General features: G+C 54.2%; 49 protein-coding genes and 1 pseudogene (1 of these 50 only partly in view). 24 read left to right on the top strand and 26 right to left on the bottom strand.

Annotation, left to right across the window (positions count from 1 at the left end; all coding sequences use genetic code 11):
• From N6P30_RS16785 to N6P30_RS16720, 14 genes are all read right to left on the bottom strand, one after another.
• Window positions 1-224: autoinducer binding domain-containing protein (locus N6P30_RS16785; RefSeq protein WP_260629961.1), on the bottom strand; the 224-nt coding region annotated here is incomplete at its 3' end.
• 221 nt (window positions 225-445) lie between these two features.
• Entirely contained in the window at window positions 446-1,198 is a 753-nt protein-coding gene (gene tcyN, locus N6P30_RS16780) for an L-cystine ABC transporter ATP-binding protein TcyN (RefSeq protein WP_008500343.1), read from the bottom strand.
• Window positions 1,195-1,863: a cystine ABC transporter permease gene (tcyL, locus tag N6P30_RS16775; RefSeq protein ID WP_008500342.1), complete on the bottom strand. Its 669-nt coding sequence runs from the start codon at window positions 1,861-1,863 to the stop codon at window positions 1,195-1,197. Before tcyL ends, tcyN begins: the two co-directional genes overlap by 4 nt.
• 21 nt (window positions 1,864-1,884) lie before the next feature.
• Entirely contained in the window at window positions 1,885-2,871 is a 987-nt protein-coding gene (gene dcyD, locus N6P30_RS16770) for a D-cysteine desulfhydrase (RefSeq protein WP_023293886.1), read from the bottom strand.
• 106 nt (window positions 2,872-2,977) lie between these two features.
• Window positions 2,978-3,778, bottom strand: coding sequence for a cystine ABC transporter substrate-binding protein (gene tcyJ, locus N6P30_RS16765; protein ID WP_021240470.1), 801 nt, complete (start codon window positions 3,776-3,778; stop codon window positions 2,978-2,980).
• Between the two features lie 86 nt (window positions 3,779-3,864).
• Window positions 3,865-4,416 carry a flagella biosynthesis regulatory protein FliZ gene (fliZ, locus tag N6P30_RS16760; RefSeq protein WP_008500339.1) on the bottom strand — a complete coding sequence of 184 codons (552 nt, stop codon included), beginning with the start codon at window positions 4,414-4,416 and terminating at the stop codon, window positions 3,865-3,867.
• Window positions 4,417-4,470: 54 nt separating this feature from the next.
• Window positions 4,471-5,190 (bottom strand): RNA polymerase sigma factor FliA, encoded by a 720-nt coding sequence (locus N6P30_RS16755; protein WP_008500338.1) that lies wholly within the window; start codon window positions 5,188-5,190, stop codon window positions 4,471-4,473.
• 122 nt (window positions 5,191-5,312) lie between these two features.
• On the bottom strand, window positions 5,313-5,771 hold the full coding sequence (locus tag N6P30_RS16750) for a GNAT family N-acetyltransferase (RefSeq protein ID WP_023293885.1): 459 nt from the start codon (window positions 5,769-5,771) through the stop codon (window positions 5,313-5,315).
• A gap of 10 nt (window positions 5,772-5,781) precedes the next feature.
• Entirely contained in the window at window positions 5,782-6,483 is a 702-nt protein-coding gene (locus N6P30_RS16745; RefSeq protein WP_023293884.1) for a WbqC family protein, read from the bottom strand.
• 16 nt (window positions 6,484-6,499) lie between these two features.
• A complete protein-coding gene (locus tag N6P30_RS16740; RefSeq protein ID WP_023293883.1) occupies window positions 6,500-7,654 on the bottom strand; it encodes a DegT/DnrJ/EryC1/StrS family aminotransferase in 1,155 nt (384 codons plus the stop codon).
• 144 nt (window positions 7,655-7,798) lie between these two features.
• Entirely contained in the window at window positions 7,799-11,197 is a 3,399-nt protein-coding gene (locus N6P30_RS16735) for a hypothetical protein (RefSeq protein ID WP_050488732.1), read from the bottom strand.
• Window positions 11,194-14,832 (bottom strand): glycosyltransferase, encoded by a 3,639-nt coding sequence (locus N6P30_RS16730; protein WP_032663264.1) that lies wholly within the window; start codon window positions 14,830-14,832, stop codon window positions 11,194-11,196. Before N6P30_RS16730 ends, N6P30_RS16735 begins: the two co-directional genes overlap by 4 nt.
• A gap of 172 nt (window positions 14,833-15,004) precedes the next feature.
• A complete protein-coding gene (locus N6P30_RS16725; RefSeq protein WP_044596654.1) occupies window positions 15,005-15,910 on the bottom strand; it encodes a flagellin in 906 nt (301 codons plus the stop codon).
• A 188-nt stretch (window positions 15,911-16,098) separates the two neighbouring features.
• Entirely contained in the window at window positions 16,099-17,031 is a 933-nt protein-coding gene (locus N6P30_RS16720) for a flagellin (protein ID WP_023293880.1), read from the bottom strand.
• A gap of 238 nt (window positions 17,032-17,269) precedes the next feature.
• Between N6P30_RS16720 and fliD the strand changes: the two genes are divergently transcribed.
• From fliD to amyA, 4 genes are all read left to right on the top strand, one after another.
• Window positions 17,270-18,673, top strand: coding sequence for a flagellar filament capping protein FliD (fliD, locus tag N6P30_RS16715; protein ID WP_023293879.1), 1,404 nt, complete (start codon window positions 17,270-17,272; stop codon window positions 18,671-18,673).
• A 24-nt stretch (window positions 18,674-18,697) separates the two neighbouring features.
• Entirely contained in the window at window positions 18,698-19,108 is a 411-nt protein-coding gene (gene fliS / locus N6P30_RS16710) for a flagellar export chaperone FliS (RefSeq protein WP_023293878.1), read from the top strand.
• The gene (gene fliT / locus N6P30_RS16705) at window positions 19,108-19,467 is read left to right on the top strand and encodes a flagella biosynthesis regulatory protein FliT (protein WP_023293877.1); all 360 of its coding nucleotides are present in this window, start codon (window positions 19,108-19,110) and stop codon (window positions 19,465-19,467) included. The genes fliS and fliT overlap by 1 nt, the downstream gene beginning before the upstream one ends.
• Window positions 19,468-19,570: 103 nt before the next feature.
• Window positions 19,571-21,058 carry an alpha-amylase gene (gene amyA, locus N6P30_RS16700; RefSeq protein ID WP_023293876.1) on the top strand — a complete coding sequence of 496 codons (1,488 nt, stop codon included), beginning with the start codon at window positions 19,571-19,573 and terminating at the stop codon, window positions 21,056-21,058.
• 93 nt (window positions 21,059-21,151) lie between these two features.
• Here the strand turns inward: amyA and yedD are convergent, their stop codons facing one another.
• On the bottom strand, window positions 21,152-21,565 hold the full coding sequence (gene yedD / locus N6P30_RS16695) for a lipoprotein YedD (RefSeq protein ID WP_023293875.1): 414 nt from the start codon (window positions 21,563-21,565) through the stop codon (window positions 21,152-21,154).
• Between the two features lie 74 nt (window positions 21,566-21,639).
• Window positions 21,640-21,954 (bottom strand): flagellar hook-basal body complex protein FliE, encoded by a 315-nt coding sequence (gene fliE / locus N6P30_RS16690; RefSeq protein WP_008500329.1) that lies wholly within the window; start codon window positions 21,952-21,954, stop codon window positions 21,640-21,642.
• 228 nt (window positions 21,955-22,182) lie between these two features.
• On the opposite strand from fliE, the gene fliF reads away from it, so the two are divergent.
• The 14 genes and pseudogenes from fliF to rcsA all read left to right on the top strand — a co-directional run bounded on the left by fliF (window position 22,183) and on the right by rcsA (window position 33,717).
• Complete coding sequence (gene fliF, locus N6P30_RS16685; protein WP_021241384.1) at window positions 22,183-23,862, top strand: flagellar basal-body MS-ring/collar protein FliF; 1,680 nt, start codon at window positions 22,183-22,185, stop codon at window positions 23,860-23,862.
• Window positions 23,855-24,853, top strand: a complete 999-nt coding sequence (gene fliG / locus N6P30_RS16680; protein WP_008500327.1) for a flagellar motor switch protein FliG — start codon at window positions 23,855-23,857, stop codon at window positions 24,851-24,853. Before fliF ends, fliG begins: the two co-directional genes overlap by 8 nt.
• On the top strand, window positions 24,846-25,553 hold the full coding sequence (gene fliH, locus N6P30_RS16675; RefSeq protein ID WP_008500326.1) for a flagellar assembly protein FliH: 708 nt from the start codon (window positions 24,846-24,848) through the stop codon (window positions 25,551-25,553). The genes fliG and fliH overlap by 8 nt, the downstream gene beginning before the upstream one ends.
• The gene (fliI, locus tag N6P30_RS16670) at window positions 25,553-26,923 is read left to right on the top strand and encodes a flagellar protein export ATPase FliI (protein WP_008500325.1); all 1,371 of its coding nucleotides are present in this window, start codon (window positions 25,553-25,555) and stop codon (window positions 26,921-26,923) included. The genes fliH and fliI overlap by 1 nt, the downstream gene beginning before the upstream one ends.
• Before the next feature lie 21 nt (window positions 26,924-26,944).
• The gene (fliJ, locus tag N6P30_RS16665) at window positions 26,945-27,388 is read left to right on the top strand and encodes a flagellar export protein FliJ (protein WP_021241386.1); all 444 of its coding nucleotides are present in this window, start codon (window positions 26,945-26,947) and stop codon (window positions 27,386-27,388) included.
• Window positions 27,385-28,617: a flagellar hook length control protein FliK gene (gene fliK, locus N6P30_RS16660; protein ID WP_023293874.1), complete on the top strand. Its 1,233-nt coding sequence runs from the start codon at window positions 27,385-27,387 to the stop codon at window positions 28,615-28,617. The genes fliJ and fliK overlap by 4 nt, the downstream gene beginning before the upstream one ends.
• A gap of 106 nt (window positions 28,618-28,723) precedes the next feature.
• Window positions 28,724-29,194, top strand: a complete 471-nt coding sequence (fliL, locus tag N6P30_RS16655) for a flagellar basal body-associated protein FliL (protein WP_021241388.1) — start codon at window positions 28,724-28,726, stop codon at window positions 29,192-29,194.
• A gap of 4 nt (window positions 29,195-29,198) precedes the next feature.
• Window positions 29,199-30,203 (top strand): flagellar motor switch protein FliM, encoded by a 1,005-nt coding sequence (gene fliM / locus N6P30_RS16650; protein WP_008500320.1) that lies wholly within the window; start codon window positions 29,199-29,201, stop codon window positions 30,201-30,203.
• On the top strand, window positions 30,200-30,613 hold the full coding sequence (gene fliN, locus N6P30_RS16645; protein WP_008500318.1) for a flagellar motor switch protein FliN: 414 nt from the start codon (window positions 30,200-30,202) through the stop codon (window positions 30,611-30,613). The genes fliM and fliN overlap by 4 nt, the downstream gene beginning before the upstream one ends.
• 2 nt (window positions 30,614-30,615) lie before the next feature.
• Complete coding sequence (gene fliO / locus N6P30_RS16640; RefSeq protein WP_021241389.1) at window positions 30,616-30,990, top strand: flagellar biosynthetic protein FliO; 375 nt, start codon at window positions 30,616-30,618, stop codon at window positions 30,988-30,990.
• The gene (fliP, locus tag N6P30_RS16635) at window positions 30,990-31,727 is read left to right on the top strand and encodes a flagellar type III secretion system pore protein FliP (protein ID WP_023293873.1); all 738 of its coding nucleotides are present in this window, start codon (window positions 30,990-30,992) and stop codon (window positions 31,725-31,727) included. The genes fliO and fliP overlap by 1 nt, the downstream gene beginning before the upstream one ends.
• A 9-nt stretch (window positions 31,728-31,736) precedes the next feature.
• Window positions 31,737-32,006, top strand: a complete 270-nt coding sequence (fliQ, locus tag N6P30_RS16630; RefSeq protein ID WP_008500315.1) for a flagellar biosynthesis protein FliQ — start codon at window positions 31,737-31,739, stop codon at window positions 32,004-32,006.
• A gap of 7 nt (window positions 32,007-32,013) precedes the next feature.
• Window positions 32,014-32,806, top strand: a pseudogene (gene fliR, locus N6P30_RS16625) (flagellar biosynthetic protein FliR); the annotation flags it as partial.
• 287 nt (window positions 32,807-33,093) lie between these two features.
• Window positions 33,094-33,717 (top strand): transcriptional regulator RcsA, encoded by a 624-nt coding sequence (rcsA, locus tag N6P30_RS16620; RefSeq protein ID WP_008500313.1) that lies wholly within the window; start codon window positions 33,094-33,096, stop codon window positions 33,715-33,717.
• A 107-nt stretch (window positions 33,718-33,824) separates the two neighbouring features.
• Here the strand turns inward: rcsA and dsrB are convergent, their stop codons facing one another.
• A complete protein-coding gene (gene dsrB / locus N6P30_RS16615; RefSeq protein ID WP_008500312.1) occupies window positions 33,825-34,013 on the bottom strand; it encodes a protein DsrB in 189 nt (62 codons plus the stop codon).
• Window positions 34,014-34,149: 136 nt separating this feature from the next.
• On the opposite strand from dsrB, the gene yodD reads away from it, so the two are divergent.
• Window positions 34,150-34,377: a YodD family peroxide/acid resistance protein gene (yodD, locus tag N6P30_RS16610; protein WP_008500310.1), complete on the top strand. Its 228-nt coding sequence runs from the start codon at window positions 34,150-34,152 to the stop codon at window positions 34,375-34,377.
• Window positions 34,378-34,678: 301 nt separating this feature from the next.
• On the top strand, window positions 34,679-35,479 hold the full coding sequence (locus N6P30_RS16605) for a mannosyl-3-phosphoglycerate phosphatase-related protein (RefSeq protein ID WP_023293872.1): 801 nt from the start codon (window positions 34,679-34,681) through the stop codon (window positions 35,477-35,479).
• Here the strand turns inward: N6P30_RS16605 and dgcQ are convergent.
• The 3 genes from dgcQ to N6P30_RS16590 form a co-directional block, all read right to left on the bottom strand.
• Window positions 35,464-37,164: a cellulose biosynthesis regulator diguanylate cyclase DgcQ gene (gene dgcQ / locus N6P30_RS16600; protein ID WP_021241391.1), complete on the bottom strand. Its 1,701-nt coding sequence runs from the start codon at window positions 37,162-37,164 to the stop codon at window positions 35,464-35,466. The genes N6P30_RS16605 and dgcQ overlap by 16 nt on opposite strands.
• A 73-nt stretch (window positions 37,165-37,237) precedes the next feature.
• The gene (locus tag N6P30_RS16595; protein ID WP_008500307.1) at window positions 37,238-37,420 is read right to left on the bottom strand and encodes a YodC family protein; all 183 of its coding nucleotides are present in this window, start codon (window positions 37,418-37,420) and stop codon (window positions 37,238-37,240) included.
• 78 nt (window positions 37,421-37,498) lie between these two features.
• Window positions 37,499-38,410, bottom strand: coding sequence for a DUF808 domain-containing protein (locus tag N6P30_RS16590; protein WP_008500306.1), 912 nt, complete (start codon window positions 38,408-38,410; stop codon window positions 37,499-37,501).
• 178 nt (window positions 38,411-38,588) lie between these two features.
• On the opposite strand from N6P30_RS16590, the gene yedA reads away from it, so the two are divergent.
• Window positions 38,589-39,503, top strand: coding sequence for a drug/metabolite exporter YedA (gene yedA / locus N6P30_RS16585; RefSeq protein WP_021241392.1), 915 nt, complete (start codon window positions 38,589-38,591; stop codon window positions 39,501-39,503).
• Here the strand turns inward: yedA and N6P30_RS16580 are convergent.
• From N6P30_RS16580 to N6P30_RS16570, 3 genes are all read right to left on the bottom strand, one after another.
• On the bottom strand, window positions 39,475-39,966 hold the full coding sequence (locus N6P30_RS16580; RefSeq protein WP_008500303.1) for a very short patch repair endonuclease: 492 nt from the start codon (window positions 39,964-39,966) through the stop codon (window positions 39,475-39,477). The genes yedA and N6P30_RS16580 overlap by 29 nt on opposite strands.
• Complete coding sequence (locus N6P30_RS16575; RefSeq protein ID WP_023293871.1) at window positions 39,947-41,362, bottom strand: DNA cytosine methyltransferase; 1,416 nt, start codon at window positions 41,360-41,362, stop codon at window positions 39,947-39,949. Before N6P30_RS16575 ends, N6P30_RS16580 begins: the two co-directional genes overlap by 20 nt.
• A gap of 61 nt (window positions 41,363-41,423) precedes the next feature.
• Entirely contained in the window at window positions 41,424-42,125 is a 702-nt protein-coding gene (locus N6P30_RS16570) for a phosphohydrolase (protein WP_023293870.1), read from the bottom strand.
• Between the two features lie 284 nt (window positions 42,126-42,409).
• Here N6P30_RS16570 and ompC point away from each other — a divergent pair, with 284 nt between their 5' ends.
• Window positions 42,410-43,552 (top strand): porin OmpC, encoded by a 1,143-nt coding sequence (gene ompC / locus N6P30_RS16565; protein ID WP_023293869.1) that lies wholly within the window; start codon window positions 42,410-42,412, stop codon window positions 43,550-43,552.
• A gap of 57 nt (window positions 43,553-43,609) precedes the next feature.
• Here the strand turns inward: ompC and N6P30_RS16560 are convergent, their stop codons facing one another.
• Window positions 43,610-44,473, bottom strand: a complete 864-nt coding sequence (locus tag N6P30_RS16560; protein WP_023293868.1) for an N-acetylmuramic acid 6-phosphate etherase — start codon at window positions 44,471-44,473, stop codon at window positions 43,610-43,612.
• Window positions 44,474-44,638: 165 nt separating this feature from the next.
• Between N6P30_RS16560 and N6P30_RS16555 the strand changes: the two genes are divergently transcribed.
• Both N6P30_RS16555 and dcuR read left to right on the top strand, forming a co-directional pair.
• Entirely contained in the window at window positions 44,639-46,255 is a 1,617-nt protein-coding gene (locus N6P30_RS16555) for a sensor histidine kinase (RefSeq protein WP_023293867.1), read from the top strand.
• Window positions 46,252-46,971: a two-component system response regulator DcuR gene (gene dcuR / locus N6P30_RS16550; RefSeq protein WP_008500296.1), complete on the top strand. Its 720-nt coding sequence runs from the start codon at window positions 46,252-46,254 to the stop codon at window positions 46,969-46,971. Before N6P30_RS16555 ends, dcuR begins: the two co-directional genes overlap by 4 nt.
• Here the strand turns inward: dcuR and N6P30_RS16545 are convergent.
• On the bottom strand, window positions 46,952-47,914 hold the full coding sequence (locus N6P30_RS16545) for an FAD:protein FMN transferase (RefSeq protein ID WP_008500295.1): 963 nt from the start codon (window positions 47,912-47,914) through the stop codon (window positions 46,952-46,954). The two genes, dcuR and N6P30_RS16545, sit on opposite strands and share 20 nt — an antisense overlap.
• 94 nt (window positions 47,915-48,008) lie before the next feature.
• Window positions 48,009-49,771, bottom strand: the 3' portion of a protein-coding gene (locus tag N6P30_RS16540) for a flavocytochrome c (protein ID WP_023293866.1). 1,018 nt of this gene lie beyond the right edge of the window; only the last 1,763 of its 2,781 coding nucleotides appear in the window; the start codon falls outside the window, past its right edge — the gene reads right to left on this strand; its stop codon occupies window positions 48,009-48,011.

The following is a 49,771-nucleotide window of genomic DNA, read 5'->3' as shown; positions in this document are numbered from 1 at the left end:
TTCGCGGATTGATATTGCGCCATCCACAACTTTGGGTAAGTGGTTTGCAGGGAGATCTTAGGGCGGGTAAATGGCACGGGATGGCGCACGCAGAGCGCGTAATAATCGAATTCCAGCGCCTGAGTTTGTCGCTCCAGTTCCTGATATACCTCGGCGGCACAGGTCAATTCCTGAAACCGGAGGGAGCAATCCCGTCGCCAGGTGAAAAAGTCTAAATCCTTCATACTTACTAAATGAAGCCTCTGAACAGATAATCATTATTATGGTGAATATAAGCTAACACATAAAACTTTTTTCTAGCCACAAAATATCGGCAATAGCACAATTAACTTTACTATCGATAAGGTTTATCCGATCTGGATGGAATAAAAAAACAGAAGCCCTCGCGCAGAGGGAGAATAATTTGCTCCAGAGTCATTTTCTGGAGCAAATGCGTGCAAAAATGCTACTGCATAAGGAATTTTTCAAGGAATTGACGGGTTCGCGGCTGTTGAGGGTTAGCGAACAGGCTTTTCGCTGGCCCCTGCTCCACAATCCGTCCCTGATCCATAAAGATGGCTCTGTCAGCGACATCGCGCGCAAAGCTCATTTCATGGGTCACGATCACCATCGTACGTTTCTCCTGTGCCAGCTGGCGAATGGTGTTCAGCACCTCGCCCACCAGTTCCGGATCGAGCGCAGAGGTCGGTTCATCAAACAGGATCACGTCCGGGCGCATCGCCAGCGCGCGCGCAATCGCCACGCGCTGCTGCTGCCCGCCCGACAGGCGACGCGGATAGCTGGTCTCTTTCCCCGCCAGCCCGACTTTGGCGAGCAGTTCGCGAGCCCGCGCCGTCGCTTCTTCTTTTGGCTCACCTTTAACGATCACCGGCCCTTCGATGATGTTCTCCAGCACAGTACGATGCGGGAAAAGGTTGAAGTTCTGGAAAACAAAGCCGACATGCTGGCGCAGGCGGCGAATCAACCCTTTCTGTTGGCTGATGGATTTCCCGGTATCAATCGTGATCTCCCCGACCCGGATGGTACCGCCTTCCGGCTGTTCAAGCAGGTTAATGCTGCGCAGCAGCGTCGTCTTACCCGAACCGCTCGGTCCAATAATCGCCACCACTTCGCCCTGCTCGACCTCCAGATCGATCCCGTGGAGCACCGTTTGACCGTGGAATTTCTTCACCAGGTTTTTGACGTCAATTGCACTCATTTTGGATCACGCTCCTGGCGGTTAAGCTGGTTCTCGAAGTAGTTTTGCAGAGCAGAGAGCACTGTCGCCATCACCCAGTAAATCAGCGAGGCGGCCAGATACATGGTAAAGACCTCAAGCGTACGGGAGGTGATGAGCTGTGCCTGACGGAAAAGCTCCGGAACCTGAATCGTTGCCGCCAGGGAGGTATCTTTCACCAGGCTGATAAAGCTGTTGCTGAGCGGCGGAAGCGCCACGCGTGCCGCCTGCGGCAGGATGGCCCGGCGCAGCGTCTGCCAGGGCGTCATCCCGATACTGGCCGCCGCTTCCCACTGCCCTTTGTCAATGGAGGAGATGGCCGCACGCAGGGTTTCGGAGGTGTACGCCGCGGTATTGAGCGACAGGCCAATCATCGCCGCCGGGATCGGATCCAGCTCGATTCCGAACTGCGGTAAGCCGTAGTAGATCATAAAGAGCTGCGCAATAAGCGGCGTGCCGCGAAACACGGAGATATAAAAGCGCGCCAGCCAGCGCACCGGCAGGACAGGCGACAAGCGCATTAAGGCCAGTATAAACCCCAGTACCAGCCCAAAGAACATCCCGCCGATACTGAGCTGCAACGTAAATACCGCACCTTTCAGCAGATACGGCAGAGAATCAATAACCAGTTGAATACTTTCTTGCATTATTATTTTTCGACCTGATTTTTAGACATGAGGATGATAGGCAAACAGCGCAGGCGCTCCGCCGGTATGGACAAATAAAATCGGCCCTTCATCCTTAAAGCGTTTTTGCGCAATGCCGTCGATCAGTCCGGCCATCGCTTTGCCGGTATAGACCGGATCGAGCAGTATGCCCTCGAGGCGCGCCAGCAGTTTCACCGCTTCCATTCCCTCTTCGTTCGGCGTGCCGTAACCCGGCGCAAAATAGTCATCCCAGAGCAGAATATCGGCCTTGGCCTTCAGCTCCAGCTGCTCTGCAACCGCCTGCTGTAGCGTAACCACTTTCGGCTTCTGATCCGCCACGCTGCGGGACACCGTCACGCCAATCAGTTCGACCTCCGGAAGCAGTTGCTCCAGCCCCACCGCCAGCCCGGCATGGGTGCCCGCACTGCCGGACGCGACCACGACGGAGGAAAGACTCACCGCCCCCTCGCACTGCTGCGCGATTTCCAGCGCACTTTCCACGTACCCCAGCGCGCCCAGCGCATTCGAACCGCCGACGGGAATAACGTAGGGGCGAAAACCCTGCGCTTCCAGACGCGTCGCCAGCTCATCGAGCTGGGCGGTCGGGTCGGTCAGCGCGTCAACCATCTCAACCTGCACGTTAAACAGGTCTAACAGCAGGCGGTTACCGTTGGTGAGATAGTTTTCAGCCCGCGTGCCAATCGGGTTTTCCAGCAATGCCACGCAGTGAAGCCCAAGTTTTGCCGCCACGGCCGCCGTCTGGCGAACGTGGTTGGACTGGATGGCCCCGGCAGTGATGAGCGTATCCGCGCCTTCGCGCAGGGCGTCCGCCGCCAGAAACTCCAGCTTGCGCAGCTTGTTGCCCCCCATCGCCATGGGCGTCACGTCATCACGCTTAATAAAAATATCGCGCCCTAAATAATCAGAAAATCGCGGGAGATACTCCAGCGGCGTCGGCGCGCCGATGAACTCCAGGCGGGGAAAGCGCGTTAAATTCTGTAGTGACATGGATGCTCCGGTAACTCAGACAAAATGTGATATTTTTCATTATGCACGCAGACGCGTAAGAAATAAAAAAGGCGCTTTTAAAAGCGCCTTTTTTTACGTCAGAAACTTATTTCGTGACGTCTGCCCCGAACCACTTCTCGGAAAGCGCCTTCAGGCTACCGTCTTTTTGCATGTCAGCAATCGCGGAATCAATCGCTTTCACCAGGTCTTCGTTACCTTTACGAACGGCCACGCCGGATTCCTGACGAGAGAACGCATCACCCGCTACCGCCAGGGTATTGTTGGTTTTCTTCACCAGATCCAGTGCTGCCAGGCGATCAACCAGAATGGCGTCGGTGCGGCCCACGCGCAGATCCTGGTATTTCGTCGGGTCATCATCATAGGTGCGGATATCCACGCCCTGAACGTTCTGGCGCAGCCACTCTTCGTAGTTGGTTCCCAGACCGACACCGACTTTCTTCCCTTTCAGGTCCGCAGCCGTTTTGATGGTGCCTTCGTTGCCTTTCTTCACCAGCGCCTGAATACCGGACACGGTATACGGGGTGGAGAAGTCATACTTCTTCTTACGCTCGTCAGAGATGGTGACCTGGTTGATGACCACGTCAATGCGTTTCGAATCCAGCGACGCCAGCATACCGTCCCATTTGGTCGGTTTCAGGGACGCTTTCACGCCGAGGTGTTTCGCCAGCTCTTCAGCAAACTCCACTTCAAAACCGGTCAGCTTGCCGTCATCGCCCTGGAAGCTGAACGGAGGATAGGTTCCTTCCAGCCCGACCAGCAGCGTACCGCGCTCTTTTACTTTATTCAGCAGGTTTTCTGCGGCGAACGTTTTCACGCTCATGCCCGCAACCAGCGCAACGGCCATAACACCCATCAGCGCCTGACGACCCAGAAGTGCAAATTTCATAAATACCCCGATATAGTGGAATTTTTACGTAGTGTAGAGAAATCGCCTGCAACGTCAAAGGCGACTGCGCTACATCTTATTCTTTTTTAATATATATCAGAAGTTGTTCCGGCGTGGGCTTTCTGCTTTATGGCACCCGGCATTTGTACCTTATATTGTGCGTACTTGCGCAGCGCAATCCGGTAGTTGTTGGTGCTGGTCGCAGGCAACCACGGCTCCAGGTTCTCGTCGAGATAACCGGTTTTGAGCAGATCGCGGGAAATGTTGTTCACGGTCAGATGTTGCCCGAGGCGGCGCAGGCGAACCACGTATTCGCGAACGGTGCCGTGGCTCATCTCCGTTTGTTCAAACAGGAACTGCTTGAAGCCGATAATGTCGAAGAAGTCGCTTTGCTCTTTGCAGTGGAGATCGCCACAGAAACGGCAAAGCGCCACCCACTCTTTTTGCTCTTCGAGCCATGCTGCTTCGTCCATCAACGTGTCGAGGCGAGAAATCGCGATCTTATTGACGATTTCGCCGCGGCGAACCAGCGTGATACGATCGAGTAGCTTGTTACAGTGGGCGCAATGCGTCTGGCTGTGTTTAAAGTCTTTCAGGTAGCGGCTTAAAGGCCGTCTTTTAGATTGCTGCACCGTCATGATAACTCCTGGTTGTCAATACGTTGTGCGGCATTTTTAAGGTGAATCAATCACCTATAACTTACCCAGCTTGGTTCGTAAGCGTTTAATGGCCTGGCTGTGCAGCTGGCTCACCCGCGACTCTCCCACCTCCAGAACAGCGCCAATCTCTTTGAGGTTAAGCTCTTCCTGGTAATAAAGGGTCAATACCAGCTGTTCGCGTTCAGGCAGAGCTTCAATAGCTTCCATGACGCGCTGGCGTAAATTCCCTTCCATTAAATGGTGTAACGGGTTTTCCTGCTGGTGCTCATCCGTCACCAGCTCGATGCTATCGCCATGCTCTTCTCGCCACTCGTCATAAGAGAAGAGTTGGCTATTATTGGTATCGAGCAACATCTGACGATACTCTTCAACAGCAATGCCAAGACGATCCGCCACTTCGGTTTCCGTTGCGTTGCGTCCCAGTTCCTGTTCCAGCTGCCCCATCGCATGCGCCACTTCGCGTGCGTTGCGGCGAACACTGCGCGGCACCCAGTCACGGCTGCGCAGCTCATCCAGCATCGCACCACGAATACGCTGAACTGCGTAAGTCGTAAATGCCGTTCCTTGCAGAGCGTCGTATCGGTCAACTGCATTCAATAACCCGATACCGCCCGCCTGTAGCAGATCGTCGAGTTCCACGCTCGCCGGCAAGCGCACCTGGAGGCGCAATGCTTCGTGACGCACCAGCGGGACATAACGCTGCCACAGCGAGTGTTTATCCATTACACCTTCAGCGGTATAGAGTGAATTCACGATAAACAGCCCTGCGTTAGTTGAGTTATCGGCATGATTATCCGATTCTGGAGGGGTTTTAATCGGGAGAATAGTGGGTGAAATGGGGGGTTATTTCTGCCTTACTCTTTCCCTGGACCAAATTAAAGGGGTTGGGACGGACCTGACATTCTACTTTTTCGCATCATCATGAGCGTATCCTGTTCTGCAGAAAAAATGATAAAGCCATGTTTTGAATACAATCTAATAGCCTTTTCTCTGATGCTAAGCACTTCAAGGGTGATGTGTTCAACACCCGCCTCTTCAAGATAGCGAATACTGTTTCGCAACAATTGATTCCCGATGCCACATGATTGCCAACCGGGTAGTACAGAGACGTTAGTAATAAATCCGGTCCGATTTTCCTTATTCAGATATGCCGCGACAAGACCAATCAACTGGTTATCGCTCCACGCTTCAAAGGTGCAGCCATATTTTTTAATTTTAGACGCATAGTTTTCAATATTAACCTGCTTCATGAGATGATCGACAAAATCAGATTCGCCAACGCGAAGATGCCCTGCAATTTGTATGGCAGTGGCGGTGTTAACGCGTAATATCATCGCATACTCCTTAACCACTCATAGCCCAGCGATGCTGACAAAAATTGATTACCTCATTTTTACTATTAAACATCAGGACATCAATAATTGAGAGCCAGGGGACAAACTCAGCGCCAAACTGCCGATAACAAACGTATTCTGGTTGGATAAACTGTAAATTGATATCCTGCCGCTGGAAGCTTTCACTATCATAAAGTTCGCGACCGCCAGGCAAGTTGATATAAGTATGCGCCCCCAGAGTAGAGCAAATGGACAATATTTTGTCCTGAGCACGCAATTTATGATCAATGGCAACATCAGACGAGAGCATAATTTCACACTCCAGAGATAGCATCTGACGCAATATCATCAGAGAGTGACATATATAGGCTGACAAATTCTCATGAGAACAATTGATGATCTCTTCAACAACCGGAAATATCGAATGAAAGTAAGGCGCATTACGGTAGGCATCAATAAATTGATTGAGCAAATTCTCACGAATAAAATTATCTGACAAGTGACGATCGTTGATAGCGAGAAAGCGGGAATCCTTCGCTAATGGAAGAGTAATAACGCCAGGTTGGTTGTGTTGCAAAATACGATTGCGATTGATCCAGCCTTGCCTGACGTACTGCACATTGTCAAACAGAACAAAGCGGTCAACCGCTGACATCAGTTGAAAGTAACCAATATAGGGCAGAAAGTAAGGTTGCATTACTGCGATTTTCACAACTGCTAATCCTTATTTATGACTCACTATGTGCGACGCATTGTGGATTTTTATAAAGCGAAAACGTGTTTCTAATAATTTCCACAATCTGGATCTGTTTTTCATATGTCAGGCCGGGATAGATAGGCAGACAGAGAATGCCTCGCGAAATCAACCACGCTACAGGAAGATGTCGGGCATCAGCTGTAGCAAACTGACGATACATCTGAAACTCACTGATCAGAGGATAGAAATAACGTCGTGCAAAAATATTCTGCTGTCGTAAGGTGCTATAAATTTCATCGCGCGCGCTTATAATGCTAGCATCAAAGAGGACCGGGAAATAGGCGAAATTCCATTCAATCGAGTTAGCTGGGGTTATATAGCGAAGTTCCGGCAGCCATTCATCAAGCAGCTGTACATACTTCAGATAGATCGCTTTGCGTTCTGCAAGAGCCGCGTCAATATGCTGCAACTGGAGCAAGCCCATTGCCGCCTGGATCTCATTCATTTTGCCATTGATACCTGGGGCCATGATGGTGACCTCATCGGCAAAACCAAAGTTTTTCAGATAGTCAATTCTCTGTTTGGTTTTACTGTCATGACAAATAATCGCACCACCTTCGAAGGTATTAAATACTTTGGTGGCATGGAAACTCACGACCGAAAGATCGCCATAGTTCAGGACACTGGTATTATTCTCTTTTACGCCAAAACAATGGGCAGCATCGTAAATAACCTTGAGTCCATACGTATCGGCAATCTGTTGAATACGTACGGTATCACAAGGAATACCATAACAATGTACCGGTAATATTGCTGACGTTTGCGGCGTGATAAGTGATTCAATTTTCTCAGGGTCAATATTGAACGTATCGGGATCAATATCCGCAAAAACCGGAGTTAGTCCATTCCAGAGCAAACTATGAGAAGTTGCAACAAAGGAATACGGGGTGGTGATCACCTCGCCACGGATCCGCAAAGTCTGCATAGCCGTCAGCAGAGCAAGCGTACCATTCGAGAATAAACTCACGTACTTTACGCCAAGATAACGCGCTAGCGCCTGTTCAAGCTGTTGGTGAAACTCGCCGCCGTTTGTCAGGATCCGGTTTTGCCAAATTTTTTCCAGATAAGGAATAAACTCCTCGAGGGGAGGCAAAAGCGGGCTGGTAACATAGACGTTATCACTCATATGAAAACCTGTGGACTAAGGGGTGGTGTCCTATCATAGCGATGAGCACACAGTTGCTATCGGTAAAACAAGACACCTTTCAGGACTCAATTACCCAAACGGCTCAGCTTTCCGGGTAAAAAACGCCCCGGAAAGCACCCTTTGTTACATAAACAGCCCGCGGATAACCTCAGGGATGGACTCCCGATCGTAAATGAAGGTGCTAATCTCCCGCTGACTAACCACGTATCTGTCGGCATTAACGATTTCGTTCTGCCAGACCTGAGGGTCAGCTTTAAGGCGCCGGAAGGGGAGATTGTTGTGCAATGAAGGGACATCGCTAGCCAAGATCGCTATCCCACAGGCTGCGAGCTGAACCGCCTGATAGTCATCTTTAAAACGGTTGTGGTCGCAGTTCAGCCTGAAAATAATTGCTATGTCGGCTCGCAACTGATGCAGCTGTTCAGGTGACATCCGTTCCTCTTGCCAGCGAACCGTTTCTGCGACCATCGGTAGCCACGCCGCGGGCCAGGCCCCCAAAATGATCCAATCCACCCTGGCGTGCGTGGCGGCGATAACCCGGCTAATAAATTCTCGCTCTTTTACGGATAATGCTTCCGGTATACACAAAACGCGTCTGCGTTCGGCCGACGTCGGCCTCGACTGTGCCACCCATTCACACCCTAGCAACACCGGCAGACACGACACCGGCCTTTTTCGTTTGCTTAACTGGGCTGCACGCTTTGCAGACCATGTAAGCCACCGCGTCACCACGTTTACCTGATCCCGATCGTTATTGTCTGACCCGGCTGAATCCGCCAGCGCATAAATTCGCAAAGGGATAATCCGGCTCACGGCCGCAAGACGTGCTGAAAGAGCCTTATCCGGGGCATGGGTTAGAACCACAATTTTCGGTACGAGACGCAATATTTCTGGCACGGTAAGGTCGGAAGAATCACGTATCAGGCAGATCGCGTTATCTGTCGACAGATTCTGCAGCAAGTCGGCTATACGTTTCGAGTATTCGCAGTCCTCACCATTTTTCAGCAACAGAACCTTCGCGAGCGTCAAGGAGAGATTGTCAGACACGTTGGTCGTAAGAGGTCCATGGCGGAACAATGGACGTTGTAGACTGAGATAGCGGTTATAGGCCGGATCGTCAGTGAAAACCTCCAGCATCTCAGCGAGTAATGTCTGGCGCTGCGAATTCTCACTGACGCACACCGTTTCAAGAAGCTGTGTATTGTCCGATACCACAACACTGAACGGCGACCAGACGGCAAGATAACCAGCCCGTTTCAACTTTAGAGGCAGAATAATATCATTGACGTGCTGGTCGTCATATTCAACCGACAGCCCACCGACCCGTTGCCATGCTTCGCGCTTGACCAGCAGGCAGTTGCTGCTCAGGATGGAATAGTTTTGCTCGCACTGGTAGCGTGACAGCTCGCCTTCTGTTTGCCAGGGTTCCCCTTGACCAACATGCCCAACCCAACCATCGGCCCCAGCGATCATTCCCGCACTCAGCAACCGTTGGTCGGCGGTGATAAATTTTGGTCCTGCGCTTCCTACTTCAGGGCGAATTACATGACTAAGCAATGTCGTCAGCCAGTTTTTCAGTACAAAAAGCGTTTGGAGATCCAGAAGTAAAATAAAATCACCAGCCACATTTTGCGCCAGGAGGTTCATACGACTTGCGTAATTTTGCTCAGCGCCACAGACGATCGCCGTTAGTGGCATCACCTCCTGCATCTGCTTGATGAGATCAATCATTTCTGCACTGGTATTTTCGACAACCGCCAGCAGAATCTCTTTGTTCTGCCACTCGGTATTACTTATGAGACTCTCAACGCAGCGGATCAGTCGCGTCGGATCGTCACCCGCATCAAGCAGAATGCTGACTTTTTCACGTTCTGGCTGTGGATAGCTAATACGCCATGTCAGATTTTTTTGCTGTACGGCGCGGGCCTGAGAAAATCCACGATGCTGCAGATAACGCTGGAGAATCTGTGCTTCTTCGAGCGTAGACGGGAAATCAAATACTGAGGCAGGCACCAGGGTAATAATATCCGTAATATGCCCAATACAGCCCGTTCCCCATTGCAGCAAGTAATCGATCAACGCGTCAAATTCGAAAGACTGACTGAATTCAGGGTTAAATTTTCCCGTGGCTAGCCAGCTCTCGCGCCGGAACCAGACGCGTCGTAAATAGCGGTGAGGCGCAGCGAGGAATAGATCGAGATTGAAATCCGGTTTCCGTACCGGAGTGATTTCACCATCATCAGCGCGCACTGCCTCATCCGTATAAATGGCCTGACATTCCCCGGCCTTCGTGAGCATATTACGCATCAACCCAATACTTGCCGCAGTATATTCAACACCCGCGTCGATGCAATGCAGCCAGTCGAAGTCCTCAGTTTCAGCCAGTTGCCTGACAGCACTAACCCAGCTATCTACCGTAACCGCGCGAATATCCATAGTCGTAGCGTGATACCCAGGTTCTGGCGCAACAAGAAGAATCGTGCGTGAATCAACACCCTGACGGGTAAGTGAGGCGACGGATGCTTCGATAGCGCTCACCTGCGCATTCAGGCAAAGAATAACGTGTAGCAGACGAGTTTCTGCTGTAACCGTAGTCGGCAGAGTACGGTGAGAAATCCAGTGGCTGAATGAGTTGCGCTCCTTTACCTCATCGTGCTGCTGCGCTTTTGCTTGGGTTAGAAACAGGAAGTGCTCAAACTGGGTTTCCAGAAGTCGCCTTTTGGCCAGAACAACGTCGCGGACAATCGGTAGACCTTCCCGAATGACGTCCAGTGCTTCCGGAGAATCGGAGTAACCGAAACCGGCACCACCAATATCCTGTAACGATTGCTCGTTCAACGCATAATGCTCATAGCCTGGAACAGACAGCGAAACGACCGGGCAGCCACATAGCATGGCTAGCAGGCAGGTGCCTGACGACTCATAGGTGTAAAGCACCCGCCCGCGTTTCAGAAGCATCGCCAGTTCGCGTAATGACAAAGGGTTGCGCATTGACAAAATAGTGATGTTTTCTGGTAACCCAGATAAATCAAGCGCAGATTCAGGGATTCTGTTCAGGTAGAGAAAGTCTTTATCTTTAATTGGCTGGTCATCCTGAAAGAGTGAGAGGTCATAACATTCAATCCCCAGAATATTCGGATCGGGTTCTTTATCTGCAAACTCAGGGCGATACCAGAAAAAGAGATCGTCGGCACCGGCATCAATGGCATTTTGCATGATGACCCCTTCCCTGTTTAGCATGTAGCGGACGGTTACCGGCGCAGAAAAAGGATTTCCCGTAGTGACCTCCGGGTAAACAGCAATCCATGACCTGCCGCTGGAGATGACCTGTTCATAGGCTTCTTCCGTGAGCGCTGGCGCATTCCATTCGGGGTTGACGGTACAGCCAACCATCCAGGCGCGACCACCACGCTCATTGATCATATGGCATAAGCGGTGAAGCACCTGAATGCCCAACGACGATTCACGGTAGTCCGGTGCGGCAATCAGGTAGGGAGAATGAAGATCTATATGCATAGTCATTGTGCCAACCAACCTTGTTGCCAGTCATTGAGTCCATTTTCGCGCAGATACCAGTTGCGCTGTACGGCATTTCGTAATTCATCCCCCTGGCGGCTCCGGTAATCCGCGTCATTGAGGTAGGACTGAATGGCTTTCATCCAGTCTTTAAAACGGTTTTCAACTAGGGTCACCGGTAGTCCACAACGGTACGGAGCAATATCCGTGGCAACGATCGGTACTCCACAGGTACCAATTTCCAGCAGCCGTAAATTACTCTTGCATTCATTGAACTGATTGATTTCTAGAGGAACCAGTGCCAGATCGAGATTCAGATTGGCCAGCTTTTCAGGGTACATTTCGAAAGGAACGCCAGGGTGAAACTCACAATGGACATTACGCGGCTTCATTCCCATAAACACCCATTCAACGTCATTCTCCAGCGCCTTAATCAGAGGTAGCAGTATTTGGAGATCCCCTGCATGGGTACTCCCCCCCGCCCAACCAACGCGTAATTTTTTACCTACCCCCCGCTGACTCAGCAAATGCCCCCACTGGTCGGGAGCAAGGCGGTTCTGCGCAATGCGGATATCATGATGGAAACGGCTATAGGCTTCAGCAAGCGGCGCCGTTGAGACTACAATTCTGTCTGCGCTTTCGAGTATTTTGCGGAAGCTCTTGACCATGTGTTGCGGGTAGTTTTCACGATTACCATTTTTCAACGGCACGTTAAGTAAGTAATCATCGTACTCAATGATAACTTTGGCATTACAGACCTCACGCAGTTGCTGAATAATGTTCGGGAAACGGCTCCCGGTGAGTGACTCAAGTAAAATCACATCTGGCTGAAGTTGCGCGGCTTCCATGACTGAAGGAATGCTGTTCACCATACCGCCCTCCAGCATATGATGACGCTCCAATGCTTTAAACGGCTGCATAACCCGGTGATGCCCGCAGCCATTCCAGTCAACATGATGCGCCAGCACAACTGGTACAGGACGTCCCGGAAGAGGGGCATGCAGACGCGCACTGTTTTCACTCAGGGTGAAAAGCGCGCCGGATTTTTGCATGAGCGGATGATATGAAGGATCTATGAGCAGCTCGGCCTTCCACTCGTTACGCAACTGTGCGTAGTGTTCCAGCATCGGTCGTTCGGGAACCTGGTATTTATTGGCCAGAAGGCGTGTCGCTCCGCCCATATGTTGAACGCGCGAATAGGGTGTCCAGACGTTTAAATAGCCCTGCTTTTGCAGCCTTATTCCAAGATCAACATCGGCAAAATAGACGGGATAACGTTCTTGCGTAAATCCATTAAGCGCGAAAAACACATCTTTTCGCAGCATCATACAAGAACCACTCACTGCCGTTACGTTATGCGGGGCGTAAAGATAGTCGTGAAAACCTGAGTCAGCCCCTCCCGCTCCGGCAAAAGCAACCTCCACACCGTTTTGAACGCCAGTCAGGTAGCCACCATGCTGGATCCGACCATCCTTAAACTCTAGGCGAGCCCCTACCACGCCCACCTCTGGGCGTAATGCGTGTTCCAGTAACGCTTCCAGCCACGCGCCATCAATGATTTCACAATCATTATCAAGGAAAACGAGAACATCTCCCCTCGCCTGCTGCGCGGCGGCGTTGCCCATTTCAGCAAAATTGAATGGCTCGTCATAACGCAATATCCGTACCTGCTCCAGCCCAAGACTCGCTAAATCGCTCAGGAACTGACAGGCATCGCCCTCTACTGACTGGTTATCAACAATCATCAGTTCATAGCGAGCGTAGCGGGTCTTTTCCATCAGACTTTCAATGCAGTTCTTTAGTAAAGCAAATCGATCGCGCGTGGGGATAATAATAGAGACCATCGGCTGGGCATCCCAGTGATAGCGAAGGCGCGGTAGAGCTTTAACGGCTCCCGGCTCATAGGAGGCAGAAATACCAAGTCGCGTAAGGTGGGCCAGTACGCCGTTCCGATGCTGCTCCATAAGACCTGGCTGCTCAGTCCAGCGTTGCGCAGGTTCAGAATTGCAGAGCAGCACTTCAGGCACATGCGTTAAGACACGGGTACCCTGCAGCTCGACCAGACGCCAGAGCAAATCGATAAAAGGCGTATAAGCAAAGAGAGGGTTCAGCCCACCAGCGGCCTTTGCCGCATGGCAATCAATTAGCAGCGCCTGTCCAATATAAGGCTTACTGCGCAGGAGATCGATATTAACTCCGGGGCGCAAGGTAACAATCGGTTCATCGTTTTCGGCAACCGTCATTTCATCACAATAGGCGACACTTGCCTCCGGGTAATGAATTCGGTGCTCAGCGAATCGCAGCAGCGCGTCATCTAAAAGAGTGTAGCCCGCAGGGAGCATTAGCAACGCCTGAGCAGGGCTGTTTTCCAGTAACGCATTAATATCGGAAATAGAATACGCCACCTCTATAGAGATAGGCACTAGCGATTGAGCGAGCGCCGATGCATGGGTAATCTGGTACTCTTCAGTCGTTTTATTCTGCGCGAGGATAACAACACCAAGTCTGGCTCTGTCCGGAAAGGCATCAGCACAGGCACGTAAAGCCTCGCGACGCGCGCTCGTGATATTTCGATCCTTTATCCAGCGAGTAATAGAGTAGTTTTCGCTCTGCTGGAGCAACAGCGCTTTGCTGTGAAATGCCAGCGCATAGCGATCTTTTTCAGAAAGCGTATAAGGCCTTTGCGACACAGGAAAATCTAGCACAGTGAGAATATTCTGCTCAAGGCTCCAGCGTGATACGAACGTCTGATGATTTTTATGCACCCATTTTATGGCATCTTCATAGCCGTCGGTCAGCAGTTGAATCCACTCGTCTGCCCCCGGGCAAAAACGCAAATTTACCCCGGAGAAATAGTTAGCTTCATAGTACGCAAGATTTGTATCGCTCAAATACCCTTCAACGTAGTTCCCGTGCGCTAAAAAGACCGGTACACCGAGAACAAGTGCTTTTGGAACATACTGTTCATCCGTGATAATAACGTCATAACCCGCGAGCCACTCTGGTTCAATACGCCCGGATTGAGCACTTAAATCGAGCCATTCAATGTATAGCTGCGACTGGGCTGCGCGCTGCTGAACTTCATACATTTCAGCGGACATTTTATCCGCGATATAGAGAATTCGGCGCAACTCTTGCGCCTCACGATCAGCATAATCTTCGCAGTAAGCGTCCGGCACGAGCCAAGGCATCAGGTGTAGCTTGTCTTCCTCGATCCCCGTCTGTAGCAGGATAGTCTGCGTAAACGCCGACAGGCCAAGCACTCGTGTTGCCAGAGCATTCTCCAGCTCGGCGCCCCATGGAATATAAAGATCATTGTAATCACTATAATGACGGAAGATAAAAGAGCCCGCCGTTTTCTGCTCATACAGAGCAGTAAGCAGTTTCTCGCAAAAAAAGCCTTTAACGACCCATATAACGTCATAGCGTGCGGCCAGTTCTCCCGCATTCTCTGTAACAATCGTCAGGTCTCCAGTTGCCTGCAGTCTGGCCATTTCTGGCTGAAGACGCTTCCCAATAAAGGAGGTACATAGAATCACATGCCATTCCCGTCTTAGCAGGGCATCAGCTATGTCGAGCACTTCCGTGCACGAAGCAGACCATGCGTCCAGTTTGTCTACACTTATCAGAATTTCAGGCATTTTTTATCCTCAGCGCCGCCACAAGGACGCCTACAGTTCTATTTTCAGTAATGCAATATTGTGAGGGAAAGAAGAAGGTTTAAGAGAAAAAATAGCTTGGATAATTGGGCTTAAATCTGGCGATTGGGAAATAAAAAAGGCATCCGAAGATGCCTTTTTGGCGTTATCAGAATTAACGCAACAGGGACAGCATGGTCTGTGGAACCTGGTTGGCCTGCGCCAGTACAGAAGAGCCAGCCTGCTGCAGGATCTGTGCGCGGGACATGTTGGACACTTCAGTCGCGTAGTCGGAATCCTGAATACGGCTGCGGGCAGCGGACAGGTTGTTCACGGTGTTGTTCAGGTTGGTGATGGTGGACTCGAAACGGTTCTGAGAGGCACCCAGCAGGCTGCGCTGGTTGTCTACAGATTTGATTGCCGCATCGATGTCTGCCAGCGGGTTACCATCGGTAGTACCACCGGAAGTCACGGTACCGCTCAGAACGTCGAAACCTTCTGCAGCAGTAGAACGTGCATTACCATTGATAGTCTGACCAGTGGTAACAGAGGTTGCGCCGGAGGCGTTGAACAGGTTATAGGAGTTAGAGCTGCTCAGGCTAATAGAAATGGTTTCTTGATCCTTAGAACCTACCTGGAAGCTGTAGCTGCTGGAGCCAGTGCCAGTGTTCAGCACTTTAATACCATTGAAGTCAGTCTGAGTCGTCACGCGGTTTACTTCTTCCATACGCTGGTTAACTTCAGCCTGGATGGAATCGATGTCGGAAGCAGAGTTAGAGCTGTTCTGCGCCTGAACGGTCAGATCACGGATACGCTGCAAGTTGTTGTTGATTTCGCTCAGTGCGCCTTCTGCCGTCTGCGCCAGAGAGATACCGTCGTTGGCGTTACGTGCAGCAACGGTCAGACCGTTGATGTTAGAAGTGAAACGGTTAGCGATCGCCTGACCAGCAGCATCGTCTTTTGCGCTGTTGATGCGCAGACCGGAGGACAGACGCTCAATCGCGGTGCCCAGAGAAGACTGAGATTTGCTCAGGTTGTTCTGAGTCATCAGCGACAGAGTGTTAGTATTAATCACTGCCATGATAAGTATCCTTTAATTGATTATGAGTTCCGGCTAGCTGCCAGGGGCTTCATCGCCTTCATAAAGGTTATCGACAGGGCATTTACAAACTTTAGATCTTTTGATCTTTTTTTCTTTTCTTATTTCATCTTGATTTTAAAAGAAAAAAAGCGCCGACATGCGGCGCTTTTTGTCTGTCATAACGGCGATTAACGCAGCAGGGACAGCATGGTCTGTGGAACCTGGTTGGCCTGCGCCAGTACGGAAGATCCAGCCTGCTGCAGGATCTGTGCGCGGGACATGTTGGACACTTCAGTCGCGTAGTCGGAATCCTGAATACGGCTGCGGGCAGCGGACAGGTTGTTCACGGTGTTATTTAGGTTGGTGATGGTGGACTCGAAACGGTTCTGAGAGGCACCCAGCAGGCTGCGCTGGTTGTCTACAGATTTGATTGCCTTATCGATGTCTGCCAGTGGGGTAGAACCTGCTGCGGTACCACCTGTACCACCGGTTACCGCACCGTGCAGAACGTCAAAACCTTCTGCTGCAGTCGTACGTTGGTTGCCGTTAACAACATCACCAGAAGTCATCGCTTTGGTGTTCAGCGTCGCGCCGGTGTTGCCAGCAGCTGCCAGGTTGAAGCTATCGCTAGAACTCAGAGTGATACCGATAGTTTCATTATCTTTAGAGCCAACCTGGAAGTTGTAGGTGCTTGAACCTGTACCGGTATCCAGAACTTTGATACCGTTGAAATCGGTCTGCTTGGTCACACGGTTCACTTCTTCCATACGCTGGTTAACTTCAGCCTGGATGGAGTCGATGTCGGAAGCAGAGTTAGAGCTGTTCTGTGCCTGAACGGTCAGATCACGGATACGCTGCAGGTTGTTGTTGATTTCGCTCAGTGCGCCTTCTGCCGTCTGCGCCAGAGAGATACCGTCGTTGGCGTTACGTGCAGCAACGGTCAGACCGTTGATGTTAGAGGTGAAACGGTTAGCAATCGCCTGACCAGCAGCGTCGTCTTTCGCGCTGTTGATGCGCAGACCGGAGGACAGACGCTCGATCGCGGTGCCCAGAGAAGACTGAGATTTGCTCAGGTTGTTCTGAGTCATCAGAGACAGGGTGTTAGTATTAATAACAGCCATGATGTATTCCTTTGAAAAAGTTATCAGATTTAGGCATCTGCCTACGGCTTTCTCACCGTCAATGAGGTTATCGACCGCCCTTTCTCAAGCTTTAGGAAAAAAAATCATTTTTTTAAACCTGTAAACTGCCCGAATTTCTCCCTCTTTATTTACGCATTGTTTTTTTTAAATAACGCTAATCTTTTTCTCGTTTCTGCCGATAGACCATCCAGCGATTGTCTCAATAAAGGATGAAAAAATGGCAAGTATTAGTTCACTCGGCGCAGGTACTTCACTGGACCTCAATACGTTGTATGACAATTTACAGACAGCTGAGCAAACCAAGCTAAAGCCTATCACTACCCAGCAAACGTCATATAAAGCCAAGCTGACAGCATGGGGGGTGGTGCAGACAGCACTCACTAAATTACAGACTGCTTCAGATGCATTAAAAAATACCTCTGCTATTGCACAATCAAAGGTTTCCAGCACTAACACAGCGTTTAGTGCGACGCTTGCCAGCAGCGCAGCTGCAGGATCTTATTCCGTTGAAGTAACGCAACTGGCGGCAGCGCAGTCTCTGTTGAGCCCTAAAGTCGGCAGCAAGGATACAGAACTCGGCGACAGCAGCATGAGCACGCGCACCCTCACAATCACTCAGCCGGGGCAGAAAGATCCGTTAACAATCACCCTGGCGAGCGATAAGACAAGCCTTGCCGATGTGCGTGACGCTATTAACGCCAAGCAGGGAAGCGTAAGCGCCAGCATCATCAAAGCGGATGACAACAGTTATTACTTAGCGCTGACTTCCCGTGATACCGGTACAGCAAACGAGATGACCATTACGACGGATGATAGTCAACTGGCACAATACGTCAGCTACAATCCATCCAGCGCCACCAATGTGATGAGTGAACAGGTTCCAGCTGCCGACGCTAAAGTCAATATCAACGGTATCGAGATCGTTCGTAGCAGTAATGCCATCACGGATGCACCAGAGGGCGTTACCCTAAACCTGACGAAGACCAATAAAGGCAGCCCGGAGACATTGTCAATTGTCAAAGACAACCAGCCAATGACCGATGCCATTCAGGCTTTTGTGGATGCGTATAACTCTCTGCAGACCACCATTGCCAATCAGACGAAATATACGGCGGTCGATCAGGGAAGCACCAACCAGGACAGCAGCAATGGCGATCTGTTGGGCGACGGAACGCTACGTAATATTCAGACCCGCCTGCGCTCGATGATTTCGGCTAGTCAGGGCTCAGGCGATCTGGCCACCTTATCGCAGATTGGGATTACGCAGGATATCACCGGTAAGCTGACGGTGGACAGTACCAAGCTCAACAAGGCACTGAACGAAAAATCGGCCGACGTCGTCGCATTCCTGTCCGGCGATGGAAAAACCACCGGTTTTGCCACCCAGACCAGCAGTCTGCTGAAAGACATGCTCGGAACTGATGGTTCCGTACAGAATGCCACCGCGGGCATCAACAAGACGCTGAAAAAACTGTCGGACGAATACGATCGCGTAAACGCGCAGATCACTGCCACCATGGCACGTTATAAAACGCAATTTACCAGTCTGAGCCAGCTTGTCTCAAAGATGGATCAGACCGGAAGCTATCTGACCCAACAGTTCAACGCCATGAACCGTTAATAAATGATGAATTGAGGTTTTACCATGTATACAAAATCGGGAATTCAGGCATATGCTCAGGTCGGCGTTGAATCGGCCGTTCTGAGTGCCAGCCCACATCAACTGGTTGTGCTTCTTTTTGATGGCGCATTAAGCGCCATGAAGAAAGCCATCATTTTGATTGAACAAGGTGATATTCCCGGTAAAGGGCAGGCCATAAGTAAAGCAATCAATATCATCAGCAACGGTTTGCAGTCAGGTCTAAACCATGAGGTCGGTGGCGACCTGGCGGCAAATCTCGATAGTCTTTATGACTATATGACCAGGCGTCTTTTACAGGCTAATCTTCATAACGACATCAATGCCATTAATGAAGTAGTGGAGTTACTCAATAACATTGCTGATGCCTGGAAAGAGATAGGCCCTCATTCTCAAAACATGCGGGACAATTACTAATGGACGTCCATCTCAGCTTGCTCCAACATTATCAGCAGTTATTAACAACCAGTAACATTATGCTTGTTCTCACCCAGGCGGGGCGCTGGGATGAGCTTATCGCTTACGAAGTTGACTACCTGACATCAGTTGAAAAACTGACTATGTTCCAGGATGCCAGCGAAATTCCGCCTCATATTCAGGCTCAAATACGCCCTATTCTGAAAAAAATACTCGATAATGAAATCGAGTTGAAAACCTTGCTGCACCAGCGTATGGAAGAGCTGAAAGCATTAGTTGGACAGACGTCGAGACAACATAATCTGAACTCAACATATGGACGTTTATCAGGAAATGTTCTCTTTCCATCAGATCTCTAGTCTGAATATGGTATTTTGCGGATGAATAAAATTTTGTTATTTCATCCGCGTTTTATTCTCATTTCACCCATACTCACTGTGTTCTCAATATGGAGCACGGACGATGAAAAACCCCACCCTGTTACAATGTTTTCACTGGTACTACCCTGCTGGCGGTGAATTGTGGCGAGAGGTCACGGCGCTAGCCCCCAATCTTAACGAAATCGGCATTAACATGATCTGGCTCCCGCCCGCCTATAAAGGCGCGTCAGGCGGGTATTCTGTCGGCTATGACTCCTATGACCTGTTCGATCTGGGCGAGTTTGACCAGAAAGGCAGTATCGCCACGAAATACGGTGACAAAGCGCAACTGCTGGAAGCCATCGACGCCCTCAAGCGCAACGACATTGCCGTACTGCTGGACGTGGTGGTGAACCACAAAATGGGTGCCGATGAAAAAGAGCCCGTCCGCGTTCAGCGCGTGAACGAGCAGGATCGCACGCAGATCGACGATGAGGTCATCGAGTGTGAAGCCTGGACCCGCTATACCTTCCCTGCCCGCGCCGGGCAATATTCGCAGTTTATCTGGGACTACAAATGCTTCAGCGGCGTCGACCACATTGAAAACCCCGATGAAGACGGCATTTTTAAAATCGTCAACGACTACACCGGCGAAGGCTGGAACGATCAGGTTGATGATGAGATGGGTAACTTCGACTATCTGATGGGCGAAAATATCGACTTTCGCAATCACGCCGTCACCGAGGAGATCAAATACTGGGCCCGCTGGGTCATGGAACAGACGCGCTGCGACGGTTTTCGCCTGGACGCCGTCAAGCATATTCCCGCCTGGTTCTACAAAGAGTGGATTGACCACGTCCAGGAGGTCGCCGACCAGCCGCTGTTTATCGTGGCGGAATACTGGTCCCATGAGGTGGATAAACTTCAGGCCTATATCGACCAGGTCGAAGGCAAAACCATGCTGTTTGATGCCCCCCTGCAGATGAAATTCCACGAGGCGTCACGTCAGGGCCGGGATTACGACATGAGCCAAATCTTTACCGGCACGCTGGTGGAAGCCGATCCGTTTCATGCGGTGACCCTCGTCGCAAACCATGACACCCAGCCTTTGCAGGCGCTGGAAGCCCCGGTCGAAGCCTGGTTTAAACCGCTGGCGTATGCGCTGATCCTGCTGCGGGAAAATGGCGTGCCGAGCGTCTTTTATCCTGACCTCTTTGGCGCCAGCTATGACGATACGGGTGGAGACGGTGAAACGTACCATATTGATATGCCTGTGATTGAGCAGCTCCACGAGCTGATCCTCGCGCGCCAGCGATTTGCCCACGGCGTGCAGACGCTCTTTTTTGACCATCCTAACTGCATCGCCTTCAGCCGCAGCGGCACGGAAGACGATCCCGGCTGCGTGGTGGTGATGTCGAACGGGGACGACGGCGAGAAGGTAATTTGCCTGGGGGAAAACTACGGCAACAAAACGTGGCGTGATTTTCTCGGCAATCGCGAAGAAACGGTCACCACGGCGGAGGATGGCGAAGGGACTTTTACCTGCAAAGGCGGAAGCGTAAGCGTGTGGGTAATTGAGGATGCGTTGTAGAAACCATGCCGGGTGGCGGCTTCGCCTTACCCGGCCTACGGGAAGGCACTTTTGTAGGCCGGGTAAGCGTCAGCGCCACCCGGCAACAAACGGCTAAGGTAGTTTACTCTCCAGCGGATGCTTGCTCAGGTAATCGGCACACTCAACCGTTGGGCGATCGACCTTCTGCAGCTCCAGCCCGTCGTACTCAAGCGTCGAGCCATCGCGCTCCAGCGGATAAATATCCAGCTTGCGCGTCACGTTGTAATAACTGTCTGAACGCAGCATGATTTTACCCGGCACGGCAATCACGCGCTGCCACTGACGGCAGTCCAGCGTATCGCCCTCTTCCGTCACCACCAGCGTGGCAATCGCTTCAGGGCTGACCATTTTGCTCTGCGGCCCTTTTGACTGCCAGTATCCCGCCAGATGCGCCGGGACAGGATGCTTGATCACCTCTTTATAATTATCGACTTGAACGCACCCGGTCAGTGCCAGCAGCGCGCCAGCAATTGCTATTTTTTTCATCATCTTTCCTGCATTCGAAGAAAAAAATATTGTGGCATTAAAGCGCTGCGGCTGCCAGCGAAGATCGACAGGTCTTAGACCTGCATCCCCATGACCTCTTGATAAGCCGACACCAGCTTGTTACGCACCTGGATCCCCATCTGCAGGGAAACCGAGGCTTTTTGCAAATCGGTCATCACATCATTCAGCGCCACGCCCGGCTCGCCGAGGGTGAATTTTTCTGCCTGCGTGCGCGCTGCGGTCTGGGTATCACTGATACGGTCAAGAGCGGCATGCAGTTGCCCTGCAAAGCTGATGCTCGGCTGCTGATCTGCCACATTCTGATTACGGGCCGTCATCGCCGTTGCCTGCAGCTGACTGATTACCCCTTCAATGCCCTGTATAGCCATGACTCTCCCCTGGATGGTTTTTTACGCGGTCAAGACTAACAGCTTGTCAATAAGATAATGGCGGTAAATAGCATGAAAAAACCAGGTTATTTGACGCATAGAAAATCACGAATCATCAAATAATGGCAGGGCCATCAATATGGAACATTTGTCGTGTTTGCCGACCCGGGAGTCAGTTTTGTTTCTCTACACGAATAACGTAAACCACCAGGATTTAAGAGGTGCGCAATGAGTGCAACAGCATCGACAGCGCCGCAGAATAAATCACTCGAGTGGATGAACCGCCTTCGCGCGAATCCTAAAATCCCGTTGATCGTGGCAGGCGCTGCCGCAATTGCGATCCTTGTAGCGATGGTCCTGTGGGCGAAAAGCCCTGATTACCGGACGCTCTACAGTAACCTTTCCGATCAGGATGGCGGCGCCATCGTCACCCAGCTGACCCAGATGAACATCCCTTATCGCTTTGCCGATAATGGCGGTGCGCTGGAGGTCCCGGCAGATAAGGTGCACGAACTGCGTCTGCGCCTGGCCCAGCAGGGGCTGCCGAAGGGCGGCGCGGTAGGCTTTGAGCTGCTGGATCAGGAAAAATTCGGTATCAGCCAGTTCAGCGAGCAGGTGAACTACCAGCGTGCGCTGGAAGGTGAGCTGGCCCGCACCATTGAAACATTAGGCCCGGTGAAGAGTGCCCGCGTGCACCTGGCGATGCCTAAACCTTCCTTATTTGTCCGCGAACAGAAATCACCTTCGGCTTCCGTGACCGTGAACCTCGAGCCTGGCCGCGCGCTGGACGAAGGGCAAATCAGCGCGGTGACGCACCTCGTCTCCAGCGCCGTCGCCGGTCTGCCGCCGGGTAACGTGACGCTGGTTGACCAGAGCGGTCACCTGCTGACGCAATCCAATACCGCCGGTCGCGATCTGAATGACGCGCAGCTGAAATATGCCGCCGATGTGGAAAGCCGTCTCCAGCGCCGTATCGAAGCGATCCTGGGTCCGGTGGTGGGCAACAGCAACGTGCACGCGCAGGTCACCGCGCAGATCGACTTCTCGAATAAAGAACAAACCGAAGAGCAGTACAGCCCGAACGGCGATGCGGCGCAGGCGGTTATGCGTTCGCGCCAGATCAACACCAGCGAGCAGATTGGCGGCGCAAACCCGGGCGGCGTGCCGGGCGCGCTGTCTAACCAGCCTGCCCCGGCTAACGCGGCGCCGATCTCTACGCCGCCGGCCAATCAGCAGAACGGCCAGCAGAATAACCAGCAGACCACCTCAACGGCGACGAACAGCGGTCCACGAAACAGCAGCCGTAACGAAACCACGAACTACGAAGTGGATAGAACGATTCGCCACACTAAACTGAACGTGGGCGATATTCAGCGTCTCTCCGTTGCGGTAGTGGTGAACTACAAAACGCTGGCGGATGGCAAACCGTTGCCGTTGACCGCCGAGCAGATGAAGCAGATTGAAAACCTGACCCGTGAAGCGATGGGTTACTCCGAGAAGCGCGGCGATACCCTCAACGTGGTGAACTCACCGTTCAACTCGGTGGAAGAGACCGGCGGTGAACTGCCGTTCTGGCAACAGCAGGCGTTTATCGACCAGCTGATGTCCGCAGGACGCTGGCTGCTGGTGCTGATTGTCGCGTGGCTGCTGTGGCGCAAGGGCGTTCGTCCTCAGCTCCAGCGCCGTGCTGAAGCCGAAAAAGCGGCTCGCGAGCAGATGAATGCGCGTCAGGAAACGGAAGAAGCGGTTGAAGTGCGCCTCAGCAAAGATGAACAGATGCAGCAGCGCCGCGCTAACCAGCGCATGGGTGCCGAGGTGATGAGCCAGCGCATTCGCGAAATGTCAGATAACGATCCGCGCGTCGTGGCGCTGGTCATCCGTCAGTGGATGGGTAACGAACATGAGTAATACGCTTACGGGCACCGATAAAAGCGTCATCCTGCTGATGACCATTGGCGAAGATCGCGCGGCAGAGGTGTTTAAACACCTCTCCCAGCGGGAAGTGCAAATTCTCAGTGCGGCGATGGCCAACGTGCGTCAAATCTCCAACAAGCAGCTGACCGAAGTGCTGTCGGAGTTTGAGCAGGAAGCCGAACAGTTTGCCGCGCTGAACGTCAACGCCAACGACTACCTGCGTTCCGTGCTGGTCAAGGCGCTGGGCGAAGAGCGTGCCGCCAGCCTGCTGGAAGATATTCTGGAAACGCGCGATACCGCCAGCGGTATCGAAACGCTCAACTTTATGGAACCGCAGAGTGCCGCGGACCTTATTCGCGACGAGCACCCGCAGATTATCGCCACCATCCTTGTCCACCTCAAACGTGGTCAGGCGGCCGATATTCTGGCGCTGTTCGAAGAGCGCCTGCGTCACGATGTGATGCTGCGTATCGCCACCTTCGGCGGCGTTCAGCCTGCCGCGCTGGCGGAGCTGACCGAGGTGCTGAACAACCTGCTCGACGGCCAGAACCTCAAGCGCAGCAAAATGGGCGGCGTGAGAACGGCGGCAGAAATCATCAACCTGATGAAAACGCAGCAGGAAGAGGCCGTCATTACGGCGGTTCGCGAATTCGACGGCGAGCTGGCACAGAAAATCATCGACGAGATGTTCCTGTTCGAAAACCTCGTCGAAGTGGACGACCGCAGCATCCAGCGCCTGCTCCAGGAAGTGGATTCCGAGTCGCTGCTTATCGCCCTCAAAGGCGCCGAGCAGCCGCTGCGCGAGAAGTTCCTGCGCAACATGTCTCAACGTGCGGCCGATATCCTGCGCGACGACCTTGCCAACCGTGGCCCGGTTCGTCTGTCTCAGGTGGAAAACGAACAGAAAGCCATTCTGCTTATTGTTCGTCGTCTGGCGGAAACCGGCGAGATGGTGATTGGCAGCGGAGACGACACCTATGTCTAATGAGCTGCCGTGGAAGCGCTGGACGCCGGACGATCTGGCCCCTCCCCTCTCCGAGTTCACGCCAGCCGCGATCCCGACCGAGGCGCTTGACCCGGACGTCGAGCAGCCCGAGCTGAGCGAAGAGGAGCAGCAGGCGCAAATGCTGGCTCAGCTGCAAATGCAGGCGCACGAGCAGGGCTACAATGCCGGTCTGAACGAAGGCCGACAGAAAGGCCACGAGCTGGGGTATCAGGAAGGCCTGGCGAAAGGGTTAGAGCACGGTATCGATCAGGCGCGCCAGCAGCAGGCGCCGATCCATGCCCGCATGCAGCAGCTGGTCAGCGAGTTTCAGCACACGCTGGACGCGCTGGACAGCGTGATTGCCTCGCGACTGATGCAGATGGCGCTGGAAGCCGCGCGTCAGGTGATCGGCCAGACGCCCGTGGTGGATAACACGGCGCTAATCAAACAAATTCAGGGTCTGCTGCAGCAGGAGCCGCTGTTCAGCGGGAAGCCGCAGCTGCGCGTCCACCCGGACGACCTGCAGCGCGTGGAAGAGAGCCTGGGTGCGACGCTAAACCTGCACGGCTGGCGTCTGCGCGGCGACCCGTCGTTACATCACGGCGGCTGCAAAGTTTCTGCCGATGAAGGCGATCTGGATGCAAGCGTCGCCACCCGCTGGCAGGAACTGTGTCGCCTGGCGGCACCGGGAGTCGTCTGATGACCGCACGCCTCACCCGCTGGCTCACCACGCTCGACAACTTTGAGACGAAGATGGCGCAACTGCCCTCTGTTCGTCGTTATGGGCGGCTGACGCGCGCCACCGGTCTGGTCCTGGAGGCCACCGGCCTGCAGCTTCCGCTGGGCGCGACCTGCGTGATTGAGCGTCAGGACGGTCTTGAAACGCGTGAAGTAGAAAGCGAAGTGGTCGGGTTCAACGGCCAGCGCCTGTTCCTGATGCCGCTTGAAGAGGTGGAAGGTATTCTGCCCGGCGCGCGCGTGTATGCCAAAAACACGTCCGGCGATGGGCTGCAAAGCGGGAAACAGCTGCCGCTTGGTCCTGCCCTGCTGGGTCGCGTGCTGGACGGCAGCGGGAAGCCGCTCGACGGGCTGCCCTCCCCGGACACCACCGAAACCGGCGCATTAATTACCCAGCCGTTTAACCCCCTGCAGCGAACCCCTATCGAGCATGTGCTCGACACCGGCGTGCGCCCGATTAACGCCCTGCTGACCGTGGGACGCGGGCAACGTATGGGCCTGTTCGCCGGGTCAGGCGTGGGTAAATCCGTCCTGCTCGGCATGATGGCGCGCTACACCCAGGCGGACGTTATCGTCGTGGGCCTGATCGGCGAGCGCGGTCGTGAAGTAAAAGACTTTATTGAAAACATTCTGGGTGCGGAAGGCCGAGCCCGCTCGGTGGTCATTGCCGCACCGGCGGACGTGTCGCCGTTACTGCGTATGCAGGGGGCAGCCTATGCCACCCGCATCGCCGAAGATTTTCGTGACCGCGGCAAGCACGTGCTGCTGATCATGGATTCGCTGACCCGCTACGCGATGGCGCAGCGTGAAATCGCGCTGGCTATCGGTGAGCCACCGGCGACCAAAGGCTACCCGCCTTCGGTCTTCGCCAAACTCCCTGCCCTGGTGGAACGTGCGGGGAACGGCATCAGCGGCGGCGGCTCCATCACCGCGTTCTATACGGTGCTGACCGAAGGCGATGACCAGCAGGATCCGATTGCCGACTCCGCGCGCGCGATCCTTGACGGTCATATCGTGCTGTCTCGTCGTCTGGCCGAAGCCGGACACTATCCGGCGATAGATATTGAAGCCTCTATCAGCCGCGCGATGACGGCGCTGATAACCGAGAAACACTACGCCCGCGTGCGTAACTTTAAACAACTCCTCTCCAGCTTCCAGCGCAACCGCGATCTGGTCAGCGTGGGGGCGTATGCCAAAGGCAGCGACCCGATGCTCGACAAAGCGATTACCCTGTGGCCGCAGCTGGAGGCATTTTTGCAACAAGGCATTTTTGAACGTGCCGACTGGGAAGATTCAATTCAGGCTCTGGAGCTGATTTTCCCGCAGGTGTAACACAGGTGGAGGGCGAAGGTCATGGCGCAAAACAGCGCGTTATCAACGCTGAAAGATCTGGCTGAAAAAGAAGTTGATGATGCCGCATTGCAGCTTGGCGCAATGCGACGCGGGTGCCAGCAGGCTGAAGAACAGTTGAAGATGTTAATCGACTATCAGCATGAATATCGCACCAACCTCAATACCGATATGACACAGGGCATTGGAAGCCAGCGCTGGATTAACTATCAGCAGTTTATCCAGACGCTGGAGAAGGCGATAGATCAGCATCGCCAGCAGCTTCACCAGTGGACCCAGAAAGTCGATACCGCGCTGAATTTCTGGCGCGAGAAGAAGCAGCGACTGCAGGCCTGGCAGACCTTACAGGACCGACAGATTGCGGCAACGACCCTGGCGGAAAACCGCCTGGATCAGAAAAAAATGGATGAGTTTGCCCAGCGCGCATCAATGAGGAAACCGGAATGATCACACTGCAACAACTGCTGATGAGCGACAGCGACCTGTCAGGCGGTACGCAGACAGGAAAAGGCACCGACGGTGCACAGGACTTTCTCGCGCTGCTTGCGGGCGCCCTGTCGGACGCGACGGGCAAGGGCAACGATGCGCCCCTGACGCTGGCTGACCTGAAAGCCGCCGGCAGCAAGCTGTCCCACGTTGCTCAGGACGCCAAAGGGGATACCACCCTGCAGGCCAAAATTGCCGACCTGCTCTCGCGTCAAACTGCGCTGAATGGCGATGAAACGTCGCCCGTCACGTCGCTTGATACGCTGGTAACCGGGCTGGTGCCGCTGTCAAAGGGTGATGCCCTGAAAACGCTTAATGCGGTCAACAGCAAAGATGACGGCAAAAACGAGCTGAGCGAAGAGGAGCTGGCCGGGTTAAGCGCGCTGATGGCCATGCTGCCGCACCAGCAGACCAGCACCTCACGTGCGGCAGGCAGTGACGGTGTGTCCGCCACCGCAACGCTGAGTTCAGCGGCGCTGACGCAAAACGGCGCGGGCCAGCCGTCCCTGAACGCGCTTCCGGGAAGCCATGATAAAGCCCAGAGTGCTGCGCCTTATCAGAGCCAGGCGAAAAACAGCGACCCGGCCCTGTCGGGTAACGCGCCGGCCACGCCGGCCGTGGCCGCAACGGCAGAGAAGCAGGAGCTTGCCAGTTCCTCCTCCTCAGCCTCACCGACGGCAACCCTGGCACCGATTATGTCCAGCCATGCGACCAGTCAGACGGCCGCCACCGTCGCCACCGCGCCGGTGTTAAGCCAGCCTCTGGGTACGCATGAATGGCAGCAGTCCCTGAGCCAGCACATCACCCTGTTCACTAAACAGGGCCAGCAGACAGCCGAGCTGCGTCTGCACCCGGAAGATCTGGGTCAGGTGCAAATTTCGCTTAAGCTGGATGATAACCAGGCGCAGCTGCAGATGGTTTCTGCGCACAGCCATGTCCGTGCGGCGCTGGAAGCCGCGCTGCCGGTCCTGCGAACCTCACTGGCGGAGAACGGCATTCAGCTTGCGCAAAGCAGCGTCAGCAGCGAGAGCTTTGCCGGGCAGCAGCAGTCCTCATCCCAGCAGCAGCACCAGGCTTCGCGTTCCGGCAACACCGGCGGCTTTAATGACGAGAGCGATGAGTTACTGCCTGTCCCTGCCGCTCTGCAATCCGCCGCGCGCGGTAACAGTGCCGTAGACATCTTCGCCTAAACGCCAGAGGTAGCGTGATTATCCCCGTCTTTTCCACGCTTTGACGACAGCAGGACACGGGATAATCACCTTATTAAGCTGTACCGAAACAGGAAGCTCGTATCAGATGACTGACTCCGCTATCACCAAAAAAAGTAAGCGTTCCATCTGGATCCCGCTGCTGGTGTTGATCACGCTCGCCGCCTGCGCTACCGCGGGCTATAGTTACTGGCGTATGCAGCAGGAACCTTCGACCGCTGCGGCCAAAGCCGAACCTGCACCACCGCCGGCGCCGGTATTTTTCCCTCTGGACACCTTCACCGTGAACCTCGGTGACGCGGATCGTGTGCTGTATGTCGGTATTACGCTGCGCCTGAAGGATGAAGCCACGCGCGCGCGTCTGAATGATTATCTTCCGGAGGTGCGTAGCCGCCTTCTGCTGCTGTTCTCTCGTCAGGACGCTTCGGCGCTGGCCACCGATGTGGGTAAGCAAAAGCTGGTCGACGCCATTAAACAAACGCTGGCGACCCCGCTGGTAAACGGCCAACCTAAGCAGGAAGTCACTGACGTTCTGTATACAGCCTTCATTCTGCGGTAACGACATGGGCGACAGTATTCTTTCTCAGGCAGAAATCGATGCGCTGCTCAACGGCGACAGCGATAAAAGTGATGATCCGCAACCGGGTATTGGCGGCGATAGCGATATTCGTCCCTATGACCCGAATACCCAGCGTCGCGTGGTACGTGAACGTCTGCAGGCGCTGGAGATCATTAACGAACGTTTTGCACGTCAGTTCCGTATGGGGCTGTTTAACCTGCTGCGTCGTAGCCCGGATATTACGGTCGGTGCGATCCGCATTCAGCCGTATCACGAGTTTGCCCGCAACCTGCCGGTGCCAACCAACCTTAACCTGATTCATCTGAAGCCGCTGCGCGGCACCGGTCTGGTGGTGTTTTCCCCAAGCCTGGTGTTCATCGCGGTGGATAACCTGTTCGGCGGCGACGGGCGTTTCCCGACCAAAGTAGAAGGTCGCGAATTCACCCACACCGAACAGCGCGTCATTAACCGCATGCTGAAGCTGGCGCTGGAGTCCTACAGCGACGCGTGGAAAGCGATTAACCCGCTGGAAGTGGAGTACGTCCGTTCTGAGATGCAGGTGAAATTTACCAACATCACCACCTCCCCGAACGATATCGTCGTGAACACGCCGTTCCACGTGGAGATCGGTAACCTGACCGGCGAGTTCAACATCTGCCTGCCGTTCAGCATGATCGAACCGCTGCGCGAGCTGCTGGTTAACCCGCCGCTGGAGAACTCGCGCAACGAAGACCAGAACTGGCGTGAAAACCTGGTCCGCCAGGTCCAGCATTCGCAGCTTGAGCTGGTGGCGAGCTTCGCCGATATCCCGCTGCGGTTATCTCAGATCCTGAAATTACAACCCGGTGATGTTTTGCCGATAGAAAAACCCGACCGCATTATTGCCCATGTGGATGGTGTCCCCGTGCTGACAAGCCAGTACGGCACGATTAACGGTCAGTATGCGTTACGCGTTGAGCACTTGATCAACCCGATTTTGAATTCGCTGAATGAGGAACAGCCCAAATGAGTGACATGAACAATCCGTCCGATGAAAACAGCGGAGCACTGGACGATCTGTGGGCTGACGCGTTAAACGAGCAAAAAGCGACCCCGGCCAAAAGCGCAGCGGATGCCGTATTCCAGCAGCTTGGCGGCGGTGACGTCAGCGGCACGCTGCAGGATATCGACCTGATTATGGATATCCCGGTTAAGCTGACCGTTGAGCTGGGACGCACCCGCATGACCATTAAAGAGCTGCTGCGCCTGACGCAGGGCTCCGTAGTAGCCCTTGACGGTCTGGCCGGCGAGCCGCTGGATATTCTGATCAACGGCTATCTGATTGCTCAGGGTGAAGTGGTGGTGGTGGCCGATAAATACGGCGTACGCATCACCGACATCATTACCCCGTCTGAACGTATGCGTCGTCTGAGCCGTTAAGCATGAAAACCCAGGCAACAGTATCGCAACCTTCTGCCGTTCCCGGCTCGCCTCTGCTCCAGGTGAGCGGGGCGTTGTTCGGTATTATTGCCTTTATTCTTATCGCCGCCTGGCTGGCGAAGCGCTTTGGCCTGGCGGGGAAAACCGCCGGTGCCCGCGGGCTGAAGGTCAGCGCCAGCACTACGCTGGGGCCGCGTGAACGCGTGGTCATCGTCGAGGTGGACGACGCGCGCCTGGTCCTGGGCGTCACGGCGTCAAACATCAGCGTGTTACATAAACTGCCGCCCGCCCCTGCTGTGGTGGACGAGCGTGCAGAGGCCCCTGCGGATTTCCAGTCCGTGATGAAGAGTTTGCTTAAGCGTTCCGGGAGATCCTGATGCGCCGTTTGTTATCCCTGACGCTTGCGGGCGTTGGCCTGTTTACTCCCGCGGTCTATGCGCAACTGCCCGGTCTGGTTTCTACCCCGCTCGCGGGCGGCGGCCAAAGCTGGTCGCTTCCGGTTCAGACGCTGGTGTTCATCACCTCGCTGACGTTTATTCCGGCCATCCTGCTGATGATGACCAGCTTCACCCGCATCATCATCGTTTTTGGTCTGCTGCGAAACGCGCTCGGCACCCCTTCCGCTCCGCCAAACCAGGTTCTGCTCGGGCTGGCGCTGTTTTTGACCTTTTTCATTATGTCGCCGGTGATCGATAAGATTTACACCGACGCCTACCAGCCGTTCAGCGAAGATAAAATCTCCATGCAGGAAGCGCTGGATAAAGGCGCGCAGCCGCTGCGGGAATTTATGCTGCGTCAGACGCGCGAAGCGGATCTGGCCCTCTTTGCCCGCCTGTCCAACACCGGCGAGCTGCAGGGACCGGAAGCGGTGCCCATGCGTATTCTGCTGCCCGCCTATGTGACCAGCGAGCTGAAAACCGCATTCCAGATTGGCTTTACCATCTTTATTCCGTTCCTGATTATTGACCTGGTGATCGCCAGCGTCCTGATGGCGCTCGGGATGATGATGGTGCCGCCCGCGACCATCGCCCTGCCCTTTAAGATCATGCTCTTTGTGCTGGTCGACGGCTGGCAGCTGCTGGTCAGCTCGCTGGCGCAGAGTTTCTACAGTTAAGGAACGGCAATGACACCCGAATCGGTCATGATGATGGGCACGGAGGCGATGAAAATCGCGATTGCCGTTGCCGCGCCGCTGCTGCTTGTCGCGCTGGTTACCGGTCTGATTATCAGTATTCTCCAGGCCGCCACGCAGATTAACGAAATGACGCTGTCGTTCATCCCGAAAATTATCGCCGTGTTCGTGGCGATTATCGTGGCCGGGCCGTGGATGCTGAACCTGCTGCTGGACTATATGCGCAACCTGTTTACCAACCTGCCGTACATCATCGGCTGACCTGACGATGCTGCACTTCACCAGCGACCAGTGGGTTCAGTGGCTCGGCGTCTATTTTTGGCCGATGCTGCGCATCATGGCGCTGATCTCTACCGCCCCCATTCTCAGCGAGAAATCGATCCCCAAGCGTGTCAAAGTGGGGCTGGGCATCATCATCTCCATTATCGTCGCCCCGTCTCTTCCGCCAGTGGATATTCCGATCTTCTCGGCGAATGCGGTATGGGTGGCCCTGCAGCAGGTGATGATTGGCGTCGCCGTTGGCTTTACCATGCAGCTCGCCTTTGCCGCGGTGCGTACCGCGGGGGAACTGATTGGCCTGCAGATGGGGCTATCGTTCGCCACGTTTGTTGACCCTGGCAGTCATCTCAACATGCCCGTGCTGGCGCGCATTATCGATCTGCTCGCCATGCTGCTGTTCCTGTCGTTCAACGGCCATCTGTGGCTTATCTCCATGCTGGTGGACACGTTCCATACGCTGCCGATTGGCGAAAATCCGGTGAACAGCAATGCGTTTCTGGCGCTCACCCGCGCGGCGGGGCTGATCTTCCTCAACGGGCTGATGCTGGCGCTGCCGATCATCACCCTGCTGCTGACCGTCAACCTGGCGTTAGGTTTACTCAACCGAATGGCACCGCAGCTTTCGGTGTTTGTCATTGGTTTTCCGCTGACGCTGACGGTCGGAATTTTATTAATGTCATTACTGATGCCACTTATCGCTCCCTTCTGTGAACATTTATTCGGCGAGATATTCAACCTGTTAGCGGATATTGTCAGCGAACTGCCACGTAAATAATAGCCCGCACTGTTGTTACTGTCTTTCTGAGGATATTCCTAAAATAAAACGCGAAAAACATCTTCCAGGATATATCTGACGCGGTTTAATTGTTTCTAACCACCTCACAATACTTAATATTTACTTTACTTTAAGAAGATTCCTGGCAAATTATACGTAACTTTACGGGATAGTGAGTCCGCCTGAAAGTCTTTGTCATGCTCACAGGTTTATTATTTTTTTCCATCCCGTATGGCTGTTTTGAGCTCTCAGGCAGATGGTGAATTATCGTTACGCATTGAGTGAGGGTATGCCATGTCAACGATCATTATGGATTTATGCAGCTACACCCGGCTAGGGTTAACCGGGTACCTGGCAAGCAGAGGGGTAAGAAAGAGAGACATCAACGATGCACACACCGTTGACGAACTCGCAGCCGCTTGTGACGAACTTAAACCAGGCGTGGTGTTTATTAATGAGGACTGTTTCATTCACGATCCAGCCAACAGTCAGCACATTAAGCAAATCATTAATCAGCATCCAAAAACCCTGTTTATTGTTTTTATGGCCATCGCGAATATCCATTTCGATGAGTATTTGTTGGTCCGTAAAAATTTATTGATCAGTTCTAAATCGATTAAACCCGAGTCGCTGGATGACATTTTGGGTGATTATTTGAATAAAGAAGTTAAAAATGTAGGAGCGGTTAACTTACCCACCCTATCATTAAGCAGGACTGAATCAAGTATGCTGCGAATGTGGATGGCGGGACAAGGAACTATTCAGATCTCCGACCAGATGAATATTAAAGCGAAAACCGTTTCATCACACAAAGGAAATATTAAACGGAAAATTAAAACGCATAATAAGCAAGTGATCTACCACGTGGTACGCCTGACCGATAATGTGACGAACGGGATTTTCGTCAACATGCGTTAGTCGCTTAAGAAAAGACCCTGTGCACCCTACCTTTGATCTCTGGCCTGGCCAGAGATTTTTGCTTTTACAGCGGGTGTCGGGCACGCAATGTGCTACCCGACGCCGTGCTAGTCTGCTTTCTCAACAAAAATACCGTCCGGATGCCCCAGTTCGTTAAAAAACCAAATGCCGAGCGGGTAGTCTTCCAGTGATACCAGGTACATTGTACCTTCGCTAAACTCTTCAATTGCCAGCACCACACCCGGGCGGCGCGGCCCACCGTCCGTTTTAACGGTTACCCGATCGTTGACCTTCATACATTCCTCCTCTGGTTTTGAGCCAGTGTAGAACAAAACGCAAAAACGCACATCGCCGCCCGGCGTGAATGGCGTTTTTATGCACAGGCTATACTTAACCCTGGACACGTTTGCAGGTTGAAAGAGGAGTCCCGCAATGAAGACCGATAAAGAGTACAGCGATACCATCAAGCGCGAAGTCGAGGTGGATGTCGATGCCCTGCTGGCCGCCATCAATGAGATCAGCGAGTCAGAAGTCCGCCGCTCGGACGACAATTCGGACCGCGTCATTGTCAACGGAAGGGATTATCACACCTATCGCGAGCTGGCCGAGGCCTTCGAGCTCGATATTCACGACTTTAGCGTGTCGGAAGCCAATCGTTAGGGCGAAAAAAATCCCGGTCATGGGGATGACCGGGATCAAAACTTGCTTATGCAAGAAGCACTTGAAAATTCGTTACACCAGGAAATCTGATGTACATGCCACACTATCCCCAACGAATTTGTCTGACAAGCATATATTCTTAGGATGAATATAATATTTTTAACATAATGCTTTTGGTTATGAGCAATAACATACGCCGAATGCGGGTTTGCCAGGGAATACTCTCATTTCTCCGGTTAACAATTCGGATATTTTTTAGGAATTTTCTTAGAGCGAAACGCATCCGTCACCGGGAGTCACTATGCCTTCACTGCGGGATACCTTGCTGATTTTTTCCGACCTGGATGGCTCGTTGCTGGATATTCATACCTATGACTGGCAACCCGCCATGCCCTGGCTGGACAGGCTGCAGGATAACCAGATTCCGATCATTCTCTGCAGCAGCAAAACCGCGGCAGAGATGCTGGATATTCAGCAGGATCTGGGGCTGGAAGGCCTGCCGTTTATTGCCGAGAACGGCGCGGTGATTCAGCCTGACGTGCGCTGGGACACTATCCAGCGTCAGATTAGAGGGATGACGCACCGGGATATTCGTCCGCGGATCGAGCAGATTCGCCTGCAGACGGGCTTTAAATTCACCACCTTTGACGATGTGGATGAGCACGTTATTAGCGAGTGGACCGGACTGACGCGCTACCGTTCGATGCTTGCCCGCAAGCACGAAGCCTCCGTCACGCTGATCTGGCGCGATACCGACGAGAACTTGCTCCAGTTTGACGAGGAACTGGCGCACAGCGGCCTGCAATGCCTGCAGGGGGCGCGCTTCTGGCATATTCTGGACGCCCGCTGCGGTAAAGACGTGGCGGTTAACTGGCTGATTGAACGGTATCGCGAGCAGGAAGACATAGAACCCACCACGCTAGGGCTCGGCGACGGTCCCAACGATGCGCCGCTGCTCGACAGCATGGACTTCGCGGTGGTGATCAAGGGGATTAACCGCCAGGGCATCACGCTACGGGACGATAACCCCGCGCGGGTCTATCACACCCAACAGCCCGGGCCTGCGGGCTGGCAGGAGGGGCTGGATCATTTCCTGTCCTGATCCCGCCACACGACCCGGTTACGCCCGCTCTGCTTGGCCTGATACAGCCGGGCGTCCGCCACGGACTGCAGCTGTTCAAAATCGTAATTGCCCGTTTCATCCGCGCTGCTGACGCCCAGTGACGCGCTGATGCGCAGGGTTGTGCTCTTCTTCACCAGGATCTCCTTACTGTTGATTCGGCAACGAATGCGTTCGGCGACGCCTCTCGCCTCCTCCAGACCAAGACCGGGAAGGACCACACAAAACTCTTCGCCACCGACGCGTCCGGCCACGTCATTCTTGCGTAACGCGCTGGCAATCACGCCTGCCGTATGGGAAAGCACCTTATCACCGGCCTGATGGCCGAAACGGTCGTTGATGTTTTTAAAATAGTCGAGATCGATCTGAATCACCGAGAACGGCAGAGACTGCTGACGACAGGTTTCCGCCAGCAATTTTGCTCGGTCGAACAGCGCGCCGCGATTATTCAATCGGGTCAGCGGATCGTGCCAGGCCTGCCACTGGAGCGAGTGCTGAAGCGTATACATGTTACTCACCATCCGACGGATCACCAGCCACGAGATCAACAGCATGGCGGTAAAGAGCGCCCACAGCAGCGCCAGCACAATGCTGATACTGCCGAAGTCGTCCTGTACCCCTTCGTGCAGGGTGTGGATCCGCAGGACGACGCCATCGAAATGATCGAGCCGCTCCCAGGTGATAAACCGGCTCCCGAGGCGGATACCGCCGCCGGTATCATGCTCAATCGCCTGGGCAATCTGCGCCGTTTCGCGTTCGTCAAACTGGTTAACCGGGCTTCCCGCGTGGGCTGAGGTAGCAATCATATTAAGCCGGGTATCGTACAGCTGATACTCCCCCTCCGTCCGGTCTTCCGTCGCGTCGGTCAGCAAACGCTGCATCGTGTCTAATGTAAAATCCATCGCCACGACGCCGTACCAGTAATGATCGAAATAGATGGGGACGCTGGCGGTGATCGTGCGTTCATCCCCGGTCCAGGATGAAGGCGTGGAGATAAACCAGCGCACGGCGCGGGCGCGGTTGTTACGCTCTGACTGCTGGGTAAACCAGGACTGCGTGACCAGATTATAATAGCGGGCGGTAATATCACCCGCCCGATCCGGCGTATCCGTGGAAAGGAAAAATCCGGCGCGGGAGACGTAGATCACCCGCGCTTCCGTTTGCGCTCTTGATGACGCCAGCCTGAGCAGATACCCCACTTCGAGCGCGGCAGAAATTTCATGACTGATGCGCTCAGCGTCCCGGTTCAGAAGCGTGGTTTTATCCACGAACGCATCCGAGACCCCGTTGATGGGAAGGGTGCGCTTTTTATCAACGGCGAGCTGCCAGGTGGGGAGCATGCGGACGGTGTTAAAGCGTGACACCGCATCCTGTAGGACATCAAAGGCCAGCGGCGTCTCGATTGCATCATGCATGCCCTGGCGGAATAACAGCATCCTGTCGACGCTGTTCTGTAACTGCCTGTCCAGCGAACTGGCCACCGTATCCAGATGGTTGCGCTGGCTGGAGATGTACGCCTCTTCCAGCACCACCACCTCACGCCAGGTCAGGAGCGTGGAAAACACCAGAACGATCAGAAAACAGAGATTAACAATCCGCCCCGGATTGCTACGCTTATGCAGCCATTGCAAAAAAGTTTGTCTTACAACAAAGGTATCGCGCTGCACACACACTCCCTGATTACTGCTCTATACCCGAAACCTGAGATAAAAACGCCCGGCAAAGCCGGGCGTTATGTGATTAAGCCTTGTCCCGTTTGTGCTGCCCGTCCCCCGGCTGAAGCTCATCTTCACGGAATGCTTCCCGCTTGATGCTATAGCCATCGTGCCACCGGCATTCCACCATTCCGCTGGAATACCCGGTGACGATCATACGTGGGCCGCCCTTTTTAGGCTTAACTTCATCACTGACCAAAAAGACCATACCTGCCTCCTGTATCAGGGTGAAACTGTTTCAATTTAGACGAGGAATGGTCTTTTTGCATCCTGCCGACGGTAACAATTAGTGCGACGTGCCGCGAATTTTCTCAACCAGCTTCACCGCCGCAACGACGATAGCGCCAATGATAAAGCCCAGCACCAGGTTCAGCAGCGTGGGCAGAATCGCCGCGATAACGGCCCCCTGCGTGGAGGAGAAATGTTCGATGGCATGGTGCAGCGGCGCAATGCCGTGAACCACAATTCCGCCGCCTACGAGGAACATCGCCAGCGTGCCCACCACCGATAAGCTCTTCATCAGCCAGGGCGCCAGCACCAGCAGGCTTTTGCCGATGCCTCTTGCCACCGCGCTCGACTTTTCTTCCAGCCAGTAGCCAATATCGTCCAGCTTGACGATCAGTCCCACCAGACCGTACACGCCCACGGTGACCAGAATCGCGATGCCGGAGAGGATCAGCACCTGGTTCAGAAGCGGTGCGTCAGAGACAATCCCCAGCGTAATCGCGACGATTTCTGCAGACAGAATAAAGTCGGTCCGAATGGCGCCTTTGACCTTATCACGCTCGAAGGTTTTCGGATCCTGCGCGGCCAGCGCTTCAAGACGCTGCTGGCGCACCTCCGGCGTATCGCTCTGCTTGCGCGCGCTAAAGGAGTGGAGCACCTTCTCCACGCCCTCGAAGCAGAGAAATGCCCCACCGATCATCAGTAACGGCGTGATGGCCCAGGGGATAAAGGCGCTGATCAGCAGCGCCAGCGGCACCAGGATCACCTTATTCAGGAAAGAACCTTTCGCCACGCCCCACACCACCGGCAGTTCACGGTTTGCCCTCACCCCACTCACCTGCTGCGCGTTAAGCGATAAATCATCGCCCAGCACGCCGGCGGTTTTCTTCGCCGCCAGTTTCCCCATCACGGAAATGTCGTCCAGTAGGGTGGCTATATCATCCAGCAATGTTAATAAGCTACTTCCTGCCAAAATCTTAATCCTTCATTTTTTGGTAATTAAGTGAATAGTATGGAGCAAAAGCGCAAACCCGGAAACAGGCACCTTACGTCAACAAAAAATTCACATCAGCTACACAATTAAAGGGCTCGCCAGCGCGATAGTTTTCGCGTTTACTATCAGCGACCTTTTTATTTCGACGTGAGGGATTATGCGTTTCCGGCAATTGCTACCGCTCATCGGGGCACTCTTTTCGCTGTACATCATCTGGGGCTCAACCTACTTTGTCATTCGCATCGGCGTGGAAAGCTGGCCGCCGCTGATGATGGCGGGCATCCGCTTCCTTTCGGCGGGTATCCTGCTGCTGGCCTTCCTGATGCTGCGCGGGCATAAGCTTCCCCCGCTGCGCCCGATGCTGAATGCCGCCCTGATCGGCCTGCTGCTGCTGGCAGTGGGGAACGGGTTTGTGACGATTGCCGAGCACCAGAACGTCCCGTCCGGGATCGCCGCCGTGGTCGTTGCCACCGTACCGCTGTTTACCCTCTGCTTCAGCCGTCTTTTCGGCATCCGCACCCGCAAGCTGGAATGGCTGGGGATTGGGATTGGGCTGGCCGGCATTGTTCTGCTCAACAGCGGCGGCAACCTGAGCGGGAATCCGTGGGGCGCGGTGATTATCCTGATCGGCTCGATGAGCTGGGCGTTCGGCTCCGTCTACGGGTCGCGTATCGAACTGCCGACCGGCATGATGGCCGGTGCGATTGAGATGCTCGCCGCGGGGATTGTCCTGCTTCTGGCCTCCACCCTGACGGGAGAAAAGCTGACCGCGCTGCCGGACCTGTCGGGCTTTCTCGCGGTAGGCTACCTGGCGCTGTTTGGCTCTATCATCGCCATTAACGCCTATATGTTCCTGATCCGCAACGTCTCACCGGCGGTCGCCACCAGCTACGCCTACGTTAACCCGGTCGTGGCCGTGCTGCTCGGGACAGGGCTGGGAGGAGAAACGCTCTCGCCTGTGGAATGGATTGCTTTAGGGATCATCGTGTTTGCTGTCGTGCTGGTCACGCTGGGCAAATATTTGCTGCCGGCAAAACCGGTGGTCACGCCTTGTGAGGTGGAGAAACCGTAAGCAGGTGAATACCCTGGGTGTCGATCTGCGCGGTCTGACCGCCGCCGCAGATCCACTCTTCCAGCCGTTCGCGCAGATCGGTATCGTTCAGCTTTAGTCTGCCTCTCAGCGCACACTCCCAGACGATCAGCACCCGCCAGCCCTGCGCAATAAGCATTGAAAGATCCCGTTTGTCACGCTCGACGTTCTTGCCAATCTTATCCAGCCAGAAATCGGTGCGCGTCGCGGGGACTTTAAACAGGTAGCAGTCGTGATGGTGCCAGAAGCAGCCGTGGGTAAAGATGATGCACTGCCAGGCGTCGAGGACGAAATCGGGACGACCCGCCAGGGCGGGATCCTGCACGCGAAAGTCAAACCCTGCCTGCGTCAGCAGCGCGGCCAGGCGCTTTTCAATGGCGGTGTCACGCGTGCCGATGGCACGCATGTTTTTACTGCGCGTGGCCTTATCGTGAACGTCCGTCATTGACGGCCTCACTCTGGCGTAGCGCCACCGCCTGTCTGATGCGCGGAGCCAGCAGTTTTGCGACAGCCGCAAACGCGGGAACGACGACCGAGTTACCAAACTGGCGGTACGCCTGGGTGTCTGAAACCGGAATGCGGAAACCGTAGCCTTGCGGCGTTTCAAAGCCCATCAACCGGGCGCATTCCCGCGGCGTTAAGCGCCGTGGGCGATGACGCTGGTTGTGCGGATCGTCGAAATCTTTTTCACCCAGCGCTTTGTCCCAGCCTCTGTCGATCAGGATTTCCGCACCGTCTTTATAGTAGCGAGCAGACAGCGTGCGGGTGACGCTGTGCGGATCGTTCGGGTTGACCATCCCAAAACCGAAGCCGTTGCCTTTCGCCTGATGCTTCTTGGCATAGCGGTAAAGGTATTTCCACAGCACCGGGGTAAGGATAAATTTCGCGTCGACGACCGGTTCCAGCAGGTCGGCCACGGTAGGACGGCGCTCGGGATACAGAGAAGGAATATCCCGCAGGGTGAAATCCCCTTTCAGATTGAGATCGCGGCGGAAGCCCACCAGCACGATACGTTCGCGATGCTGGGGCAGGAAATGTTTCCCATCAATGATTTTAGGATCGTCCGCGCCCATGTCCTCTGAATCGGCCACGTCATAACCCAGCTCATCCAGCGTTTGCATTATAATGCGGAAGGTTTTCCCGCCGTCGTGGCTTTTTAAGTTTTTGACGTTTTCCAGTACAAAAATGGCCGGACGACGGGCGTCAATAATGCGCGCCACGTCAAAAAACAGCGTTCCCTGCGTATCGCAGGCGAAACCGTGGGCGCGTCCGAGGGCATTCTTCTTGGAGACGCCGGCCAGCGAAAAAGGCTGGCACGGGAAGCCGGCCAGCAGCACGTCATGCGCGGGGATCGTCTGACGAATATGCTCGGCGGCCTGCTCATCGCTCACGCCGCTTTTATGGCTCAGGGTGACATCGCGAATATCGGCGTTGAAATGATGCTCGTGCGGGTCGCAGTACCAGTTGGCCTTATAGGTCCGCACGGCGTGCTTGTTCCACTCGCTGGTAAATACGCACTGTCCGCCGATAGCTTCAAAACCGTGCCGAATACCGCCGATACCGGCAAACAGATCGATAAACCGGAAGGCATAGTTCGGGTGCGCGGCAGAAGGTCGCGGAAGCAGGTTTTGCAGATAACGAAACTCGCCTTCACTCAGGCGACGCCCTGCTCGCTCGCTGGTCAGCAGACGTTTAAGGATCGCCGGGCTCCAGTGGCTTTCGCCGTGCGCCACCAGCAGACTGGCCAGCGTTTTAGCATCATAGATATCCAACAGCTGGCGCAGTAAGGCCTGCACCGTTGCCGTTGATTTCTCAGCCTGCGCGGGCGCGGGCTCTTTCACTGCTCGATTTTCCTGCATTCTTTTAACCGGAGAGTAAAGACTGGGAACAGATTACCACAGTTCAGTTGCGCAAACTGCGACGGAAGTGGCTCAGCACCTCGCTATCCAGCCCGAGGCAGTCGCCATGTAATTCGGCGCTGAGTTTCGCCATAAACTGGATCAGGAAATCGGCATTGTGACGTGCCAGTTCGCGGCCCATTTCCGTCTGCATTGTATCAGGCAAACGCAGCAGCTTGGTCTGAAAATGGTCGAGGGCAAATGCCCTATCGTCGAGAGGGCGCGCATCGGCAAAGGGATCGTCCGCGTCAAATAGCGGCACGCCCAGCGCGCCCGAGACGGCAAAAACGCGCGCCAGGCCGATAGCACCTAACGCTTCCAGCCGGTCAGCGTCCTGCACTATTTTGGCTTCCATACTCTGCGGCGCGATTGAGGCGCTAAAGCTGTGCGCCTCAATCGCGTGCGCGACGGCGGCAATATGCTCTGGCGGAAAGTCCGGAAAGTCGCGGCGCAGAATGTCGCTCGTCTTACGCGCGGCGAGCCTTGACGACTGACTGCGTTCGGGATGATTTTTCGGCAGGCTGACAATATCGTGAAAATAGCATGCGGCCAGAATCACCCGCGGCTCGACCGCGTGGTGAACCATGATTTTTTGCGCCGTCATCCAGACCCGTCGAAAATGCGAAATATCATGTGCGGTATCGTCGTTCTGATGATTTTCCTTGAGCCAGCGCTCAAAGCCATGCTGCCACCGGGCCAGTTCCATCGTCATGTCCTGTTGTTAAAAAGAGGATGAATTATAACATAGCCAAATTAAATAAATTAAAAAATAGAAATGCGAAATATTTAATAATAATTACACCTTATAAATTCAATTAATTAATTCACCGGAAAAATAAAGAGATTTATAGAAATAATTTGAAATATTTCATCGAATTTTATTACATTTATTTTTGAAACTAAATCACATCTCCTGGAATAGTATCAACCCTGTAATTACGGAGGGTAATTACATATATTCATATAAATTATCTTTAAAGGGAATATATAATGAAAAGAAAAGTTCTGGCAATTCTTGTACCCGCGTTATTAATGGCAGGCGCAGCAAATGCGGCTGAAATGTACAACAAAGACGGCAATAAAGTTGACCTGTACGGTAAGGTCGACGCGCGTCATACCTTCTCTGACAACCCTGGCGACGACGGCGATGAAACCTATGTACAGATTGGTTTCAAAGGCGAAACCCAGATCACTAACGACCTGACCGGTTACGGCCAGTGGGAATATAAAACCTACGCTAACGATACCGAAGGCGCGGGTGATAAATCCTTTAACCGTCTGGCATACGCTGGCCTGAAATTTGGCGAATACGGTTCATTTGATTATGGCCGTAATTACGGCGTCGTGTACGACGTTGAAGCGTGGACCGATATGCTGCCTGTATTTGGCGGTGATTCCTACAACTGGACTGATAACTTTATGGTTGGCCGTACCAACGGTGTTGCGACCTATCGTAATAATGATTTCTTTGGTCTGGTTGATGGCCTGAACTTTGCGCTGCAGTATCAGGGTGCTAACGAAGGTGCTAACGCTAACGAAGATCAGGAAGGCACTAAAAACGGTCATAAAGACGTACGCTTCCAGAACGGCGACGGCTTCGGTATGTCCACCTCCTATGACTTCTCTGGCGATCTGTCCGGCCTGAGCCTGGGTGCGGCGTACTCTTCTTCTGACCGTACCAACGATCAGGTTGCCTACGGCAAAGCCGCAGAAAGCATCGGTTTTGCGGGTGGCGAAAAAGCTGAAGCCTGGACCGTTGGCGCGAAATACGACGCAAACAGCGTTTACCTGGCGATGATGTATGCGGAAACCCGCAACATGACGCCAATCGGCAACGTTGGTATCGCCAACCAGACTCAGAACTTTGAAGCGGTTGCACAGTACCAGTTCGACTTCGGTCTGCGTCCTTCCCTGGCATGGGTTTACTCAAAAGGTAAAGATCTGGACGGTAAAGGATTCAATCAGGATCTGGTTAACTACATCGACCTGGGCATGACCTACAGTTTCAACAAAAACTTCTCCACTTATGTTGATTATAAAATCAACATGCTGGACAACGATGAAGCGCTGTATGACGCATACGGTATTTCCACCGACGACATCGTTGGTGTGGGCATGACCTACCAGTTCTAACCTCTAAAAATACCAAAGGCCGCATCTGCGGCCTTTTTTATTTCTTAACGGTACGTATTACGGCGCTTCCTGCAGCGCCACGCGGATAAACCCGTTATTCTGCGCCAGCAGCTCATGAGCTTTCCACGCATCCAGCCCTGTCAGCACCATCAATACCGCTGTTTTACAGTGATGGTTACAGCTCTCCAGCGCCGCTTTTGCCTCCGCCCGGGAGCATCCCCCCGCTTCCATTACAATGGCGATTTGACGTTCGGCCCATTTGGTGTTGCTTGCCTCAAGATCCACCCGCAGGTTGCTGTATACGCGCCCGGTTCTGACGGCCAGCCCGGTAGCGATCATCGAGAGGATCATTTTTTGCGCGATCCCCGCTTTGGTGTTGAGGTAGCCGGCCACCACATCGGCACCCAGTTCGGGGGCTATAACCATACTCGCCAGCTGCGCGGCTTCACTTTGCGCATCACCGGTAATCACGGCGACCGGCGAACCCAGCGACCATGCATGCCGCATCGCTCCCCAGACCCACGGCGTTTTTCCGCTGACGGTCACGGCCAGCATCATATCGTGTTCACCAAATTTAATGGCCTGCAGGTCGGAAACGCCGCGCTCGTAGCTCCCTTCCCCCTCTTGTGCCGTTACGGCCATCACAGGGGTTTTGCCCGGCGCATACTCATCGGCAACCTGTTGCGCGACACGACCAGACGGCCCCGCCCCGACAATGACCAGGCGACCACCGTGATTGAGGGTCGCGGCAGCGTTATCCACCGCACGGGCAATCGTCTGTAAACAAGGGGTGATAGCAGCAGAAATGAGTGCATCATCCTGGTGAATGACTTTCAGCATGTCCAGCGTGGACAATCTATCGATATTCATCGTGCTGGCGTGCCGTCTTTCCTTGACCGAACCGGTAAGCATAATGCTCATAAACAGCCTCCTTATTATGAGTACCCACACACTATAAAGTGTTTTATATAGATGACCTGCGAGGAGGGTCACGAAAAGAGGACCAAATCCACGCTTTTACATGGCTTTAAGAAAAGCGCGTCATCGGCGATAATTACCCTCTTACTTAATCATCGCGGAGTGTTGATGAGCGATTTGCAGCCTTTCCTTCCGACGCGCAAGCGCCCCATGAAACTCAATACGCTGGTCACGCTGATGGTGTGCGCGATTATCGGTTCAGTTCTGCTGGTGGTTTTTGCGCTCTACTCGGTGCAGATCACCCGCGCAACGCGCGATGATGTCAAAGACACCGCGCTCGGCATTGCCCGCACCCTCGCCGACAGCCCCGAGATCCAGCGCGGCCTGATGCAGGCACCGCAGGAGAACATTATTCAGCCCATCGCCCAGGCGGTGACGAAGCGAAACGATCTGCTGTTCACCGTGGTCACTGATATGCGCGGGATCCGCTACTCTCACCCGAATGAGGCGCTGCTGGGGCTGCATTTTATCGGTGACGATTTAACGCCCGCGCTGGAAGGCAAAGAGAACGTATCGGTTAACCGGGGCGCGCTCGCCGAAGCGCTGCGCGTTTTTACGCCCGTCTACGACGCGCAGCACGAGCAGATTGGCGTGGTGGTCGTCGGAATCTCCCTCAATAAGGTTGAAGAGCAGATCGCTCGCGGGCGGCTAAACGCCGTCTGGACCATTTTGTTCAGTATTTTTATGAGTTCTATGGCGATTTGGGGTCTGGTGCGGGTTCTGAAGCGCATTCTGTTCGGGCTCGAACCCTACGAAATCTCCGCCCTGTTCGAACAGCGCCAGGCGATGCTGCAGTCGCTCCGCGAGGGTGTTCTGGCCGTTGATATACACGGACGCGTGACGATGATTAATCAGACCGCCAGAGAAATATTGCTTCTCCCCTCCGGCAAGCAGACCGAAAACACCAGCGCGCCCCTGCTGGCCAGCCTGCGTGACGTCTCGAAGACGGGCGTCGCACGCCAGGATCAGGAGATCAGCTGCAACGGTCGGCTATTGCTGTGCAACATGGTCCCCGTGAAAAGTCAGGATCGGGTGATCGGCGCCATCACCACCTTCCGTGATAAAACGGAAGTCAGCCAGCTGATGCAGCGTCTGGACGGCATGGTTAACTACGTTGATGCCCTGCGCGCCCACACCCACGAGTTTATGAATAAACTGCATGTGATACTCGGCCTGCTGAATATTAAGCGCTACGACAAGCTGGAAGAGTACATTCTCCAGACGGCACATCATTACCAGACGGATATCGGTACGATACAGAGCAAGGTAAAATCCCCGGTGGTTGCCGGCTTCCTGCTGGGTAAAATCAACCGGGCGAAAGAAGCGGGCGTCACCCTGACGCTGGCGGATGAAAGCCAGATACCGGATACCGCAAGTGAAGAGCAGGTCGCGGTGCTGATCACCGCGCTGGGCAACCTCATTGAAAACGCGCTCGACGCGATGGAAGGACAGCAGGAGGGCGAGATCGGCCTGCTGCTGCATTATCAGAATGGCTGGCTCAGCTGTGAAGTCAGCGACGATGGCCCCGGCATTGATCCCACTCAGCTGGAGTCTATTTTTACAAAGGGCTTCTCAACAAAAGGTGAAAACCGCGGCGTTGGGCTGTTCCTTGCTCGCCAGCAGATTCAGAACCTTGGCGGCGATATCTCCGTCGAGTCTGAGCCCGGCGTATTTACCCAATTTTTTGTTCACATCCCCTGGGATAGCGAGAGGAAAATCGCGTGATAAATGTGTTAATTGTCGATGATGACGCCATGGTAGCCGACCTCAACCGTCTGTATGTCAACCGTGTTGAAGGCTTTAGCTGCTGCGGCGTCGCCTCCACGCTAAGCCAGGCCGAGGCCATCATTAATAACCCCAGCCAGCCCGTCGATCTGGTGCTGCTGGATGTCTATATGCAGCAGGATAACGGGCTGGATCTGCTGCCCGTGATTCGCGCATCCGGCCGCCCAATCGACGTGATCATGATCTCCTCGGCCGCCGACGCCGCGACGATCCAGACCTCCATCCATTACGGCGTGGTGGATTATCTGATAAAGCCGTTCCAGTTCCCGCGCTTTGAAGAGGCGCTGAACGGCTGGAAGGCCAAGCACAGCCTGATGGGGTCGCACCAGTATTACGAGCAGGCGGACGTCGACCGGCTGATCCACGGCGGGGCGCCGGAACTGGCGGACAGCAAAAAGCTGCCGAAAGGGTTAACGCCGCAAACGCTGCGCACGATTTGCCAGTGGATTGACGCTCACCCGGAGACGGAGTTTTCCACCGACGATCTGGCAAACGCGGTCAATATTTCCCGCGTGTCCTGCCGCAAATACCTGATCTGGCTGGCACAAATCAATATTCTGTTCACCAGCATTCACTACGGCGCCACCGGGCGTCCGGTGTATCGCTACCGTCTCCAGCCGGAGCAAACGGGCCTGCTCAAGCAATACTGTCAGTAACGCGGTAGGTATCATCCAGCAGGGTAAAGCGGAAGTGGTGTGCTGAAGAGAACACCACTTCTTTTGTTTTGGTCACAAAGATGGCCTCAATGTCGGGGCGCGCACGCAGTGCGGCACAGCCCTTCTCCACGCCCATGCCGTACATCAGCGTGGTCCAGATATCGCCGTCGATGGAATCTTTCGAAATGATGGTCACGCTGTCCAGTTCGTTGTCCAGCGGATATCCGGTGCGCGGATCAAGAATGTGGTGATAGCGTTTGCCGTCTTGTTCAAAATAGCGCTCGTAGGTTCCCGACGTGACGACGGACACGTTCTCAACGATCATCGTGCCAATCAGCGCATCTCCGGCGAACGGTTTTTTCAGCCCGACGCTCCAGCCCCCTTCCGGCGAGCCTAACGTCTGAATGTTGCCGCCGAGGTTAATCAGCCCCAGCTCCGCGCCCTCTTTATGCAGGTAATCCCGCACCCGGTCGGCGATATAGCCTTTGGCAATCGCCCCCAGATCGATCTCCATCCCCGCTCTGGTCAGAAACACGCTGCTGCTGGCCTCGTCAAGGAGAACATCCTCGGGCCGGGTTATCGCCAGCAGCGACGCGATTTCATCGGCAGGCGGAACGCTGTCCCCCTGAAAGCCAATCTTCCAGCGCTTCACCAGCGGACCGATCGCCAGATTAAAGGCGCTGTCCTTGAGCAAGCTTGCCGCTTTTGCACAGCGGATCAGATCAAACACCGGCCGACTGACGGTGACCGGATGCTGGCCCGCCGCATGGTTAATGTCCATCACCTGCGAGTGCGCGCGGTTGACGGTGAGCAGGTCTTCATACTGTTTGATCAGGCGAAACACGCGGGACGCGAGGGCTTCGTCATGGGAGAAGAGTTTCAGGAGGATGGGCGAGCCCATCAGAACGGCGGAGTAGCTGTAAACGCGATGGCTATCAGGCATGGCAGGAGTCCTCAGAAGTAGCCCCGGCAAGCTCCGCGCCGCCGGGGAAAATGCCGGATAGCGCTGTGCGTATCCGGCCTGGGAAGCAGGTGCCTTACATCTTTTTCGAACGCAGAGCCGCCTGATGTCCTGCAAGGGTACCAAAAATGATGATATCTGCCACTGCGTTACCGCCGATACGGTTGCCGCCGTGGATCCCGCCGACCACTTCACCGGCCGCAAACGCACCTGGCAGCACGTTGTGGTTGCTGTCCAGCACGCAGGTTTCGGTGTTGATGGTCACGCCGCCCATGGTGTGGTGCACGCCCGGTGCAATCTGAATGGCGTAGAATGGCCCTTCATTGATTGGCGCACGCAGCGCGGTGGTACGTCCAAAGTCGTCATCGTGCTGTTTTTCAACGAAACCGTTGTAACGTTCCAGGGTCGCCAGGAAAGCGTGGTAATCCATGCCGAGCGCTTCCGCCAGCGCTTTTGGCGAGCTGGCGCTGGTCACGAAGCCTTTAGCGATGTACTCATCCGCGGCTTTGTTTTTGGCGCGAACATGCTCGTCAAAGACGATGTACGCGTATTTCTCCGGCAGGGCGATGATTGACGCCGAGACTTTATCGCGGGTCGACATTTCGTTGTAGAAGCGTTCCCCTTTCTGATTGACCAGAATCGCCCCGCCGCCGCGGATGGATTCGGAAATCAGGTACGAGGTTTTCTGCTCAACGGTTGGGTGGATCTGGATCTCGCCCATATCAACCGTACCTGCCCCGATACGCTCCAGCAGCGCGATGCCGCCGCCGGTCGCCCCTTTGTGGTTGGTGGTAACGAACCCTTCCAGGTCAGGGCGGTATTTCACCACCATCTGGCTGTTAGCGCTGAAGCCGCCGGTGGCGACAATCACGCTTTTCGCTGCCACGGTGAGGGTTTCGTTCTCTTCGGTGGTCAGGCGCACGCCGGTCACTTCGCCGTTTTCGAAGATGATGTCGCTGACGGAGGTATCCAGCATCACCTCGATGTTGCGTTTGTTGACGTTACGCACCAGGCCGCTGATCAGGTAGCCGCCGACCGCTGAGCCGTCTTTTGGACGGTGGGTACGGTCAATGCTCATCCCGCCGGTGGTGGTGATGTCGTTCAGCATGATGCCGCGGGTTGCCAGCCATTCAATCGCCTGCGGCGCGTTCTCAACGAAGCGGTGCAGCAGTTCCGGGTTGTTCTTGTTGCCGCCACCTTTCAGGCTTTCCTGGTAGAACAGCTCTTTGCTGTCCTGAATGCCCTTCACGCGCTGGAAGCGGGTTTCTGCGGCGTTCATCCCGGCAGAGGCTTTAATGGTGTTGCCACCGATGGTTGGCATTTTCTCAACAATCAGCACGCTCGCGCCTTCGTCGTGCGCCTGAATCGCCGCCGCCAGACCGGCGCCGCCGCTGCCGACAACCACCACGTCCACGCTGCGGGTTTCGTTCGGGTCAACGCCCTCTTCCGCGGCCAGCGCTTTGCTGGATTTCAGCATCGCTTTAGAGACCGCTTTCTTCACCGCCTCGCTCTGGCTGGTGGCGCCGGTGATGGCATCAACGTGCGGGGTGTTGGCATCCAGAATGCGGGTGCGGATCTCTTCAAAGCTGGTGACAAACTCAACGTCTTCGCTCGGGCCAGAGGCCAGCTCGATGTCTGCAATGCGGTCAGTTTCCAGACTGACGTTAATCACCAGCTCGTTCGCGTCGTCCTGCACCTTCTCAGTAAACATGCCCGGTTTGAATTTCGATTCGCCCATGCTCATGTCGCGGATCATCGCTTCCACCAGCGAGAAGCGCCACAGCGGCTCAGGAATGTTCAGCGCCTCGCGCTGGGTGCTGTCCATAAACAGCTCCAGGT

It is taken from the genome of Enterobacter sp. PL1, from assembly GCF_945957325.1.
In the GTDB taxonomy this organism is placed as follows: domain Bacteria; phylum Pseudomonadota; class Gammaproteobacteria; order Enterobacterales; family Enterobacteriaceae; genus Enterobacter; species Enterobacter roggenkampii.
This window is presented reverse-complemented; position numbering and strand designations above follow the sequence as displayed.

What these genes read in the sequence shown, in the direction of transcription:
- fliD (WP_023293879.1), top strand. Translation starts at nt 17,270, where the DNA reads ATGGCAAGTATTAGTTCACTCGGCGCAGGTACTTCACTGGACCTCAAT.
- amyA (WP_023293876.1), top strand. Translation starts at nt 19,571, where the DNA reads ATGAAAAACCCCACCCTGTTACAATGTTTTCACTGGTACTACCCTGCT.
- fliH (WP_008500326.1), top strand. Translation starts at nt 24,846, where the DNA reads ATGTCTAATGAGCTGCCGTGGAAGCGCTGGACGCCGGACGATCTGGCC.
- tcyN (WP_008500343.1), bottom strand. Translation starts at nt 1,198, where the DNA reads ATGAGTGCAATTGACGTCAAAAACCTGGTGAAGAAATTCCACGGTCAA.
- dsrB (WP_008500312.1), bottom strand. Translation starts at nt 34,013, where the DNA reads ATGAAGGTCAACGATCGGGTAACCGTTAAAACGGACGGTGGGCCGCGC.
- N6P30_RS16570 (WP_023293870.1), bottom strand. Translation starts at nt 42,125, where the DNA reads ATGGAACTGGCCCGGTGGCAGCATGGCTTTGAGCGCTGGCTCAAGGAA.
- fliP (WP_023293873.1), top strand. Translation starts at nt 30,990, where the DNA reads ATGCGCCGTTTGTTATCCCTGACGCTTGCGGGCGTTGGCCTGTTTACT.
- N6P30_RS16750 (WP_023293885.1), bottom strand. Translation starts at nt 5,771, where the DNA reads ATGATATTACGCGTTAACACCGCCACTGCCATACAAATTGCAGGGCAT.
- fliN (WP_008500318.1), top strand. Translation starts at nt 30,200, where the DNA reads ATGAGTGACATGAACAATCCGTCCGATGAAAACAGCGGAGCACTGGAC.
- N6P30_RS16560 (WP_023293868.1), bottom strand. Translation starts at nt 44,473, where the DNA reads ATGAGCATTATGCTTACCGGTTCGGTCAAGGAAAGACGGCACGCCAGC.
- fliS (WP_023293878.1), top strand. Translation starts at nt 18,698, where the DNA reads ATGTATACAAAATCGGGAATTCAGGCATATGCTCAGGTCGGCGTTGAA.
- fliK (WP_023293874.1), top strand. Translation starts at nt 27,385, where the DNA reads ATGATCACACTGCAACAACTGCTGATGAGCGACAGCGACCTGTCAGGC.
- N6P30_RS16580 (WP_008500303.1), bottom strand. Translation starts at nt 39,966, where the DNA reads ATGACGGACGTTCACGATAAGGCCACGCGCAGTAAAAACATGCGTGCC.
- fliO (WP_021241389.1), top strand. Translation starts at nt 30,616, where the DNA reads ATGAAAACCCAGGCAACAGTATCGCAACCTTCTGCCGTTCCCGGCTCG.
- N6P30_RS16725 (WP_044596654.1), bottom strand. Translation starts at nt 15,910, where the DNA reads ATGGCAGTGATTAATACTAACACTCTGTCGCTGATGACTCAGAACAAC.
- dcyD (WP_023293886.1), bottom strand. Translation starts at nt 2,871, where the DNA reads ATGTCACTACAGAATTTAACGCGCTTTCCCCGCCTGGAGTTCATCGGC.
- ompC (WP_023293869.1), top strand. Translation starts at nt 42,410, where the DNA reads ATGAAAAGAAAAGTTCTGGCAATTCTTGTACCCGCGTTATTAATGGCA.
- N6P30_RS16555 (WP_023293867.1), top strand. Translation starts at nt 44,639, where the DNA reads ATGAGCGATTTGCAGCCTTTCCTTCCGACGCGCAAGCGCCCCATGAAA.
- yedA (WP_021241392.1), top strand. Translation starts at nt 38,589, where the DNA reads ATGCGTTTCCGGCAATTGCTACCGCTCATCGGGGCACTCTTTTCGCTG.
- yedD (WP_023293875.1), bottom strand. Translation starts at nt 21,565, where the DNA reads ATGAAAAAAATAGCAATTGCTGGCGCGCTGCTGGCACTGACCGGGTGC.
- fliE (WP_008500329.1), bottom strand. Translation starts at nt 21,954, where the DNA reads ATGGCTATACAGGGCATTGAAGGGGTAATCAGTCAGCTGCAGGCAACG.
- N6P30_RS16605 (WP_023293872.1), top strand. Translation starts at nt 34,679, where the DNA reads ATGCCTTCACTGCGGGATACCTTGCTGATTTTTTCCGACCTGGATGGC.
- N6P30_RS16735 (WP_050488732.1), bottom strand. Translation starts at nt 11,197, where the DNA reads ATGACTATGCATATAGATCTTCATTCTCCCTACCTGATTGCCGCACCG.
- fliG (WP_008500327.1), top strand. Translation starts at nt 23,855, where the DNA reads ATGAGTAATACGCTTACGGGCACCGATAAAAGCGTCATCCTGCTGATG.
- N6P30_RS16595 (WP_008500307.1), bottom strand. Translation starts at nt 37,420, where the DNA reads ATGGTCTTTTTGGTCAGTGATGAAGTTAAGCCTAAAAAGGGCGGCCCA.
- fliQ (WP_008500315.1), top strand. Translation starts at nt 31,737, where the DNA reads ATGACACCCGAATCGGTCATGATGATGGGCACGGAGGCGATGAAAATC.
- N6P30_RS16730 (WP_032663264.1), bottom strand. Translation starts at nt 14,832, where the DNA reads ATGCCTGAAATTCTGATAAGTGTAGACAAACTGGACGCATGGTCTGCT.
- N6P30_RS16720 (WP_023293880.1), bottom strand. Translation starts at nt 17,031, where the DNA reads ATGGCTGTTATTAATACTAACACCCTGTCTCTGATGACTCAGAACAAC.
- fliF (WP_021241384.1), top strand. Translation starts at nt 22,183, where the DNA reads ATGAGTGCAACAGCATCGACAGCGCCGCAGAATAAATCACTCGAGTGG.
- fliL (WP_021241388.1), top strand. Translation starts at nt 28,724, where the DNA reads ATGACTGACTCCGCTATCACCAAAAAAAGTAAGCGTTCCATCTGGATC.
- fliM (WP_008500320.1), top strand. Translation starts at nt 29,199, where the DNA reads ATGGGCGACAGTATTCTTTCTCAGGCAGAAATCGATGCGCTGCTCAAC.
- fliT (WP_023293877.1), top strand. Translation starts at nt 19,108, where the DNA reads ATGGACGTCCATCTCAGCTTGCTCCAACATTATCAGCAGTTATTAACA.
- fliI (WP_008500325.1), top strand. Translation starts at nt 25,553, where the DNA reads ATGACCGCACGCCTCACCCGCTGGCTCACCACGCTCGACAACTTTGAG.
- fliJ (WP_021241386.1), top strand. Translation starts at nt 26,945, where the DNA reads ATGGCGCAAAACAGCGCGTTATCAACGCTGAAAGATCTGGCTGAAAAA.
- N6P30_RS16545 (WP_008500295.1), bottom strand. Translation starts at nt 47,914, where the DNA reads ATGCCTGATAGCCATCGCGTTTACAGCTACTCCGCCGTTCTGATGGGC.
- tcyL (WP_008500342.1), bottom strand. Translation starts at nt 1,863, where the DNA reads ATGCAAGAAAGTATTCAACTGGTTATTGATTCTCTGCCGTATCTGCTG.
- tcyJ (WP_021240470.1), bottom strand. Translation starts at nt 3,778, where the DNA reads ATGAAATTTGCACTTCTGGGTCGTCAGGCGCTGATGGGTGTTATGGCC.
- fliZ (WP_008500339.1), bottom strand. Translation starts at nt 4,416, where the DNA reads ATGACGGTGCAGCAATCTAAAAGACGGCCTTTAAGCCGCTACCTGAAA.
- rcsA (WP_008500313.1), top strand. Translation starts at nt 33,094, where the DNA reads ATGTCAACGATCATTATGGATTTATGCAGCTACACCCGGCTAGGGTTA.
- yodD (WP_008500310.1), top strand. Translation starts at nt 34,150, where the DNA reads ATGAAGACCGATAAAGAGTACAGCGATACCATCAAGCGCGAAGTCGAG.
- N6P30_RS16740 (WP_023293883.1), bottom strand. Translation starts at nt 7,654, where the DNA reads ATGAGTGATAACGTCTATGTTACCAGCCCGCTTTTGCCTCCCCTCGAG.